At 53.4% G+C, this 57,671-nt stretch carries 54 protein-coding genes (2 of these 54 cut by a window edge); 30 read left to right on the forward strand and 24 right to left on the reverse strand.

Features of this window, described 5'->3' with window-relative positions:
• Both EDC54_RS03145 and yeiP read right to left on the reverse strand, forming a co-directional pair.
• Window positions 1-315 carry the 5' end (the start) of a CobW family GTP-binding protein gene (locus EDC54_RS03145; protein WP_132453104.1) on the reverse strand. The gene continues 672 nt to the left of window position 1, outside the view, so only the first 315 of its 987 coding nucleotides appear in the window; it begins with the start codon at window positions 313-315; the stop codon falls past the left edge of the window.
• Window positions 316-392: 77 nt separating this feature from the next.
• Window positions 393-965, reverse strand: coding sequence for an elongation factor P-like protein YeiP (gene yeiP, locus EDC54_RS03150; RefSeq protein ID WP_132453106.1), 573 nt, complete (start codon window positions 963-965; stop codon window positions 393-395).
• Window positions 966-1,219: 254 nt separating this feature from the next.
• Between yeiP and EDC54_RS03155 the strand changes: the two genes are divergently transcribed.
• Window positions 1,220-1,474, forward strand: a complete 255-nt coding sequence (locus EDC54_RS03155) for a YkgJ family cysteine cluster protein (protein WP_132453652.1) — start codon at window positions 1,220-1,222, stop codon at window positions 1,472-1,474.
• Window positions 1,475-1,482: 8 nt separating this feature from the next.
• On the opposite strand, the gene EDC54_RS03160 is transcribed toward EDC54_RS03155, so the two are convergent.
• Window positions 1,483-2,661, reverse strand: coding sequence for a sugar efflux transporter (locus EDC54_RS03160; RefSeq protein WP_132453108.1), 1,179 nt, complete (start codon window positions 2,659-2,661; stop codon window positions 1,483-1,485).
• 333 nt (window positions 2,662-2,994) lie between these two features.
• Between EDC54_RS03160 and fruB the strand changes: the two genes are divergently transcribed.
• From fruB to fruA, 3 genes are read left to right on the forward strand one after another with little or no spacing between them, the layout of a single operon-like run.
• Window positions 2,995-4,128: a fused PTS fructose transporter subunit IIA/HPr protein gene (gene fruB, locus EDC54_RS03165; protein WP_132453110.1), complete on the forward strand. Its 1,134-nt coding sequence runs from the start codon at window positions 2,995-2,997 to the stop codon at window positions 4,126-4,128.
• Window positions 4,125-5,063, forward strand: coding sequence for a 1-phosphofructokinase (fruK, locus tag EDC54_RS03170; RefSeq protein WP_132453112.1), 939 nt, complete (start codon window positions 4,125-4,127; stop codon window positions 5,061-5,063). Before fruB ends, fruK begins: the two co-directional genes overlap by 4 nt.
• Before the next feature lie 18 nt (window positions 5,064-5,081).
• The gene (fruA, locus tag EDC54_RS03175; protein WP_132453114.1) at window positions 5,082-6,785 is read left to right on the forward strand and encodes a PTS fructose transporter subunit IIBC; all 1,704 of its coding nucleotides are present in this window, start codon (window positions 5,082-5,084) and stop codon (window positions 6,783-6,785) included.
• 202 nt (window positions 6,786-6,987) lie between these two features.
• On the opposite strand, the gene nfo is transcribed toward fruA, so the two are convergent.
• Window positions 6,988-7,827: a deoxyribonuclease IV gene (gene nfo / locus EDC54_RS03180; protein ID WP_132453116.1), complete on the reverse strand. Its 840-nt coding sequence runs from the start codon at window positions 7,825-7,827 to the stop codon at window positions 6,988-6,990.
• Window positions 7,828-8,227: 400 nt separating this feature from the next.
• On the opposite strand from nfo, the gene yieE reads away from it, so the two are divergent.
• The 4 genes from yieE to EDC54_RS03200 all read left to right on the forward strand — a co-directional run bounded on the left by yieE (window position 8,228) and on the right by EDC54_RS03200 (window position 14,349).
• A complete protein-coding gene (yieE, locus tag EDC54_RS03185; RefSeq protein WP_132453118.1) occupies window positions 8,228-9,100 on the forward strand; it encodes a DNA-binding transcriptional regulator YeiE in 873 nt (290 codons plus the stop codon).
• A gap of 134 nt (window positions 9,101-9,234) precedes the next feature.
• Window positions 9,235-10,710, forward strand: a complete 1,476-nt coding sequence (locus EDC54_RS03190; RefSeq protein WP_132453120.1) for an amino acid permease — start codon at window positions 9,235-9,237, stop codon at window positions 10,708-10,710.
• 344 nt (window positions 10,711-11,054) lie between these two features.
• Window positions 11,055-12,998 carry a catecholate siderophore receptor CirA gene (cirA, locus tag EDC54_RS03195; RefSeq protein ID WP_165904256.1) on the forward strand — a complete coding sequence of 648 codons (1,944 nt, stop codon included), beginning with the start codon at window positions 11,055-11,057 and terminating at the stop codon, window positions 12,996-12,998.
• Between the two features lie 388 nt (window positions 12,999-13,386).
• Window positions 13,387-14,349 (forward strand): 2-hydroxyacid dehydrogenase, encoded by a 963-nt coding sequence (locus EDC54_RS03200; RefSeq protein ID WP_132453124.1) that lies wholly within the window; start codon window positions 13,387-13,389, stop codon window positions 14,347-14,349.
• Window positions 14,350-14,714: 365 nt separating this feature from the next.
• Here the strand turns inward: EDC54_RS03200 and EDC54_RS03205 are convergent, their stop codons facing one another.
• Both EDC54_RS03205 and EDC54_RS03210 read right to left on the reverse strand, forming a co-directional pair.
• Complete coding sequence (locus tag EDC54_RS03205) at window positions 14,715-15,635, reverse strand: ABC transporter permease (protein ID WP_230514463.1); 921 nt, start codon at window positions 15,633-15,635, stop codon at window positions 14,715-14,717.
• A 71-nt stretch (window positions 15,636-15,706) separates the two neighbouring features.
• Window positions 15,707-17,218, reverse strand: coding sequence for a sugar ABC transporter ATP-binding protein (locus tag EDC54_RS03210; protein ID WP_132453128.1), 1,512 nt, complete (start codon window positions 17,216-17,218; stop codon window positions 15,707-15,709).
• 263 nt (window positions 17,219-17,481) lie between these two features.
• Here EDC54_RS03210 and EDC54_RS03215 point away from each other — a divergent pair, with 263 nt between their 5' ends.
• Window positions 17,482-18,579 (forward strand): oxidoreductase, encoded by a 1,098-nt coding sequence (locus tag EDC54_RS03215; RefSeq protein ID WP_132453130.1) that lies wholly within the window; start codon window positions 17,482-17,484, stop codon window positions 18,577-18,579.
• A gap of 27 nt (window positions 18,580-18,606) precedes the next feature.
• Here the strand turns inward: EDC54_RS03215 and EDC54_RS03220 are convergent, their stop codons facing one another.
• The 4 genes from EDC54_RS03220 to ptrR form a co-directional block, all read right to left on the reverse strand.
• On the reverse strand, window positions 18,607-18,819 hold the full coding sequence (locus tag EDC54_RS03220; RefSeq protein ID WP_132453132.1) for a KTSC domain-containing protein: 213 nt from the start codon (window positions 18,817-18,819) through the stop codon (window positions 18,607-18,609).
• 238 nt (window positions 18,820-19,057) lie between these two features.
• Window positions 19,058-19,900, reverse strand: a complete 843-nt coding sequence (gene fghA / locus EDC54_RS03225) for an S-formylglutathione hydrolase (RefSeq protein ID WP_132453134.1) — start codon at window positions 19,898-19,900, stop codon at window positions 19,058-19,060.
• A gap of 39 nt (window positions 19,901-19,939) precedes the next feature.
• Window positions 19,940-21,061, reverse strand: coding sequence for an S-(hydroxymethyl)glutathione dehydrogenase/class III alcohol dehydrogenase (locus tag EDC54_RS03230; RefSeq protein ID WP_132453136.1), 1,122 nt, complete (start codon window positions 21,059-21,061; stop codon window positions 19,940-19,942).
• 94 nt (window positions 21,062-21,155) lie between these two features.
• Entirely contained in the window at window positions 21,156-22,028 is an 873-nt protein-coding gene (gene ptrR, locus EDC54_RS03235) for a putrescine utilization regulator PtrR (protein ID WP_132453138.1), read from the reverse strand.
• A 731-nt stretch (window positions 22,029-22,759) separates the two neighbouring features.
• Between ptrR and EDC54_RS03240 the strand changes: the two genes are divergently transcribed.
• The 3 genes from EDC54_RS03240 (at window position 22,760) to yeiB (ending at window position 26,789) form a co-directional block, all read left to right on the forward strand.
• Window positions 22,760-24,442, forward strand: coding sequence for a methyl-accepting chemotaxis protein (locus EDC54_RS03240; protein ID WP_132453140.1), 1,683 nt, complete (start codon window positions 22,760-22,762; stop codon window positions 24,440-24,442).
• 384 nt (window positions 24,443-24,826) lie between these two features.
• Window positions 24,827-25,489: a GTP cyclohydrolase I FolE gene (gene folE, locus EDC54_RS03245; protein WP_132453142.1), complete on the forward strand. Its 663-nt coding sequence runs from the start codon at window positions 24,827-24,829 to the stop codon at window positions 25,487-25,489.
• Between the two features lie 124 nt (window positions 25,490-25,613).
• Window positions 25,614-26,789: a DUF418 domain-containing protein YeiB gene (gene yeiB, locus EDC54_RS03250; RefSeq protein ID WP_132453144.1), complete on the forward strand. Its 1,176-nt coding sequence runs from the start codon at window positions 25,614-25,616 to the stop codon at window positions 26,787-26,789.
• Window positions 26,790-26,795: 6 nt separating this feature from the next.
• Here yeiB and sanA read toward each other — a convergent pair whose 3' ends face one another.
• Window positions 26,796-27,566 (reverse strand): outer membrane permeability protein SanA, encoded by a 771-nt coding sequence (gene sanA / locus EDC54_RS03255; RefSeq protein ID WP_132453146.1) that lies wholly within the window; start codon window positions 27,564-27,566, stop codon window positions 26,796-26,798.
• Window positions 27,567-27,748: 182 nt separating this feature from the next.
• Window positions 27,749-29,062, reverse strand: coding sequence for a 30S ribosomal protein S12 methylthiotransferase RimO (rimO, locus tag EDC54_RS03260; protein ID WP_132453148.1), 1,314 nt, complete (start codon window positions 29,060-29,062; stop codon window positions 27,749-27,751).
• 474 nt (window positions 29,063-29,536) lie between these two features.
• Here rimO and EDC54_RS03270 point away from each other — a divergent pair, with 474 nt between their 5' ends.
• Window positions 29,537-30,703 carry a PQQ-dependent sugar dehydrogenase gene (locus tag EDC54_RS03270; RefSeq protein WP_132453152.1) on the forward strand — a complete coding sequence of 389 codons (1,167 nt, stop codon included), beginning with the start codon at window positions 29,537-29,539 and terminating at the stop codon, window positions 30,701-30,703.
• A gap of 31 nt (window positions 30,704-30,734) precedes the next feature.
• Here the strand turns inward: EDC54_RS03270 and EDC54_RS03275 are convergent, their stop codons facing one another.
• Window positions 30,735-31,352 (reverse strand): glutathione S-transferase family protein, encoded by a 618-nt coding sequence (locus tag EDC54_RS03275; protein ID WP_132453154.1) that lies wholly within the window; start codon window positions 31,350-31,352, stop codon window positions 30,735-30,737.
• 141 nt (window positions 31,353-31,493) lie between these two features.
• Here EDC54_RS03275 and EDC54_RS03280 point away from each other — a divergent pair, with 141 nt between their 5' ends.
• The 5 genes from EDC54_RS03280 to EDC54_RS03300 all read left to right on the forward strand — a co-directional run bounded on the left by EDC54_RS03280 (window position 31,494) and on the right by EDC54_RS03300 (window position 35,576).
• Window positions 31,494-32,336: a MetQ/NlpA family ABC transporter substrate-binding protein gene (locus EDC54_RS03280; RefSeq protein ID WP_132453156.1), complete on the forward strand. Its 843-nt coding sequence runs from the start codon at window positions 31,494-31,496 to the stop codon at window positions 32,334-32,336.
• A gap of 79 nt (window positions 32,337-32,415) precedes the next feature.
• Window positions 32,416-33,432, forward strand: coding sequence for a methionine ABC transporter ATP-binding protein (locus tag EDC54_RS03285; protein ID WP_132453158.1), 1,017 nt, complete (start codon window positions 32,416-32,418; stop codon window positions 33,430-33,432).
• Complete coding sequence (locus tag EDC54_RS03290) at window positions 33,425-34,084, forward strand: methionine ABC transporter permease (protein ID WP_132453160.1); 660 nt, start codon at window positions 33,425-33,427, stop codon at window positions 34,082-34,084. Before EDC54_RS03285 ends, EDC54_RS03290 begins: the two co-directional genes overlap by 8 nt.
• 1 nt (window position 34,085) lies before the next feature.
• On the forward strand, window positions 34,086-34,334 hold the full coding sequence (locus EDC54_RS03295; RefSeq protein WP_132453162.1) for a hypothetical protein: 249 nt from the start codon (window positions 34,086-34,088) through the stop codon (window positions 34,332-34,334).
• A gap of 36 nt (window positions 34,335-34,370) precedes the next feature.
• Window positions 34,371-35,576 (forward strand): serine hydrolase, encoded by a 1,206-nt coding sequence (locus EDC54_RS03300; RefSeq protein WP_132453164.1) that lies wholly within the window; start codon window positions 34,371-34,373, stop codon window positions 35,574-35,576.
• Here the strand turns inward: EDC54_RS03300 and deoR are convergent.
• The 3 genes from deoR to EDC54_RS03315 all read right to left on the reverse strand — a co-directional run bounded on the left by deoR (window position 35,573) and on the right by EDC54_RS03315 (window position 39,150).
• The gene (gene deoR / locus EDC54_RS03305) at window positions 35,573-36,346 is read right to left on the reverse strand and encodes a DNA-binding transcriptional repressor DeoR (RefSeq protein ID WP_132453166.1); all 774 of its coding nucleotides are present in this window, start codon (window positions 36,344-36,346) and stop codon (window positions 35,573-35,575) included. The genes EDC54_RS03300 and deoR overlap by 4 nt on opposite strands.
• Window positions 36,347-36,384: 38 nt before the next feature.
• Complete coding sequence (gene deoC / locus EDC54_RS03310; protein WP_132453168.1) at window positions 36,385-37,065, reverse strand: deoxyribose-phosphate aldolase; 681 nt, start codon at window positions 37,063-37,065, stop codon at window positions 36,385-36,387.
• A 396-nt stretch (window positions 37,066-37,461) separates the two neighbouring features.
• Window positions 37,462-39,150 carry an aspartate:alanine antiporter gene (locus EDC54_RS03315; protein ID WP_132453170.1) on the reverse strand — a complete coding sequence of 563 codons (1,689 nt, stop codon included), beginning with the start codon at window positions 39,148-39,150 and terminating at the stop codon, window positions 37,462-37,464.
• A 438-nt stretch (window positions 39,151-39,588) separates the two neighbouring features.
• Between EDC54_RS03315 and EDC54_RS03320 the strand changes: the two genes are divergently transcribed.
• The gene (locus EDC54_RS03320) at window positions 39,589-39,957 is read left to right on the forward strand and encodes an inner membrane protein YbjM (RefSeq protein ID WP_132453172.1); all 369 of its coding nucleotides are present in this window, start codon (window positions 39,589-39,591) and stop codon (window positions 39,955-39,957) included.
• Between the two features lie 68 nt (window positions 39,958-40,025).
• On the opposite strand, the gene EDC54_RS03325 is transcribed toward EDC54_RS03320, so the two are convergent.
• The gene (locus EDC54_RS03325) at window positions 40,026-40,292 is read right to left on the reverse strand and encodes a GrxA family glutaredoxin (RefSeq protein ID WP_132453174.1); all 267 of its coding nucleotides are present in this window, start codon (window positions 40,290-40,292) and stop codon (window positions 40,026-40,028) included.
• A gap of 421 nt (window positions 40,293-40,713) precedes the next feature.
• Here EDC54_RS03325 and nfsA point away from each other — a divergent pair, with 421 nt between their 5' ends.
• The 9 genes from nfsA (at window position 40,714) to rlmC (ending at window position 49,607) form a co-directional block, all read left to right on the forward strand.
• Window positions 40,714-41,433, forward strand: a complete 720-nt coding sequence (nfsA, locus tag EDC54_RS03330; protein WP_132453176.1) for an oxygen-insensitive NADPH nitroreductase — start codon at window positions 40,714-40,716, stop codon at window positions 41,431-41,433.
• Between the two features lie 16 nt (window positions 41,434-41,449).
• A complete protein-coding gene (gene rimK, locus EDC54_RS03335; RefSeq protein WP_132453178.1) occupies window positions 41,450-42,361 on the forward strand; it encodes a 30S ribosomal protein S6--L-glutamate ligase in 912 nt (303 codons plus the stop codon).
• 232 nt (window positions 42,362-42,593) lie between these two features.
• Complete coding sequence (locus EDC54_RS03340) at window positions 42,594-43,073, forward strand: YbjN domain-containing protein (protein WP_132453654.1); 480 nt, start codon at window positions 42,594-42,596, stop codon at window positions 43,071-43,073.
• A gap of 379 nt (window positions 43,074-43,452) precedes the next feature.
• Window positions 43,453-44,562 (forward strand): spermidine/putrescine ABC transporter substrate-binding protein PotF, encoded by a 1,110-nt coding sequence (gene potF, locus EDC54_RS03345; RefSeq protein WP_132453180.1) that lies wholly within the window; start codon window positions 43,453-43,455, stop codon window positions 44,560-44,562.
• Window positions 44,563-44,764: 202 nt separating this feature from the next.
• On the forward strand, window positions 44,765-45,898 hold the full coding sequence (potG, locus tag EDC54_RS03350; protein WP_132453656.1) for a putrescine ABC transporter ATP-binding subunit PotG: 1,134 nt from the start codon (window positions 44,765-44,767) through the stop codon (window positions 45,896-45,898).
• 13 nt (window positions 45,899-45,911) lie between these two features.
• Complete coding sequence (gene potH, locus EDC54_RS03355) at window positions 45,912-46,877, forward strand: putrescine ABC transporter permease PotH (protein WP_132453182.1); 966 nt, start codon at window positions 45,912-45,914, stop codon at window positions 46,875-46,877.
• Complete coding sequence (gene potI / locus EDC54_RS03360) at window positions 46,874-47,719, forward strand: putrescine ABC transporter permease PotI (RefSeq protein ID WP_132453184.1); 846 nt, start codon at window positions 46,874-46,876, stop codon at window positions 47,717-47,719. The genes potH and potI overlap by 4 nt, the downstream gene beginning before the upstream one ends.
• Before the next feature lie 191 nt (window positions 47,720-47,910).
• On the forward strand, window positions 47,911-48,363 hold the full coding sequence (locus EDC54_RS03365; RefSeq protein WP_132453186.1) for a YbjO family protein: 453 nt from the start codon (window positions 47,911-47,913) through the stop codon (window positions 48,361-48,363).
• Between the two features lie 116 nt (window positions 48,364-48,479).
• Window positions 48,480-49,607 carry a 23S rRNA (uracil(747)-C(5))-methyltransferase RlmC gene (rlmC, locus tag EDC54_RS03370; protein ID WP_132453188.1) on the forward strand — a complete coding sequence of 376 codons (1,128 nt, stop codon included), beginning with the start codon at window positions 48,480-48,482 and terminating at the stop codon, window positions 49,605-49,607.
• Between the two features lie 386 nt (window positions 49,608-49,993).
• Here rlmC and EDC54_RS03375 read toward each other — a convergent pair whose 3' ends face one another.
• The 5 genes from EDC54_RS03375 to artP form a co-directional block, all read right to left on the reverse strand.
• A complete protein-coding gene (locus EDC54_RS03375; RefSeq protein WP_132453190.1) occupies window positions 49,994-50,725 on the reverse strand; it encodes an arginine ABC transporter substrate-binding protein in 732 nt (243 codons plus the stop codon).
• Between the two features lie 314 nt (window positions 50,726-51,039).
• Window positions 51,040-51,708, reverse strand: a complete 669-nt coding sequence (artM, locus tag EDC54_RS03380) for an arginine ABC transporter permease ArtM (protein ID WP_132453192.1) — start codon at window positions 51,706-51,708, stop codon at window positions 51,040-51,042.
• On the reverse strand, window positions 51,708-52,424 hold the full coding sequence (gene artQ / locus EDC54_RS03385; protein WP_132453194.1) for an arginine ABC transporter permease ArtQ: 717 nt from the start codon (window positions 52,422-52,424) through the stop codon (window positions 51,708-51,710). Before artQ ends, artM begins: the two co-directional genes overlap by 1 nt.
• 11 nt (window positions 52,425-52,435) lie before the next feature.
• Complete coding sequence (gene artJ, locus EDC54_RS03390) at window positions 52,436-53,167, reverse strand: arginine ABC transporter substrate-binding protein (protein WP_132453196.1); 732 nt, start codon at window positions 53,165-53,167, stop codon at window positions 52,436-52,438.
• 20 nt (window positions 53,168-53,187) lie between these two features.
• A complete protein-coding gene (gene artP / locus EDC54_RS03395; RefSeq protein WP_196238431.1) occupies window positions 53,188-53,916 on the reverse strand; it encodes an arginine ABC transporter ATP-binding protein ArtP in 729 nt (242 codons plus the stop codon).
• 347 nt (window positions 53,917-54,263) lie between these two features.
• Here artP and EDC54_RS03400 point away from each other — a divergent pair, with 347 nt between their 5' ends.
• Together EDC54_RS03400 and EDC54_RS03405 are read left to right on the forward strand one after the other, a co-directional pair.
• Window positions 54,264-54,587, forward strand: a complete 324-nt coding sequence (locus tag EDC54_RS03400) for a heavy metal-binding domain-containing protein (protein ID WP_132453200.1) — start codon at window positions 54,264-54,266, stop codon at window positions 54,585-54,587.
• A gap of 52 nt (window positions 54,588-54,639) precedes the next feature.
• Entirely contained in the window at window positions 54,640-55,467 is an 828-nt protein-coding gene (locus EDC54_RS03405) for an N-acetylmuramoyl-L-alanine amidase (RefSeq protein WP_132453201.1), read from the forward strand.
• Here the strand turns inward: EDC54_RS03405 and EDC54_RS03410 are convergent.
• Window positions 55,464-56,900, reverse strand: coding sequence for a DUF2867 domain-containing protein (locus tag EDC54_RS03410; RefSeq protein ID WP_132453203.1), 1,437 nt, complete (start codon window positions 56,898-56,900; stop codon window positions 55,464-55,466). The two genes, EDC54_RS03405 and EDC54_RS03410, sit on opposite strands and share 4 nt — an antisense overlap.
• Window positions 56,901-57,047: 147 nt before the next feature.
• On the reverse strand, window positions 57,048-57,671 hold the 3' portion of the coding sequence (gene hcr / locus EDC54_RS03415; protein WP_132453205.1) for an NADH oxidoreductase. The gene runs 402 nt beyond the window's last position; 624 of the gene's 1,026 nt are visible here — the last part of the coding sequence; its start codon lies off the right edge, out of view — the gene reads right to left on this strand; the stop codon is at window positions 57,048-57,050.

Raw genomic sequence — 57,671 nt, forward strand, 5'->3', positions numbered from 1 at the left:
CAATGACAGAACCTGTTTCGGATGACCAAGACCGGTTGGTTCAATAAGCAGACGGTGTGGTTTTTTTTGTTGCAACAGCATGTTCAGGCCAATCTGCATCGGCAGACCATTGACGCAGCACATGCAGCCGCCGGGAATTTCTTTCAGTACTGCGCCGCTGTCCGCGAGCAAAGCCCCGTCAATCCCCACCTCACCAAACTCGTTGACCAGAACCGCCCAGACTTCACCTTCGGGTTTTTGTGACAGAAGGTGGCGAATCGTCGTGGTTTTTCCGCTGCCGAGGAATCCGGTGATCAGGTTGACTTTCGTTAGCATAACAGGCTCCGATGCGGGTTGAAGTGTGCCGGATATCCCCGGCGACAATCCTCTGGTCAATGGCGCAGTGTGTGATATTAGTCTGCGCGCCCCATATAGCGGCGTTCGGGAATGTGAATACGGATTTTTTCACCTGAGCTGAGGTATTCCGGAACCTGAATAATCAAGCCGGTACTCAGGGTTGCCGGTTTGTTGCGGGCGCTGGCAGATGCCCCTTTAATGCCCGGCGCGGTTTCAACGATTTCCATATCCACCGTTTGCGGCAGTTCCAGCGCGATAATCTGACCGTCCCAGGTCAGGACCTGAATCCCGGGAATGCCGCCTTCAGGGATAAACAGCAGTTCTTCTTCAATTTGTTCTTTTTTAAAGTTGTAAGGCGTGTAGTCTTCATCATCCATAAAAACGTATTCGTCGCCATCAATGTACGAAAACGTGACAGCGCGGCGCGTCAGAGTGATGGTATCCAGAATGTCATCGCCTTTAAAACGCTCTTCTACTTTCAGCCCTGTTTGCACGTCGGAAAAACGCATTTTATACAGCGTGCTGGCACCGCGGGCGCTGGGGCTTTGGATGTCGACATCCTTGACCAGCAGCAGCTTGCCGTTGTAGTTAATGACCATTCCGCGTTTAATTTCGTTCGCTCTTGCCATAAAAAGACCTGTGATAAGGAGTGAGATTTTTGTGGCGACACGTTACTCGCGCCGACGCGTTCAGGCAAGCATATCCTCGTCATCCTTCAGATTTCCTGTCCGTTGGCTGCGTGACCCGCCGTCTCCCTGAGCCTCACGCCTTTGGTGCCGTGCAAGTCGCGTGGTATCGGGAACATGATCTGAGATTGGTTTTGGGGGGAAGGGGTGCTATCGTGGCGTTCTCTTTCTTTGCCAGCCCACCGGAGAGCTCGCTGATGGACTGTCGCCCCCATTGTGCCGCCTGTTGCATTGCCCCTTCGATTTCAACGCCGATGCCGGGCCTGCCGCATGGCAAACCCGCCAACACGCCCTGTATCCACCTTGATGCGGCGATGCGTTGCGGTTTATTCCATTCCCCTCATCGGCCTGCCGTCTGCGCGGGGTTACAGCCGCGAGCGGACATGTGTTTCAGCCATCGCGACGAGGCGCTGATTTATCTGTGCCGCCTGGAAGCGGAGACGGCGCCCTGAACGCCCCATCAGGCGTCTTTAATGCGCCACATACAGTATGCGGCGCCGGTGATCATCAGCAGGGCGAAGAAAAACACGGCGTAGTAACTCCAGATTTCAGCCACAATCCCGGCCAGCGAACCGGAGATGATCCATCCGACGCGCGTGGTATTGGTAAATAGCGTGGTGGCTGCGCCTGCCTGTCCGGGCATCAAATCCTGAAAATAAAGCATGCCGATCCCTGCCAGAATACCGATGAAGATAGCGTTCAGCCCCTGTAATGCCAGCAGAGCAATCTCTCCCTCAAGCACCAGCATACCGCCGAAGAAGAGCAGGCCGGAGGTCACGGCAAGACGCATCAGGAAACGTTTACCGAAGCGTTTAGCCACGTAGCCGGCGATCAGCATGACCGGAATTTCCAGTGCGGCGGCGGCGCCCATCATGATCCCCGCCAGTTTTTCCGGTAGATGCAGTTCATTGAGCAGATATAACGGCATGTTGATGAGGTAAATCCCGTTGCAGGTCCACATCAGAGTACAGGCAATGAACAGCAGGAGCGTATCCCGCCGGTTACGGCGGGGCGATTCCAGCGTGGCTGGTTTTTCCCCCACAATTTTGGGCATGGAGGGTAAAAAAAGTCTGACCAAAATACCGCATAAGATAAAAACAGCGGCGGCGGTCAGGTACATCGCCGTAAAGCCGAATCCGAGCGCCAGCGCAAAGGCGATAGGCGGGCCGATGACCCAGGCCAGTGAAATCTGGGCGCGCAGCACCGAACTGAACATGGCCGCTTCGCGACCCGTTTTATCCGCATGCTCCCGCGCGAGCGCAAAAAGCTGTGGGGTTGCCGTCGACCCAAAACTGCTGAGTAACACGCCGATAAAGAGCAAAATAAAATAGTTGCGGTTCCAGGCAAACAGCATACAGGCCAGCGCCCCTAACAGGCAGCAGAAGAAGATCAGCGACTTGCGGTCGCCCTGACGATCCGATCGCGTCGCCAGTATTTGGCTGACCATGATCCCGATAACCGCGCTGCCGGTATAAAACATGCCCACCAGAAAAGGACGAACCTGTACTTCGCTGGAAAGAAAGAGACTAAGCGTGGGAAGTTGCAGCGCGCCGGCCGTCCCGGTCAAAAAAGCGATAATCAGGAAGGCAGACGACGTCAAATCAATCGGGCGTCGTGTTGTGTTTATAGGCGTGAACATAATTGATGGCGTTTGGGAAATAGGCTGAAATGTTTCGAACGCGGCATAATACGCTGGTTTATCATGAAACAAAAATCCTGTTTCATTTTTTCTCTTCAGCACGGCTTCAGCAATTTGATGATCTTGATTCACTGGCGTGCCGGTTCGGCGTTAAAATGTGCGTAATGTCAAAATTTTGCGATATCAAAAGCGCAGAGCGCTTGCATAAATGCTGTAATAGAATAAGACTTTTGACACGTTTCAGCGGTATGTCTTTTGAAACGACCTAATAATCGCCACATTTTTTTCTCATAAAAGCTGAAACGATTCAACTTTCAGCAAGAGAGGAGAGCCATGTTCCAGTTGTCACAGCAAGATATTCATTTAGGCGCAGTGGCCAGTAATAAGCAGGAAGCCATACAGCTTGTTGCTTCAGCACTGACCGAGGCCGGGTGCGTTAACGCGGGGTATGTCGACGGCATGCTACAGCGCGAACAGCAAACATCTACTTATCTGGGGAGCGGCATTGCTATCCCTCACGGCACGACCGATACCCGCGATCTGGTATTGAAGACCGGGGTTCAGGTATTCCAGTTTCCTCAGGGTATCGCCTGGGGTGAAGATCAAACCGCTTATGTGGTGTTGGGCATTGCAGCCCGATCGGATGAACATTTGGCCCTGCTGCGTCAACTGACTCACGTCCTGAGCGACGATCGCGTGGCGGCGAGACTGGCAAGCACCACTTCCGCAGAAGAACTGCGTAGCCTGCTGATGGGTGAACAGCAACTGGCGGAATTCCGTTTTGATACCTCGCTGATTGCACTGGATGTGGCGACCGACAATCTGCTGACGCTTCAGGCGCTGAACGCCGGACGTCTTCAGCAGGTGGGCGCGGCGGATGCCAGCTTCGTCAGCACGGCCGTCAGCAACAAGCCGCTGAATCTGGGGCAGGGCGTATGGTTCAGTGACAGCGCCGTCGGCAACCTCGGCAGCGCGGCGGCAGTCGCGCGCCCGGCGACGCCTTTCAGCGTCGACGGGGAAAACGTGGCCTTACTGGTCACGGTCGCCGCCGCTGACGATCAGGCGTTCGCGCCTATCGATTATCTGAGCAACCTGTTGATTGCGCAAAAAGCGGAACGTCTGCTGACGGCGGACGCCCCAACCCTGCTGGCCTTGTTGACCAGCGATGTCCCGGAAGAGAGCGAAGTGCTGACGGCGGAATTTACCATTCGCAATGAGCACGGTCTGCATGCGCGTCCGGGCACCATGCTGGTGAACGTGATTAAACAGTTCAGCAGCGAGATTACCGTGACCAATCTGGATGGCACCGGTAAGCCGGCAAATGGTCGCAGCCTGATGAAAGTCGTCGCGCTGGGTGTAAAAAAAGGTCATAAACTGCGCTTCACCGCCAGCGGCGATGATGCGGAACAGGCATTGGCCGCCATTGGCGAGGCGATTACATCCGGGTTGGGTGAGGGGGCAGCATGAGCAGGAGAGTCGCCACAATCACCTTGAATCCAGCTTACGATCTGGTTGGCTATTGCCCGGAAATCGAAAAAGGCGAGGTCAATCTGGTCCAGACAGCGGGTCTGCACGCCGCTGGCAAAGGGATCAATGTTGCCAAAGTGCTGAAAGATCTCGGGATTGATGTCACGGTAGGTGGCTTTCTGGGTAAAGACAATCAGGATGGTTTTCAGCAATTGTTCAGCGAGCTGGGCATTGCCAACCGTTTTCAGGTTGTGCCGGGACGCACGCGTATTAATGTCAAATTGACGGAAAAAGAGGGCGAGGTCACCGACTTCAACTTTTCCGGCTTTGAAGTCACACCGCAGGACTGGCAGCGTTTCGTCAATGACTCGCTAAGCTGGCTGGGGCAGTTTGATATGGTCGCGGTGAGCGGCAGCCTCCCCGCCGGCGTGGACCCCGATGCGTTTACCGACTGGATGTCGCGTCTGCGCAGCCAGTGTCCTTGCATCATTTTCGACAGCAGCCGTGAAGCGCTGGTGGCGGGACTGAAAGCGTCTCCCTGGTTGGTCAAACCTAACCGCCGGGAACTGGAGATTTGGGCAGGGCGTAAATTACCGACGCTGGCCGATGTGGTGGATGCCGCTCACGCGCTGCGTGAACAGGGGATTGCGCACGTGGTGATCTCGCTGGGCGCGGAAGGCGCGCTGTGGGTGAATGCGTCCGGCGCATGGCGGGCGCTGCCGCCGGCCTGTGAAGTGGTCAGTACGGTAGGTGCTGGCGACTCCATGGTAGGGGGGCTGATTTATGGCTTATTAATGCGTGAATCCAGTGAGCATACTTTACGTTTGGCGACGGCGGTTTCAGCGCTGGCCGTTAGCCAAAGTAATGTTGGTATTACCGATCGTCCTCAGTTGGCCGCGATGATGGCGCGTGTCGATCTGAAGCCTTTTAACTGACACAGCAGGAGATAAACAATGAAAACGCTGCTGATTTTGGATAAATCACTCGGACTGGCGAGAAGCCAACTGGTGAAGAACCTACTCAGTGCTGCCGCTGCGAAAGCAGGGGTGACGTTTACAGAACAACCTGACGACGCTGAACTGGCAATTGTGCTGGGCGCATCCGCTGCGGCGGACAGTGCGCTGAATGGCAAGCAGGTTTATGTCGGTGACATTGAACAGGCTGTCACGCAGCCGGCTGAGTTTTTGGCGAAGGCGCAAGCGGAGGCAACGGCGTACCACGCAGCAGCGTCGCCTTCTGTTGAACCGGCTGCCGCTCAGCAAGCGGCGGGTCTTAAGCGCATCGTTGCCGTCACCGCATGTCCGACAGGGGTGGCGCACACGTTCATGGCCGCTGAAGCCATTGAAAGTGAAGCAAAAAAACGTGGCTGGTGGGCAAAAGTCGAAACGCGTGGTTCAGTTGGCGCCGGCAATGCGATCACCCCGGAAGAAGTTGAGCAGGCCGATCTGGTAATCGTCGCCGCGGATATTGAAGTCGATCTGGCAAAATTCGCCGGTAAGAAAATGTATCGCACCTCGACGGGGCTGGCGCTGAAAAAAACGGCGCAGGAGCTTGATAAAGCGTTTGCTGAAGCGAAGGTTTATCAACCTAGCGGCAACGTCAGCGAATCCAGCGGCACAGAGTCGGGTCAGAAAGGGGGCACAGGTCCGTATCGTCATCTGTTGACCGGCGTTTCCTATATGCTGCCGGCTGTGGTGGCTGGGGGCTTGTGCATCGCGCTGTCATTTATGTTCGGCATTGAAGCGTTTAAAGAGCCGGGAACATTGCCGGCGGCGCTTAAAATGGTCGGTGATGCGGCATTTACCTTGATCGTCCCACTTTTGGCGGGGTACATTGCCTTCTCGATTGCTGACCGTCCCGGTCTTGCTCCTGGGTTAGCTGGCGGCGTTCTAGCCGTTGGGATGGGCGCAGGTTTCCTGGGGGGGATCATCGCGGGATTCCTCGCCGGTTACATCGCAAGAGCGATCAATAAACACATCAATTTACCGCAGAGTATGTCTGCCCTTAAACCCATCTTAATTATTCCGCTGCTGGCTACGCTGATCATGGGGCTGATTATGGTCTATGCAGTTGGGACGCCGGTGGCAAAAATTCTGACAGGGTTAACCGACTGGCTGCAATCAATGGGAACGGCGAATGCGGTCATTTTGGGGGCGATTCTTGGCGGCATGATGTGTACGGACATGGGCGGACCGCTTAACAAAGTGGCTTACGTCTTTGGTACGACCCTGCTCAGCAGTCAGATTTACGCGCCGATGGCGGCTGTCATGGCGGCCGGTATGGTGCCGCCGCTGGCGATGGGGTTGGCGACATTACTGGCGGGCAAGAAATTCAACCCGACCGAACGTGAAGGGGGTAAGGCGGCGCTGATTCTGGGGCTGTGCTTTATTTCCGAAGGGGCGATTCCTTACGCCGCTCGTGATCCCATGCGTGTTCTTCCTTGCTGTATTATCGGCGGAGCCTTGACGGGAGCGCTGTCCATGGCGGTCGGTGCTAAGTTAATGGCGCCTCATGGCGGTCTGTTCGTGCTGCTAATCCCGGGAGCGATTACGCCGGTTATCGGTTACCTGCTTGCAATCATCGCTGGGACTGTTGCCGCTGGCGTGCTGTATGCGTTCTTGAAGCGCCCTGATGAGCAACAGGCGAAAGTCGCTTAAGTCTGCTTATCACCAATTTCAAACGGCAGGATGCGTATGAAAATAGCGCCAGTGAGGAGAATCCTCACTGGCGCTAGTTTTTTGCACGCTGCCCGTCATGCCTTCGGAGTTCGGTGGGTTAACGACACGATTTGTCGCTCTGAGATGTCTGCATTTCCTTTTTAGAGGCGACACTACGCACTGTTCAATCGTGTCATCAGCATTACGCTTCGGATTTGAGCCAGGCGATTTCGTCAGCCCAGATATCGGGGTTGACCGTTTCCAGAATCATCGGAATACCGTCGAAACGCGCATCTTTCATGATATAGCTGAACGCGGTTTTACCGATGTTGCCTTCTCCCAGACTATGGTGACGGTCAACACGACTGTTGAACGCGCTCTTCGCATCATTCAAATGCATTCCACGCAGATACTGAAACCCAACCACCCGGTCGAATTCGGCAAAGGTGGCGTCGCAATCGGCTTCTGTTCGTAGATCGTAACCGCCAGCAAAAGCATGACAGGTATCGATACAGACGCCGACGCGGCTTTTGTCTTCGACGCCATCAATGATGGCCGCCAGATGTTCAAAGCGAAATCCCAGGTTACTGCCTTGTCCGGCGGTATTTTCAATCACGGCGGTGACGCCCTCCGTTGCCGCCAGCGCGATGTTGATCGATTCGGCAATGCGTGCCAGACAGTCCGCTTCTTCTATCTGTTTGAGGTGGCTGCCGGGATGGAAATTCAGCAGGCTTAATCCCAACTGCTGGCAGCGCGCCATCTCATCAATAAAGGCGACGCGGGATTTATTCAGCGCCTCATCGTCCGGATGACCAAGATTAATCAGGTAACTGTCGTGAGGCAGGATCTGTGCTGAGGTATATCCGTATTGCTCACAGGCGGCTTTAAAACGCGCGATAAGATCGGCACTGAGCGGCGCGGCCTGCCATTGGCGCTGGTTCTTGGTAAATAACGCGAAGGCGGTGGCTTTTATTTCATGGGCGCGAATGACGGCCTGATCGACGCCCCCTGCCGCGCTGACGTGTGCCCCGATATATTTCATGTTGCTCTCCTCTGGTTGCGGCAGCATTATGGCATCGTCCGACAGGTTAATGAGACGTTAACAGAGAAAAAATTTGTCGTGAGTGTAACAAATATGCGCTTCGCGCTCGTTGAGGCTCGCCAGATACACGCTGGCCGGAAGCGACTTTCGGAACATTTGCCCGGGCGAGGGAAGAAAAAGTGATTAAACTTACGGGACAGGGTTGGGAAACGGCGTTTAGCGCCGTCCGGTCAGACGAACTGCGCTGGCCAGAGGTGAAACCGGCTGTGAAACGCGTTATCGCGTTGTGTCTGTAATACTGGAAGTACCGAATGGACAATTCAGCTTATAATCCAAGAGATTAAAAGCTAAACTGATTATATAGTTACAACCTATAGGTATTTCAGATAAAGAGCGCACTATGCATATCACGTTACGTCAACTGGAAGTTTTTGCCGAAGTATTGAAAAGCGGCTCAACGACGCAGGCCTCTGTCGTGCTGGCGTTGTCCCAATCTGCCGTCAGCGCGGCGCTGGCGGATTTAGAGGGGCAGTTGGGCGTTCAGCTTTTCGATCGCGTGGGTAAGCGTCTGGTTGTTAATGAACATGGCCGCTTGCTCTATCCCAAGGCGCTGGCGCTGCTTGAACAATCAATGGAAATTGAACAGCTCTTCCGCCATGACAATGGTGCGTTGCGTATTTATGCCAGCAGCACGATTGGCAATTATTTGTTGCCTGCGATGATAGCCCGTTATCGCCATGACTACCCTGACATTCCCCTGGAGTTGCATGTCGGCAACACGAAAAATGTCATCACTCGGGTATCTGAATTCAGCGTCGATCTGGGTCTGATCGAAGGGCCTTGTCATCACCCCGATTTGATTACGCAGCCCTGGCTGGAAGACGAGCTGGTGGTGTTCTGCGCCCCTGAACATCCGCTTAGCCGGCAGCCGGTATCCTTAGCGGCGCTGGCGGAGGCGAATTGGATCCTGCGCGAACGTGGTTCGGGCACGCGTGAAGTGTTGGATCATCTGCTGTTGACGCACCTGTCGCATTTCCATCTGGTGATGGAACTCGGCAATTCTGAGGCGATTAAGCATGCGGTGCGCCACGGGATTGGCATTAGCTGCCTGTCGCGACATGTGATCGCCGAACAGTTGGCGGCAGGAACGCTGGTGGAGTTAACCGTGCCGTTGCCAACGCTCACGCGTACCCTGTATCTGGTTCACCACCGACAAAAGCATCTTTCAAATGTGTTAAAGCGTTTCCTGAGTTATTGCTGTGAAGCGGCTTAACGGAAAGATTTCGTACTGCTAATGATTGGGAGGGAGTTATTAACCTCTCTTATAATTCGACGATCTTACCTATCCCTTGCAGGGCGATTTGCTACAATCCCGCCTCGATTTAAGCACGGGCATGTAGGATAACGATGGCTCCGCAAGATACTCAACAAACTACACAGGGCGCACCCACCCTGCGCCGTGAGCTGAAAGCACGGCATTTAACGATGATCGCCATTGGCGGTTCGATTGGCACGGGATTATTTGTCGCCTCTGGCGCGACGGTCTCTCAGGCTGGCCCCGGTGGCGCGCTCCTGTCTTATGCCCTGATTGGGCTGATGGTCTATTTTTTAATGACGAGCCTCGGTGAACTGGCGGCGTTTATGCCGGTTTCAGGTTCGTTTTCCAGCTATGGTTCCCGCTATGTGGAGGAAGGATTCGGCTTCGCGCTGGGATGGAACTACTGGTATAACTGGGCTGTGACCATCGCGGTCGATTTGGTGGCCGCACAGCTGGTGATGGGGTATTGGTTCCCAGACGTCTCGGGCTGGATCTGGAGTGCGCTGTTCCTGATGGTGATGTTCTTGCTGAACTACATTTCCGTGAAGGGATTTGGCGAAGCGGAATACTGGTTCTCGCTGATTAAGGTGGCGACGGTCATTATCTTCATCGCGGTTGGCGTGATGATGATTGTGGGGATCATGGGCGGAGCGGAAGATGCCGGGTTCCACAACTGGACAATCGGCGATGCGCCGTTTGCCGGCGGCTTCTCCGCCATGATTGGCGTGGCGATGATCGTCGGCTTCTCTTTTCAGGGAACGGAGCTGATCGGCGTAGCGGCGGGCGAATCTCAGGATCCGGGGAAAAACATTCCGCGCGCTATCCGCCAGGTGTTCTGGCGCATTCTGCTGTTCTATATCTTCGCGATTTTGATTATCAGCTTAATTATTCCGTACACCGATCCGAATCTGCTGCGTAACGATGTGAAAGACATTACGGTCAGCCCATTTACGCTGGTGTTTGAGAATGCCGGCCTGCTGTCCGCGGCGGCCGTGATGAATGCCGTTATCCTGACGGCGGTGCTCTCGGCGGGCAACTCCGGGATGTATGCCTCGACGCGAATGCTATTTACGCTGGCATCCGAAGGCAAGGCGCCGCGCATTTTCGCTAAGCTGTCAAAAGGCGGCGTGCCGCGGAACGCGCTGTATGCGACAACCGTGGTGGCGGCGCTGTGTTTTCTGTCTTCCCTGTATGGCAACCAGACGGTATACCTGTGGTTGCTGAACACCTCCGGCATGACGGGATTTATTGCCTGGCTGGGGATTGCGATCAGTCATTATCGTTTTCGCCGTGGCTACGTGATGCAAGGTCACGATCTAAACCGTCTGCCCTATCAGTCGGGTTTCTTCCCGTTGGGGCCGATCTTTGCGTTTGCGCTTTGCCTGATCATCACGCTGGGGCAAAACTATCAGGCCTTTCTGGAGGATAAAATTGACTGGTATGGCGTCACGGCGACGTACATTGGCATCCCGCTGTTCCTGCTGATTTGGCTTGGTTATAAGTTGTATCGTGGGTCACGCTTCATCAAATATCAGGACATGACGTTCCCCGATTATAAAGACTGATTGTGTTAATGCGGTCTCACCGGTGGCTCTCTGGCAGAGCCACTTTTTTTTACTGATATTGCGCTATCGCCAGACGTTTCTCACGCCTTTTTCGTTGTTCCCCGCTGAAGTTCATCAAATTCATTCACTCTGATTCTTTATGGTTGTTTATCCACAACGCCGCTCGTCCTGAAAAAGTGTTTTTAACGGGCTGTTTTTACTCGTCTGCTTATCCCGTAGCACAGTCGTTAATTGCGTATGAAAATGATATTAATTTTTATTTACACTTACGTATTAATAATTACAATGTCTTCGACAAAAAAACTCAATGTAATTATCTATCTTGAGGACATTCAGTAATGGTAATGGCTATCAGAAAATCCGTGGCATTGGCGTTGGTCTCAATGGTTTCGTCACCCATCATGGCCGCCGGTCAGGAGGATGTCGTTGTAGTCACGGCGTCTTCGACCGAGCAGAACCTGAAAGATGCGCCAGCAAGCATCAGTATCATCACACAAGACGATTTGAAAAAAAAACCGGTCCAAAATCTGAAGGATGTGCTCAAAGATGTGCCCGGCGTACAGCTCACTAACGAAGCGGACAATCGCAAAGGCATCAGTATCCGCGGGCTGGGTAGCGGATATACGCTGATTTTGATTGATGGTAAGCGCGTTAATTCACGAACGGCGGTATTCCGTCATAATGACTTCGACCTTAACTGGATACCCGTTGATGCGATTGAACGCATCGAAGTCGTGCGCGGCCCCATGTCGTCACTTTACGGTTCGGACGCACTCGGCGGCGTCGTCAATATTATTACGCGGAAAGTCGGTAAAAGTTGGCGAGGAACCGTGAGTGTCGATGCGACGGTTCAGGAACACCGCGATCGTGGCGATAGCTACAACAGCAGTTTTTTCACCAGCGGCCCGTTAATTGACGATGTGCTCGGCGTGAAAGTCTATGGCAACGTCGGCAAGCGAGAAAAAGATGATGCGCAGCCGTCCAGCACCGCACAGAGTGGAACGGCAGGCCGTATCGAAGGGCATACGAACCGTAACGCCAATATCGAGTTTGCGTTAGTACCGGCTGAAAATCAGGATATGACGTTCGGCTATGGCTACGATCGTCAGGATCGTGATTCTGACTCATTGAATAAAAACCGGTTGGATCGCAAAAACTATGCGATTGGCCATAACGGAAAGTGGGCTTTCGGTAATACCGAAATGCGCGTTTATGGCGACAAAATCGATAATCACAATGGACAGATGATTACGGCAAAGAATCATGCCGTCGATGGTAAGATCGTGCTGCCGTTGAGCGACATTAACCAAATGTTGACGTTTGGCGGTGAGTGGCGACAGGAAAAGCTTGAGGATAGCGTCAATCTGACGGGATCGGGGCGAACGGCGGCGACGCAGCGTGCGCTATTTATCGAAGATGAGTGGCGGATTTTCGAACCGCTGGCATTGACGACCGGCGTCCGCATGGACGACCATCAAAAATACGGCGATCACTGGAGCCCACGCGCTTATCTGGTCTATAACGCGACGGAGACCGTAACATTAAAAGGCGGATGGGCTAACGCTTTTAAAGCGCCTTCCCTGTTGCAGCTGAGCCCAGAGTGGGAAACCGGCTCCTGCCGCGGTGACTGCCAGATTATCGGCAATCCAAATCTCAAACCGGAAACCAGCGAAAGTGTGGAATTAGGCGTTTACTATGCGGGAGAAGAGGGCTGGCTCGATGGTGTGAATGCCAGCCTGACCGTGTTCCAAAATGATGTGAAGGACATGATTTCGGTCAACCGCACGCGCAATGTCAACGAGGCTCCCTCTTATCCTAACTATGTGGGCTTAGACAAGGACGGTAAACCTGTATTCCGCTACTACAACGTGAATAAAGCCCGCGTGAGAGGAGTGGAAACCGAACTGAAGGTTCCGCTCAATGAGCAGCTTAAGCTGACGATGAACTATACTTACAACGATGGTCGGGATTTGAGCAATGGTGATAGCAAACCGTTAAGTTCACTCCCGTTCCATACGGCTAACGGTTCGCTTGACTGGCAACCCGTGGAGGATTGGTCCTTTTATCTGTCGGCGAACTACTCCGGTCAACGCAGAGCGACAACCAGCACCAGCAGAACCCCAGGCGGCTACACGATGTGGGATATTGGCGCGGGTTATCAAATGACAAAAGCAGTTAAATGGCGGGCGGGGATACAGAACTTGCTGGATAAAGATCTGCACTATGACGACTACACGTATAACGAAGATGGTCGGCGGTACTTTATCGCGATGGATTATACTTTCTAAATTCTGCAACTAATGATACGGGCGCAATGCCCGTATCATCTCTTCCCTCCTGCCATGTTCCATTCTTATAAATTTTATGTAAAAAGATAGGCATCCAAGGATACCTATTTTGTGATATTTCTGAATATTGACGAGAACAATGTCGATAAGTGAAATTCATTCTATTAGGTATTGTGAATTGCTTTAATGCTGACTACGCTTCACATGACGGAGAGATGAAGGCTGAGGAGGCAGTAAGCGTGACACAATTAATTCATTTACTGTTTTGCCCGGTACAAAAATTTAATTAGTTATTTTTGTATAAGAATACCTTTCGTGATTTCCGAATGTGAAGCCGTTGATATCCGTAACCAGAACTCAGTGTGCAAATAGTAACCAGGGTGCGATAATGCTAAAAATTACCTTTTTGGATAAAGGCGCACTGCCTGAAACCATTTTCCTGAAAAAGAATAGTTTTAGGCGTCCACAATGCCGCCATGAATGGATTGAATACAGCCATACTTCGCCCGATCAAGTTATCGAACGGGCAAAAGACAGCCATGTTATTATCACTAATAAAACCCTCTTAACGCGCGACATGCTGTCGGCGTTGCCTGCGCTCAAACTGATTGCCGTGACGGCGACGGGGATGGACAACGTCGATCTGGAGGCTGCCAGAGAACTGGGGATCGCGGTCAGGAATGTGCCGGGTTACTCTACGCAAGCGGTGTCTGAGCATGTCATTGCCATGATTTTTGCGCTGAAGCACAGCCTGATGGCGTGGTATCACGATCAGCTCAGCGATCGCTGGGCCAGCCAGCCGCAGTTTACTTACTTTGATCACCCGGTAAAAGATATCGCGGGTTCTACGTTGGGCATCATTGGCGCGGGGGCGATCGGGCGGGAAGTGGCGCGTCTGGCTCAGGCGTTGGGAATGAAGGTGATCTTTGCCGAGCGTCGTGGCATTGCTTTGTGCCGCTCTGGTTATTTGCCGTTCGAGGAGGTTCTGCGACTGGCTGACGTCATCTCACTCAATTGCCCGTTAAATACGCACACGCAGCATCTGATTAATGCGGATACGCTGACGCTGTGTAAGCCGACGGCGTTTATCATTAATACGGCCAGAGGCGGGCTGATTGACGAGCGCGCGCTGGCAGAGGCATTACGTCAGCGCCGTATTGCGGGGGCCGCGTTGGACTGCCTGACGCAAGAGCCGCCGGAAAAAGATAACCCATTAATGGCGGTCGCAAAAACACAGCCTAATTTATTGATTACCCCACATATTGCCTGGACGTCCGCTTCATCGTTGCAATTGTTGATGGAAAAAACGATTGAAAATATTGATGAGTATGTTCAGCAAAACGGATACTGATAATGAAATAAGGCGGATTTGTCTCTGCCGGATAGAAAACTATTCTCCGGCAGCATAAATAGGCTATTCATTACCATAATTGAACGATGGAGACCGTTAAGTTTTTCCTCGTTAATTGTCTTTTTAATCTTTTATCTCTGTCAGGGACGATCGCAGGAGATATCAACATTAAGACAGGTCTCTATTATTTGTGATTATTCTTATTTTCCGTCGTTGTTATGGCAGAGAATATTGATTCATAAATAATCATCATTGTAAATAATAAGGCGATGCATCGCCGGATAATGCACATCGTGCAGGAATAATGGGGGAAGGGTGACGTTATCATGCCGCCCTCATCAGAAAGCGGGGCGGCAGAGGATGGCTCAGCGTTTCTGGATATAGGTCATCGCCAGGGCGAGCGCCAGAACCAGCCCTTTGATGATATCCATGGCGTAATAGGGCACGGAAAGCATCACCAGCCCATTCTGCAAGACGCCGAGAATCACGGCGCCGAGCAAGGTCCCCAACGCATTCGGTTTGCCGGATCCCGCCAGCGAGAAACCGATATAGGCAGCGGCCACGGCGTCCATCAGATAACCGCCGCCGGCGTTGACCTGCGAAGAGCCGATGCGCGACGCCAGCAGAATGCCGCCCAGCGCAGCGAGCAGCGAAGAAAACACATACGCCTGTATCCGATAACGTGCCGTGCGGATCCCGGCCAATCGCGCCGCTTCCGGATTACCGCCGATGGCATACATCCTGCGCCCGTGTTTGGTGAGGGACAGATACAGCTGCACCAGCAGAGTTACCACCAGCATAATGACCACAATGACCGGCACCTGCCCCAGCGTGGCAAAGAATTCGGGGATGATGCCTTCCGCCATTTCGCCGCTGGGCAAGATCATATTCTGTGTGATTGAGCCGCCATAGCTGTATGTCATCGCGACGCCTTGCACAACGAACAGGCTGGCGAGTGTTGCCAGCATGTCGGGGATCTTCAGCACAACGATGAGAAACGCATTGAATAGCCCGACCAGCGTACACAGCAGGAGCGTCAGAACGATGGCGCCGGTCGTGCCGAACCCGTGCCAGACAAAGAGAGAGATCACCAGCGCGTTTGCCAACGATGCCGTTGACCCCACGGACAGATCGAATCCGCCGACGGACAGCGAGAGGGAAACGCCAATCGCAAGGACCGTGACGATCGCAATCGAGCGCAGGATATTGATGATGTTATACGGCTCAAGGAAGTTGTCCGAAGCCAGCCCGAAGAGCGCAATCAGCGCGACCACCGTGATTAGCATGCCCCACTTATAGAGAAATTCGAAAACATGGTGGCGTAAGGGGAGCGCCCCGTTGGATGAAAGTGGGTGACTCACGCGGGAGTTCCTCCAGTTGAATAGAAAAGTAAGGTTTCTTCATCAATGTCAGCGGCGTCAAGCTCCGCGACTATGCGGCCATCCCACAGGACGCAGATGCGATCGCAGAGTCCGACCAGCTCGGAAAATTCACCTGAAGCATAAATAATGCCTTTTCCCTGACGGGCGAGACCGTCAATCAGCGTGAACAGGTCCTGTTTGGCCTTGATATCGACGCCTTTCGTCGGTTCGTCAAAAATCAGCACCTGCGCCTCATTGCGCAGCCATTTGCCGATAGCGATTTTTTGCTGGTTGCCGCCCGACAGGCGCAGCAGTTTTTGTGCCGGGCCGGTGGTGCGAACCGCAAGCTGGCTGATGACCTGTTTGGCCCAGTGCTGCGCCTGACGACGACGGAATAGTCCCCAGCGGGAAAAGCGGTCGGTGGCGGCAATACTGAGGTTCATCGCGATGGATTCATGAACAAAAATGCCTTCTTTGCGCCGCTCTTCCGGCACCAGCACAATGCCTTGTTCGACGGACCGGTGGGGGGAATGAGGCCGCCAGGGTTTGCCGCAGTAGGTTCCCTGAGTCACCTTGCTGGGGACTGCGCCAAACAGCGCCTTGCACAGTTCGGTTTTACCCGCACCGGCCAACCCGGCAATGCCCAGAATTTCCCCTTTGCGCAGCGTCAGCGAGAGATCGCGCAGCACGCTTTCGTCATGCAATCCACTGACCTGAAGCAGCGCCTCTTGCGGCGGCGTGGTTCGGCGTGGTGGAAAGATATCATCAAGCTGATGGCCCAGCATTCGCTCCACAATCTGTTCGCCGCTGAGTCCTTGCATCGCGCCGCTGCTGACGAACTCGCCGTCGCGCAGAACGGTTAGCGTATCGCAGATTTCGCTCAGTTCGTGGATGCGGTGGGAAATAAAGACAATACCAATGCCGTCGGCCTGTAAGCGACGCACCACCTGAAAGAGACGCGCGCTTTCAGCCTGATCCAATGGGGCGGTGGGTTCATCCAGAATCAGAAATCGACACTCATGGGATAAGGCGCGAGCCAGTAAAATTTGCTGTTTCTCCGCCAGCGTACAGGTATCCAGCCGTTGACGAACGTCAAGGTGAACGCCAAGTTGATCGAGCAACGCCTGCGCCTGACGATACAGCCGCGGCCAGCTAAGCAGGTGCCCGCTCTGCGCCAGCGTATCCAGCATAATGTTTTCTGCCACCGACAATGTTGAAACCAGTGCGACGTCAACCTCTTGTTGCACCAGATGAATACCGTATCGTTTAGCATCACGCGGTGAATGAATATCGACTTTTTCACCATTGATCAGAATATCGCCCTGATAGCGATCGTGAGCACCTGACAAGATCGTCATCAGCGTGGATTTACCCGCGCCATTCGCGCCTGTCAGCGCATGAATCGAACCGCCTTCCAGCGTGAAATTAACCTGCTTAAGGGCGTGGAAACCAGAAAAAGAGATGGAAATATTACGCATTTCCAGTCGGCTTCGGGAGGTTTGGGTCATGGTCGGTAACGCTCTTGGCAGTTCGTAGCATGAAATAACGGAAAAGCAAGGTAGCACATATCTCAAAGAATTTAATACAGCTTCAAATGTTTGAGGTGTCTCGGCTATGAACGAAAAAGCATAAATTAAGTAAAAAAGTTCTTAATGTGGCACGTTCAAGTGAATAAGATGGCGTTATCAACAGGGTAGCGCAGCAGATTCAGCTATTGAGTCACGCATAACGATCCGTGTCCATACGATGGCGCGGCAAGGAACAGGCAAACATGAACACATCGGCAATCCGCGTACAGGTCGGCCCCGCCAACTATTTTTCTTTCCCCGGCGCCATCGATAAGCTACTGGCGTTTTATCCGCCGGCGGTGCTGAAAAACGCGCTATGGATTTATGGCGAACGCGCGATAGCGGCGGCTCGCCCCTATTTACCCGCCGAGTTCGAGGCGCCTTTAGCCCGTCGCATTCAGTTTGGGGCGCATTGCAGCGAAAGCGAAGTGGCAGCGCTGGTGGCGCAAGCTGGCGATGCGTGCCAGGTTGTCATCGGCGTGGGAGGCGGGGCGGTGCTGGATACCGCGAAGGTGACGGCGCGTCAGATTGGCGTGCCGCTGGTCGCCATTCCAACGATTGCGGCCACTTGTGCGGCCTGGACGCCGCTGTCGGTATGGTATAACGATGCCGGGCAGGCGCTGCGATTTGAAATTTTCACGGATGCCAATCATCTGGTGCTGGTGGAACCGCGCATCTTGCTGGCCGCACCGGTGGAGTATTTGCTGGCCGGGGTGGGGGATACGCTGGCGAAATGGTACGAAGCCGTCGTGCTCAGCCCCCAGCCGGAAACGCTGCCCCTTTCTGTACGTCTGGGGCTACAGGCCGCGCTGGATATCCGCAATGTATTGCTGCAACAAAGCGCAGCCGCATTGGCGGCGGTCAGCCGGGGAGAACTGACACAGGATTTTCTGGATGTCGTTGATGCGATTATCGCCGGGGGCGGCATGGTCGGCGGACTGGGCGAACGCTATACCCGCGTGGCGGCAGCCCACGCAGTGCATAATGGCTTAACGGTGTTGCCGCAGACGGAACGCTTCCTGCACGGCACCAAGGTCGCCTATGGCATTCTGGTGCAATGCGCGCTACTGGGGGATCATGAAACGTTGCAACAGCTGAAAACGGCCTTCAGGGCGTTTGGCTTGCCGACCTCGCTGGCTGCGCTGGATGTGGATATCCGCGATCGCGCCGCGCTTCAGGCCGTCGTTGCGCGTATTCTACAGCCGGGTGAGTCTATCCATTATTTGCCACTGACGCTCAATGAGGATGTGCTGCTGGCGGCGTTTGCCACCGTAGAGGCAGACGGGGAGTCATTGTCATAGGCGGAGAGGCGTCTCCGCCGGTGAAAACTACTGAGTTTTTTCGTAGGGAAATGAATTTTTAATGTAGCTGGTGTAATAGCGGTATTTGGTTTTGCTTGCCATCAGCTCTTCATAAATCATGCGTGCGACACCGCGATAGAGATAGATGCTGCCATTCAGCAGTTCGACTTCCAACTGACTCGTTTCTGCATCGTACCCGACCGAAAATAGCTCTGTTGATGAAACCCGTTTTCTTTGCAAAATCAATCACTCCCAACGTATCAAGACAGCATCCTCACGATATATCCTCTCAGACGAACGATCGCTATCATTTTGTTATAGAGAGGGATCTATCAGGGTTAAACAGCAGAATATAGTTATCCGTTCATGAATAATCAGTAAATGCTCACAGATTTCTGCAAGTAAACAGAAATCGCGCTCAGGATGCACAGCCAGCAGGTTCCTGAGCGCGGTTCTCCGCTAAATCAGCGGCACCTCATTACACATGGAGGTGTTGGGCGTGGAAGCGCAAATGGTCTTCAATAAACGTGGCGATGAAGAAATAGCTGTGGTCATAACCGGATTGTGTGCGTAACGTCAGCGGCCACGCGTGCTGATTCGCCAGCTCTTCCAGCTTCGCTGGTTGCAGTTGATCGGGAAGAAACTGATCGCAATCGCCCTGATCGACCAGTATCGGCAGCTTTTCCCGGCTGTTAGCCAGCAGATGACAGCTGTCGTACTGTAACCACTGGCTTTCATCCTCCCCCAGATAAGCGGTAAACGCCTTACGTCCCCACGGAACCTGACAGGGGTTCACGATCGGCGCAAAGGCGGAGGCGGACTGGTATTTTCCCGGATTACGTAATGCCAGCATCAGCGCGCCGTGGCCGCCCATTGAGTGCCCGCTGATGGACTGGCGGGCACTCACCTTAAAATGACGTTGAACCAGCGCCGGCAGTTCGGTGCTGATGTAGTCATACATCCGGTAGTGCGCCGCCCAGGGTTCCTGCGTGGCATTCACATAGAACCCGGCGCCCTGACCCAGATCGTAGCCGGCATCGTCTGCGACCCCTTCGCCGCGCGGGCTGGTATCCGGCATAACCAATACGATCCCCAGTTCGGAAGCTGTGCGCTGTGCCCCAGCTTTGGTCGTGAAATTTTCGTCATTGCAGGTTAATCCGGATAGCCAGTAAAGCACGGGCGGCGGCGTATCATCCTGTGTTGGCGGCAAATAAATGCTGAACGTCATCGCCGCGTTCAGCGTGTCCGACAGATGGCGGTAGCGCTGCTGCCAGCCGCCAAATATCCGGTGTTCTTCCAGCAGTTCCAGTGATGGGATCATCGCTGTACAGCCTCCTTTTTATTTATGCAGGTAACGCCATTAGCTGAAATGAATGACGGTGCGAATCGATTTACCTTCATGCATTAAATCGAATGCGGTGTTGATGTCCTCCAGCCCCATCGTGTGGGTGATGAAATCATTCAGCGGGAATTCACCTTTCAGGTAACGATCGACAAGGCTCGGCAGTTGGCTACGGCCTTTTACCCCACCGAAAGCCGAGCCGCGCCAGACGCGTCCGGTCACCAGTTGGAACGGACGGGTCGAAATCTCTTCCCCCGCGCCTGCCACGCCGATAATGATGGATTCTCCCCAGCCCTTGTGGCAGCACTCTAACGCAGAACGCATGACGTTAACGTTACCGATACACTCGAAGGAGAAGTCTACGCCGCCGTCGGTCAGTTCAACGATGACGTCCTGAATCGGCTTATCATAATCTTTCGGGTTGATCAGATCGGTCGCCCCCAGCTTGCGTGCCAGTTCGAATTTACTGGTGTTGATATCAATACCGATGATACGGCCCGCACCGGCCATCTGCGCGCCGATAATGGCAGACAAACCAATGCCGCCGAGCCCGAAAATGGCAACCGTATCGCCCGCTTTGACCTTGGCGGTATTCAGCACTGCGCCCATACCGGTAGTGACGCCGCATCCCAGCAGGCAAACTTCTTCCAGCGGCGCTTCTTTATTCACTTTCGCCAGCGAAATTTCAGGGACGACGGTGTGCTCCGCGAAGGTAGAGGTTCCCATGTAGTGAAAAATCGGCTGTCCGTTTTTGGAGAAGCGGGTCGTCCCGTCCGGCATCAGGCCCTTGCCCTGCGTCGTACGGATCGCCTGACACAGGTTTGTTTTGCCGGAACGACAGAATTTGCACTCGCCGCATTCCGGGGTGTAAAGCGGAATGACGTGATCGCCCACGGCGACGCTGGTCACGCCTTCGCCAACGGCTTCAACAATCCCGCCGCCTTCATGCCCTAATATGGCGGGGAATACGCCTTCAGGATCTTTCCCCGACAGCGTGTAGGCGTCCGTGTGGCATACGCCGGTTGCAACGATACGGACCAGAACTTCGCCTTTTTGCGGCGGCATCAGATCCACTTCTTCAATGGATAGCGGCTGGTTGGGGCCCCAGGCGATGGCTGCACGGGTTTTAATCATTTGCATGGTGTGGCTCCTAATGGCATGACGTTATGGTTGTTAGTGTAAGGATAGGTCACAGGCATCGACGTAGCTGTCACCGTATCCTGACGATCGGCGTTTACTCCGACCGATCGGATTGTTCAATAATGAGCTTCTTAAGCGCTTCGACATTCGGGCCGAAGGCGTCTCGCCGCCAGATAAGCCAGGTCGTCGTCGTCGCTATATCGGGCGGTAATTCATGTACCTGAACGCGTGCGCTGGCTGGCAGCGATTCAAGGATGGCATAAGGAAGCATGGCCAGCCCTGCGCCGCTGGCGACACAGGCAAGCATGGCATGGTATGAGTGGATCTCCATGATCGTACCGGGCACGACCCCATCCTGTCGGAACCAGTTTTCAAGGCGCTTTCTGTAGGAACAGCTCGGACGGAAGGCGAACAGCGTATCGTGACTGGCATCCCGCGCATCTATGATTGGCGCGTGGGCCGTGTCTGATATCAGCACTAACCGTTCTGTAAAACACGAGCAACCATTCAGCTCATCGTAGACGACAGGGCCATCGACTAACGCGGCGGCCAGCGTTCCCGCTCGCACGCGCTCGATGATTTCCCCTGATGTGCCGGTATTCAGAGACAGCGAAACATTGGGGTAGCGCTGATGGTAAGCCGCTAACAGCGTAGGTAAACGGGTTGCGGCGGTGCTTTCCATTGAACCCAGCGCGAAATTACCTGCGGGTTCTCCGGTGCGCGTCATACTGATGGCTTCCTCGCTGAGCGCCAGAATGCGCTGTGCATAACATAAGAAATTGTGCCCAATCGGAGAGAGGCGCAGGCGCTGTTTTTCACGGATAAACAAATCGGTACCCAACTCCTGCTCCAACTGGCGTAACCGTGTGGTCAGATTTGAGGGCACCCGATGAAGCTGTTCTGCGGCGCGCGCGACTGAACCCATTTCGGCGACGAGACAGAACATGCGGAGCTGAGTTAAATCCATGTCATTCTCTTTTCGTAATTAAGTTGTGTTATTTCATTCATTTTTTGTGAAGTTTAGCGGCAAGCTTTCCGTCTTGCAACCGGCTTGTTTTACCCGGAAGGGCAATTCGCGCTCAATGAGCGAATAAAGCCAGGTGCGAAAAGGAGAAAATAACGCAGGAAATGATGATCAGGATGAATAAATGGGGGGAGTACGAAAAGCAATTAACATGATGGGGGACGAATAAAAAGTGATTACGATCAAATATTACACCGACTTCAGACCTATTTTATGCGGACTGCGTGGTCATGGGAAATTTAACTCGCCCGGTATCCAGCGATTATTAGGCTGAGGTATCGTCATAAGAATATTCACAGAAAAAAGCAGGATTGCCGGTGTTAGCGCCGGGAATTAAATCGCTAATCAGAATAACCGGTTGGTTATAAAGATAAATAAATGTAGTCAATGGATAGTTAAATAGAATCAAAAGCTATAACTTTAATCGTCTTTATTTATGAAATGACGTAAAGCGCTTGCCAGACATGCCGATAAAGATAATGGGTGTAAGGAATACCTTATCGTTAATGTAAGGAATTGTATTTTTTTGTCATTAAAAGAAAGTGATTTATCGCTCATGAGCGCATCAACGCTTAATCATGTGACAGAGCACCAGGCGAATTTTAATTAATAATGCGCGGCGATGTAGTCGAAGGCGCAGAGAAAAATCGCTGTATCATTAATAGGAGTTTATTGTGAATTTTTTAAAAAATATCACCATCAGGGCAATGCTTTTAACAATATTGGGTATGTTCCTGATTTTGTGGGGCGGGGCATCTTTCTTTACGGCGAATTCATTAAGTAGCATGACGACGTTATTGGAATCGGCCGAGACGCAGCGTAAAAACGTTGAGATGCTGGTAAAAGGAAACGATCAGTATTTTCGCACGGTGACTCGCTTATTGCGTTCGATGGATTTTCAGGAAACCGGTGAAGTCGCCGAAGCCGAAAAGGTATTTACGGCCGCGACAGAGGCCTTTGAAAATACATCTCAGCAGTTGGCTGCGTTCAAAGCCGCCAGCCATGCCGGCGTTAATCAAGATACCGCGGACAATATGATTGCCGCGTGGACTCAACTGCTGGATAACGGCCTGACGCCGATGTTGAACGCCGCGCGTGACAATCGTCAGGATGAATTTCGCCAGCTTTTTCGCAAAACCTACCCGCCGTTGAGCGTGGCGTTTGGCAGCAATATGGAGAAATACCAAACGGCGATACTGTCGACGTCGGATTCCTCAATGAGCGAGGTCTATCATTTGGTCGAGTGGAGCAATTATATTCTGCTCGGGGCGGCGATTCTGGGGTTGATCATCCTCGTATTGACGGATCGCTATCTGGTTTTCTATCTGGTTAAGCCATTGAATATGCTCAAAGGATACTTTCATGTTCTGGCGGCCGGACAGCTTAATCATCCTCTGGAAGAGTTTGGTCGTAACTGTGTCGGGCAACTGATTCCTTACCTGAAAGAAATGCAGAGAAGTCTGGTGAATACGGTCTCCGTTATTCGCGACAGCTCTGCCTCGATTTATCAGGGTGCGAGTGAAATTAAAAGTGGCAACAACGACTTATCCGCGCGCACCGAGCAACAGGCCGCCGCACTGGAGCAGACTGCCGCCAGTATGGAGGAACTGAGTGCGACGGTAAAACAGAACGCCGATAATGTTCATCAGGCGACGAAGCTGGCGCAAGACGCTTCCGTCGCCGCGAAGAAAGGGGGAGATGTAACCTCCGATGTGATGTCGACGATGGCGAGTATCACGACCAGCTCGAAAAAAATCGCAGACATCACCAGCGTTATCAACGGTATTGCTTTCCAGACCAATATCCTGGCGCTGAATGCGGCGGTGGAAGCGGCCAGAGCCGGTGAACAAGGCCGCGGGTTTGCCGTTGTTGCTGGTGAAGTCCGGAATCTGGCGCAGCGCAGCGCCAGTGCGGCGAAAGAGATTGAGGGGCTGATCGCCGAATCGGTCGAACGCGTGAATATGGGATCGAATCAGGTTACCCAAACCGGAGAGGCGATGGATTCCATCATTTCTGCCATTACCCGCGTGAACGACCTGATGGGGGAAATTGCCTCGGCGTCGGATGAACAGAGCCGCGGCATTACCCAGATTGGTCAGGCGGTGACCGAGATGGATGGCGTCACGCAACAGAACGCTGCGCTGGTGCAGGAATCCGCGGCGGCTGCCGCATCATTGGAAGATCAGGCGCGCCAGTTAACCGAAGCGGTGGCCGTGTTCCAATTGTCGGCAGCGGAAGCGCAGCATCGCCACCCGTCGCCGCTGGCGGCAAAAGCGCCTGCGGCGGAAAAACCGATGCTATTAGGCGCGGCGGGCAGTAAAAAAGGAAGTACGAACGATAATTGGGAAAAGTTCTGATGACGATGCGGTAGGCGGTTCCCGTCTGCCGTTGATGGCGTGTTCGTACGTGATTTATCCTTCAAAGCACCGGGCTACCCCGGTGCTTTCTTTTTACGCCATCGTCAAAAGGCGCGGATATTGCTTTGGCATAATGTCACGGTGCGGTTGATAAGGGCGGGGTATGGCAAGCGCATGTTTTCCCTGTTTTGTTTCAGGAGGGTTGATATCCGTCAACGCACTGGGGGAATCTCTTCTTGCTGATAACCTGAATCTATTTCAACAATCATGACGTACAATCACTGGATAATCGCTACTCAGTCAACTAGAGTGTTGACGGCGCAATGGTCTGACGAACGCCGTGATAGCGCGATAGGTATGGTTACACCTGCAGGAGAATAATAAATGTCATCACTAAGTAAAGAAGCCGTTATGGTGCATGAAGCGTTGCTGGCGCGAGGTTTGGAAACGCCGCTGCGCGGGGCGCTGTTGGAACGGGATATGCGTAAGCAACGTATCAGCGAACATATGACGGAAATCATGAAGTTGCTGAGCCTCGACTTGAGCGATGACAGCCTGGCTGAAACGCCGACCCGCATTGCAAAAATGTATGTCGATGAAATCTTCTCCGGTCTGGACTATGCCAATTTTCCCAAAATCACCATCATTGAAAATAAAATGAAGGTTGATGAAATGGTTACCGTAAGGGATATCACGTTGACCAGCACCTGCGAACACCATTTCGTGACGATCGATGGGAAAGCCACGGTGGCGTATATTCCGAAAGATGGCGTTATTGGGCTGTCGAAACTCAATCGTATCGTGCAGTTTTTCTCCCAGCGCCCTCAGGTGCAGGAGCGTTTAACGCAGCAGATTCTGGTCGCGCTGCAAACGCTGTTGGGCACGAATAACGTGGCGGTTTCGATTGATGCGGTGCACTACTGCGTCAAAGCGCGCGGCATTCGTGATGCGACCAGCGCCACGACGACGACATCGCTTGGGGGATTGTTTAAGTCCAGCCAGAATACGCGTCAGGAATTTCTGCGCGCGGTACGCCACCACAACTGAGTTTTCGCCTATTGACGATGATAAATCCCGCGTGTTTTGTCATCGTCAATCGGGTAAGTTTCTTCGCTTTTTCCTCGCCAGTGCATACAATCGCAACTTCGACGATATTGAAAATATAATTTGTATGCCTCCTCACATTACTCCGTCATCTTATGCGCCGTCTGCGCGGATCGTTACGCTGGATTTTGCACGTGGTATCGCCATCTTGGGGATCTTACTGCTGAATATCACGGCATTCGGCTTACCGCACGCGGCATATCTGAATCCTGCATGGTGGGGGAAACCCACGTTAGCGGATGCGTTGACATGGGCGGTGATAGATTTATTCGCGCAGGCGAAATTTCTCACGCTATTCTCGGTTCTTTTTGGCGCAGGGCTACAGCTGTTACTGCCTCGCGGGACGCGTTGGGTACATGCGCGTCTGTTCTGGTTAATGATTATCGGGCTCATTCACGCTATTTTTCTCTGGGATGGCGACATCCTGCTGGATTATGCGCTGATTGGACTGGTGTGCTACGGCATGATTCGCCACGCGCAGGATAGCCGGATGCTCATGCGGATGGGCGTGGTGTTATATCTGGTGGGCATCGGCGTGCTGTTTATATTGAGCCAGATTTTGGATTTGCAGCCGGGGCGCTTCTGGCAGCCGGGTAGCGCTGATGTCACCGCGGAAATATTCTGGCGGACGTCTGGCGGCGTTGAAGCGTGGGGAACCCGTGTCATGCTGTTAACGGAAAGCCTGTTGTCACTGGGTGTGCAGTATGGCTGGCTGCTGGCGGGATCGATGTTGCTGGGTGCCGGTTTGATGCGCAACGGCTGGCTGAAAGGTGAATTCAGCGTCAAACACTATCGCAGGGTGGCGCTGTGGCTGATCCCTTTGGGGATGCTGATTAACAGTATAGGCATTGTCGGGCAGTGGCTGGTGGACTGGGAATATCGTTGGAGCGGATTATTATTGCAGATTCCGCGAGAGCTGAGTTCGCCCTTGCAGGCGATGGGCTATCTGGCGCTGTGCTATGGTTTCTGGTCAACGCTGTGCCAATGGCGCATCACGTACTGGATCACGGATATCGGGCGTATGGCGTTAACCAACTATTTGCTGCAAACGCTGATTGGCGTGCTGTTGTTTAACCAGCTTGGCCTGTTCATGGCTTTCAGCCGCCTGCAACTGCTGGCGTGGGTGCCTGTTATCTGGATCGTGAATCTGGTCTTTTCCCACTACTGGTTACGTCGTTTCCGTCAGGGGCCGCTCGAATGGGTGTGGCGCCAGCTTACCCACGCGGTCGGGAAATCGGCATAGACTGGTCTATGGCGCGTTTTTCCTCTCCTGTGGCGCGGGTTCGGCTTCTGCTTTCGTCTGACTCTGATGCCGGAGAGGCGACGGGATAACCTGTTCCGGCGGGACGGCAGGGTAGTCCGGCGCGTTTTCCGGAATTTTGTGCTCTGCCGGAATGGGCACCTGAGGTCCTAAAAAGCGCGGTTCGCGCTTCAGAATATACAGATCGAACAGCGCGCTGAGACGAGCGCCGAATTCACGTACCCGCACGGTCAACATATCTTTAGGTGACGGCACCGCATAACACTGCGCCTGAATGCCGAGGTGCAACGCGATAAACAAGGCTCGCTCACAGTGAAAACGCTGGGTGATAATGGTGAAATCGTTGGTATCAAAAACTTTACGCGTTCTGACGATGGAGTCGAGGGTACGGAAGCCCGCATAGTCCAATACGATATCCGACGGAGACACGCCCGCCGCAATCAGGTCGCGGCGCATAGTCATGGGTTCGTTATAGCTCTGCAACGCATTATCGCCGCTTAAGAGCAGATAGCTGACCTTGTTGCTGTTATAAGCATTGAGCGTTCCCTGCATTCGAAACAGATAATACTGGTTGAGTACGCCGGTACGGTAATACTTCGCCGTGCCCAGCACGACGCCGACCTGACGTTTCGGTAAGGTTTGAAGCTCGTCGTAGATAAACGGGGCTGTTTTCCAACTGATCCAGCGATCGAGGGCAAAAGCAGAGAGCAGCAGCAGACCAATGAGGGCTAACAAACCGAATGTCAGGCGTTTCCACATGCTGATGCCCCGGATAAGGCTGTAGGATTAATCATGCCTCAAGGCTACTTTACCTGACAGGGGGACGCAAGACACGGGCGAAGAACGAAGGGCTTATTGGTTGAATTTACAGCATTCAGGGCGAAACGAGGCGAAAATAAAACGCCAGCCTTTCGGGAAGAAAAGCTGGCGTAGCGGAAGGATTAAACCCGGTGTCCCCACAAATCGTATTCGTCCGCGTGCTCGATTTTGACTTTGACGATATCACCGACTTTCACGCCAGTTTCACCATTCAGATAAACCGCGCCGTCGATTTCAGGCGCATCGGCCATGCTGCGGCCAATCGCGCCTTCTTCGTCGATTTCATCGATCAGCACCAGCACTTCACGGCCAATTTTATCCTGTAAACGCTGGGTGGAAATCGCCTGCTGAAGCTGCATAAAGCGGTGGAAACGTTCTTCTTTAACCTCTTCCGGCACCTGATCCGGTAATGCATTTGCCGCAGCACCGTCGACCGGGCTGAATTTAAAACAGCCCACGCGGTCGAGTTTGGCTTCCTTCAGGAAGTCGAGCAGCATTTGGAAATCTTCTTCCGTTTCGCCGGGGAAACCGACAATAAAGGTCGAACGCAGCGTTAAGTCCGGGCAAATTTCGCGCCAGCGCTTAATACGCTCCAGCGTTCTTTCGACCGCGCCTGGGCGCTTCATCAGCTTGAGGATCTTCGGGCTGGCGTGCTGGAGCGGGATGTCCAGATAAGGCAGAATTTTGCCTTCCGCCATTAATGGAATCACATCGTCTACGTGCGGATAAGGGTAGACATAGTGCAGGCGCACCCACACGCCCAGTGACGCCAGTTGCTCGCACAGGCTGACCATGCTGGTTTTGACCGGCTGACCGTTCCAGAACCCGGTACGATGCTTCACATCCACGCCGTAGGCTGAGGTATCCTGAGAAATCACCAGCAGCTCTTTTACGCCGGCATCCACCAGACGTTTTGCTTCATCCAGCACCGAACCGATCGGGCGGCTATCCAGATCGCCGCGCATGGACGGGATGATGCAGAAGGTACAGCGGTGATTACAGCCTTCTGAGATTTTCAGGTAAGCATAATGGCGCGGCGTGAGCTTCACACCTTGCTCGGGCACCAGACTGGTAAACGGGTTGTGCGTCGGTTTAGGAACGTACTGATGTACGTGCGACAGCACCTGTTCGTAACTGTGCGGACCGGTAATTTCCAGCACTTTAGGGTGCACTTCGCGTATTTGGTTTTCTTTGGCGCCCAGACAGCCCGTCACGATGACTTTTCCGTTCTCGTTCAGCGCTTCGCCAATGGCTTCCAGCGACTCTTGTACGGCGCTGTCAATAAAACCACAGGTATTGACGATCACCAGTTCAGCATCGTCATAGCGTGGGACGACCTGGTAACCTTCAGTACGCAATTCGGTCAGAATCCTCTCGGAGTCGACGAGGTTTTTCGGGCAGCCGAGGGAAACAAAGCCGATACGTGGTTGTTGCATATTATTCGCTCACAAAATCAACAGAAAATAAAAACCGGAGGATTCTACACCATAGTTGATTATCCTTATAGTCGGTGGTGTAAAACTCCGCACTTTATCGCGGTGGCGAGGGGGTTTTCAGAAATTAAACCTGTAGACGGTCAGCCGTCTCTCAAACTCAGGGAGTTACTTTGCCGAGCTTGAGGTTAGTTGCAGGCCCGAATGGATCGGGCAAGACGACGTTGACTAAAGAATTGAGCGAAGAGTCGTTTGATAACGTGCAGCCTATGTGGTTATACAAAAATGTGATGACATCGTGGGATAAAAACAAAATCAGGCTGATTCATCCGAGATAATCTGACTTATTCATTTTCGCCGCTTTAACCTCTGGTTTCTCTGAATTTCTTCAATAAATGTAAACCTTGCCCCGTTTTTTTGCACAAGCATCGCCTGCCGCCTAAATTTACAGGACTTTTGTCGGATGGAGACAACGTTATGTTCTGTTGCCTGATGCCCCGTAATTCTGCTTCATACACCGTGCTACGACGATTTTCCGCTGCGTCACGTTGGCTGCTGCTTAGCGCCACGTTACTGTTTTCCGGCCAGTTATGGGCGGCGGAACCGAGGGTGACGGAACTGCAAGATAAGCTGGATCACCCGTGGTCATTAGCGTTTTTGCCGCAGGATCAGGGGATTCTGATTACGGAGCGTGCCGGGAACTTACGCGTATGGAAAGCGGGACGCGGTCTGTCCGCGCCGATAACTGGCGTGCCGGAGGTGTTTGCGAAGTCACAGGGCGGGCTGCTGGAGGTCGCGCTATCGCCGGATTTCGCCCAGAATCGACGCGTCTACCTGAGCTTTGCGGAAGAAGGGAGCGAAGGGAAAGCGGGAACCGCTGTTGGCTATGGCAAACTCTCCGCAGATAACCAACGGCTAGAGGATTTCACCGTTTTCTTCCGTCAGGAGCCGAAACTGTCTACGGGCAACCATTTCGGCGGCAAGCTGGCCTTTGATCGACAATGGCATCTGTTTATCGCATTGGGCGAAAATAACGAACGTCCGACCGCTCAGGATCTGGATAAGTTACAGGGTAAAATTGTTCGCCTGACGGCGGACGGCAAGGTGCCGCCCGATAATCCGTTTGTGAATACGCCTAACGCGCGGCCGGAAATCTGGTCTTATGGGCACCGCAACCCACAGGGGCTGGCGATTAATCCGTGGTCCGGCGTATTGTGGGAAAACGAACATGGCCCGAAAGGCGGTGATGAAATCAACATCCCTAAAGCGGGGGAAAATTACGGCTGGCCGATTGCTACGCATGGGATTAACTATTCCGGGCTGAAGATCCCAGAAGCGAAAGGAAAGACGGTCGCCGGTATGGCGGATCCTGATTTTTACTGGGAAAAATCGCCGGGAATCAGCGGTATGGCTTTCTATGACAGCGATCGTTTTCCACAGTGGAAAAATTCGGTCTTTATCGGCGCGCTGGCGGAAAAGAACCTGATTCGCCTGACGCTCGATGGCGATAAGGTGGTGTCACAGCAGCGCTTGCTGGGCGATCGTGGTGAACGCATCCGCGACGTTAGGCTGGGGCCGGACGGCTACCTCTATTTGCTGACCGATCACGACAATGGCAAATTGCTGAAAGTCGGACTGGAGTGAAAACTCAGGCACCTTATGGTGCCTGTTTCACTTAAGACAGCGGGATCATGACATGCTTCTGGTAAGCCGGTCGGTCGGTAAGTTGCTGATACCAGCGTTCCAGATGTGGGTGTGGTTGTCGCTCAATCGGCATATTCAGCCAGCCGTAAATAATACACCCTAACGGAATATCGCCGACGCCGAACTGTTCGCCGGATAGCCACGGCTGCGTAGCCAAGACCGCATCGACAATATCGAACAGACGTTCGCATTCAGCGATGCCTCTTTGTACCAACGCCATATCACGTTTTTCCGGCGCGACGCGCACCATATTAATGAACACCGGTCCGAAAGAAACCGCAAGGGAGGCTGCCCAGTCCATCCACTTTTCGGCACTCGCGCGTTTACCTGCGTCGGCGAAATAGAGCGTATCCTGACCATACTGCGCGGCCAGATAGCGCACGATGGTATTGGATTCCCACAGCACCAGTTCGTCGTCCTGCAAACAGGGAATGAGGCCGTTAGGATTCATCGCCAGATAATCGGCGTCATGGTTACGGCCGAATTGCCCGCCTGCCGCAATATGCTGATAAGGCAGTGCCAGCTCTTCGGCGCACCACAGGACTTTCTTTACGTTGGTCGAGTTATCACGACCCCAAATCGTTATCATAGTAACCTCTTTCTGCATGAGTAATATTCAGATGTTTGCGACAGTCGATGTGAAATAATGATATGCCTTTTTAGTCTTTATGATTTAACTTGTCATTCTTAATAATGACAGCAAGTTACATTCAGACAGGAAAGTTACGCAATGAAATTGACGCATTCTGTTCGCGCCGCGCTGGGCATCACGCTGCTCGCCGCCGGTATGCAACTGGCTATGGCCGGCGATCCGCAAACTATCACGTTTGGCGTGGCGCCGGGGCCGTATGGCGATATGGTGAATTTGGCGATCAAACCTGAGCTGGCGAAGAAAGGCTATAAGGTCGTTGTACGTGAATTCAGCGACTACGTTCAGCCCAATCTGGCGCTGGCTAACGGCAGCATTGATGCCAACCTTTTTCAACATTCGCTGTATCTGGAAAAGTTTGCCGCCGATAAAGGATTAAAAATATCCCCTCTGATTATCGTTCCAACGGCCAGCATGGGACTCTACTCGAAGAAGATAAAATCCCTGGATGAGTTGAAAAAAGGGGACGTGGTAACGCTGTCTAACGATGCGACCAATCTGGCGCGCGGCCTGCGTTTCCTGCAAGCAATGGGGCTGATTACGATCAAGGCTGATATCGATCCGACCAAGGCTTCAGAAAAGGATATCCTGGAAAACCCGCGCGGGCTGGTCTTCAAACCCATGGAAGCGGCGCAACTGCCGCGCACGCTGGATAGCGTGACGGCATCGCTGGTAAACGGTAATTTCGCGCTGGCCTCCGGCCTGAAACTGTCATCGGCCATCAAGCTGGAAACGCTGGATGAAAATCTGAAGAATGTGATTGCCGTGCGTACCGCCGATCTGGACAAGCCATTTGTTAAAGATACGAAGGCGGTTGTGGAATCGCCCGCGTATGCCGCGGTGATAAACGATCCGGCATTGATGTACAGCCAGTTCCAGAAACCCGAGTGGATGCAAGCGAAAATGCCGGCGCCCGCACAGTAAAGTTCAGATTACACCAATAGCATCTGGCCGGTCTATGACCGGCTTTCTTCTTTCCGCCAAGGCCAGGAGTTTGCGGATAATGATCCAGTTAGAAGAGGTGAGCGTTGATTTTCCGCAGGGGAAACAACCGGGAAACCGCGCGGTAGACAACGTGTCGTTGCACATCAGGCGCGGGGAGGTTTATGGGATTGTCGGGACCAGCGGCGCGGGGAAAAGTACGCTGCTGCGGACCATTAATCTCTTGCAGAGGCCGACGGCGGGCCGTGTGCGCGTTAATGGCGTGCTTATCAGCGAACTGAGGGGGCTGCCGCTACGGGAACAGCGGCAAAAGATCGGTATGATCTTCCAGCATTTCAATCTGATGCAAACGCGGACCGTGGCGGAAAACGTGGCCTTCAGTCTGAAAGCCGCCGGGAAATCCAGTGCCGAGATCGCCGCGCGCGTGCCGGAGATCCTGAATCTGGTGGGGCTGACGGATAAAGCGTCATCCTACCCGGCGCAGCTTAGCGGCGGACAGAAGCAGCGCGTGGGCATTGCGCGGGCCATTGCCAACGATCCGGAAGTCTTGTTGTGCGACGAGCCGACCTCGGCGCTCGATCTGGAAACGTCAGCGGCCATTCTGGCGCTTCTCAAAGAGATTAACGATAAGCTGGGCATCACCATCGTGCTGATTTCTCATGAGATGAGCGTGATCAAGACGGTGTGCGACCGGGTTGCGGTGATGACGGGCGGCAAGGTGGTAGAAGAGGGGGATGTCTTCGATATTTTCGCGACGCCGCAGCACGCATTTACCCGGCAACTGGTCGCCCATACGCTCGATCTCGCCTTGCCGCCTCGTTTGCAGGAGGATTTACAAGGCACCTTGTTGAAAATTTTGTTTGTCGGCGAATCGGCGGAACAGCCGGTGCTCTCGGATGTGGCGACGCGTTTCGGCGTCTCCGTCAACATTCTGCATGGCAAAATCGAATACATCGGTAGCCGTGCGCTAGGGATCCTCGTGGCGCTGTTGACTCATCCCTCCGATCCCGGAAAGGTGACGGAAGCGGTGGCGCACATTCAGGTAAGAACCGCAAACGTGGAGGTGCTGCATGGCTGATTTATGGATCGATCTGGTTGCCGCATTCGGGGAAACCTTCCAGATGGTAGGCATCTCTACGCTGTTTGCGATCATCGGTGGTTTACCGCTGGGGCTGTTGATTTATGTTACGGACAGGAACCTGTTCTGGCAAAACCGTACCGTATATCTGTGCAGCACGGTGTTGGTGAATATCATCCGCTCTATTCCCTTCGTGATTTTGCTGGTGCTGCTTCTGCCGCTGACGCAGCTTCTACTGGGTAACACCATTGGCCCTGTGGCCGCGGCGGTGCCGATGTCGGTTGCGGCGATCGCATTTTACGCCCGTCTGGTGGATAGCGCGCTGCGTGAAATCGACCCCGGTATCGTGGAGGCTGCCGAAGCGTTCGGCGCCAGTCCGATGCGCATCATTGGTACGGTTCTGCTGCCGGAGGCGAAAGCAGGATTACTGCGCGGCCTGACGATTACGCTGGTGAGCCTCATTGGCTATTCGGCGATGGCTGGGATTGTCGGCGGCGGCGGCGTGGGGGATTTAGCGATCCGCTTCGGCTATTACCGTTACGAAACCAACGTGATGATCATCACCGTGATTGCGCTGGTGATTCTGGTGCAGGTCGTACAAACGCTGGGCGACTGGCTGTCAAAACGTGCGGACAAACGCGAACGACGCTAGCGTGACAGGTGATGCTCAGGCACAAGGAGGCGAATGCGACTTGCTTGTGCCTGCCCGCACTTTCCTTATCGTTGCTGTGTACGGCTGGCCTTTTCAGAAACGCACCGTTTCAGCTAAGCCTTTTTTCTATCTGGTTTTTTTAGACGTTTTCATATCTTTGACTATCTTTACAGACAGGCCGGTTTTCTTACCGGAGATGAAGCGTTACCTTTGGGTATTGCCAATGTTTGCAAAAAATATTGAAAATTAAGTATTTTTAACAACGTATGGATATTGCGGCGATCTCATGAAAACAACTCCTTTCCAGACCAGACTCACGTCTTTTTCCATCGGTGCGTTACTGCTTATTGGCCTGGCCCCTGTCGCCAATGCAGAACAGGCGCCATCTGTGCCGCAGATTAGCGCTAAGGCCTTTATTCTGATGGATTACCACAGCGGTAAGGTGCTGGCGGAGAGCAATGCCGATGAACGTCTTGACCCTGCCAGCCTGACCAAAATCATGGCGAGCTACGTAATTGGGCAAGCCATTAAATCCGGTAAAATTCACCCGACCGACGAAGTCACGGTCGGGAAAGATGCCTGGGCAACGGGTAACCCGGTGCTACGCGGCTCGTCTTTGATGTTTCTTAAACCCGGTGACCGCATTCCGGTTTCCGAGTTAAATAAAGGCATTGTTATTCAGTCAGGCAATGATGCCAGCATTGCGCTGGCGGATTACGTCGCGGGCAGTCAGGACGCCTTTGTCAGCCTGATGAATAAATATGTGAAGGCGCTTGGCCTGACGAACACGCATTTCCTGACCGTGCACGGCCTTGATGCGCCAGGGCAGTACAGCACCGCGCGCGACATGGCGCGATTAGGACAAGCGCTGATCCGGGATGTCCCGGAAGAATACGCCCTGCACAAAGAAAAAGAGTTCACCTTCAATAATATTCGCCAGCGTAACCGTAACCGGCTGTTATGGAGCACCAACCTGAATGTCGACGGCGTGAAAACCGGGCACACCAGTGGCGCAGGGCACAATCTGGTGGCTTCGGCGACGGAAGGTAACATGCGTCTGATTTCCGTGGTGCTGGGGGCGGAGACGGATGCGATTCGTTTTCGCGAAAGTGAAAAGCTGCTCACCTGGGGTTTTCGCTTTTTTGAAACGGTGACGCCAATCAAAGCAGATGCTCCCTTTACGACGCAGCGTGTCTGGTTTGGGACGGCGAAAGAAGCACGTCTTGGCGTGGCGCAGGACGCGGCGTTGACCATTCCGAAAGGGCAGATGAAGAACCTGAAAGCCAGCTTTACGCTGACTCAGCCGCAGCTTTCAGCGCCGCTCACGAAGAATCAGGTGGTGGGTACGATTGATTTTCAACTGGACGGTAAAAGCATCGGACAGCGCCAGTTGGTCGCGATGGATGATATCCCAGAATCCGGTTTCTTTAGCCGTCTTTGGGACACCATCGTGATGAAAGTTCAGCAGTGGTTTGGCGGGCTATTCGGTTAATTCTTCGCGAGGATTAACCGAATATGGTGGTCTGAGAAATAACGCAGGTAGCGTTCAGCGGGTGCGCTATCGGTAATGACCGTATCAAACAGCGTCACCGGGCCGATACAGGCGCGTTTGATCTGTCCGAATTTGCTGCTGTCCGCGACAGCGATAATGTGCTGCGCTGAGGCGATCGCGCGTTGTTTCATGCCCAGCTCGGCAAAATTGAAACAGGTAGCGCCGGCGCTAAGTTCGATGCCTGCCGCGGAAATAAAGGCTTTATTCGGGCAAATATTATCCAGTTCACAGCGCTGGCTGAGCGGGGTAAAGATGGCGTTATCGGGATGGTATTCCCCACCGCACAGAACCACAGGGCCTGCTTTTTTTTCCTGTAACGCCAGGAAAGTATTGAGGGAATAGCAAATACCGGTAAAGGCAAGATCGTCAGGGATGGCATCAATGATAAAAGGTGTGGTGGTGCCGCAGTCGAAGAACACGGTATCGTTTGCTTCCACCAGACAGGCCGCGGCGGCACCAATAACCTGTTTCTCCCTGACCTGTTTTGTCTGCTGGTCGGAGACGAAATAGTGGGTGGAACCGTTATTTTTCAGGTCACTGACAACATAGCCGCCCAGCAGCGTGACGGCGGTGGGATCGGCGTTGAGGTCGCGACGGACGGTCATCTCGGATACGCCCAGTAGCTGTGCGGCGTCTTTAAGATGGAGTTTATCGGTTTTTTTTAATGCCTGAACCAGCCTGCCGATTCGTTCGTCGCGCCGTGTTTCCATAGAATTCCCCGCGCCCTGTGGATTGCGCTCTTTGGTTGTTAATAGTTTCCTGCGGCGGCGGTTTCGCCAGAAACGATGGCAACGCCTGAACTGGTGCCGATGCGCGTCGCGCCGGCTTCAATCATACGCTGCGCCGTTTGGCGATCGCGAACCGCGCCGGATGCTTTCACACCCATCTCATTGCCGACAGTACGGCGCATCAGGCGAATGTGCTCTTCGCGGGCGCCGCCCGTGCTGAATCCCGTTGACGTTTTGACGAAAGCGACATCTAACTGACGACACATTTCACACACCAGCACAATTTCTTCGTCATTAAGCAGGCAGGTTTCCAATATTACCTTTAACGGTATAGCGGCGCAAACCTCGCGCACCGCCTGAATATCCGCTTTTACGGCAGCGATATTGCCGCTTTTCAGCCAACCGACATTAATCACCATGTCGATTTCCTGCGCGCCGGCTTCAATAGCGGCTTTCGCTTCAAAAGCCTTGGTGGATGTCAGGCCTGCGCCGAGAGGGAAACCGATAACGGAGCACACTTGTACGTCAGTGCCTTTCAGCTTTTCGGCTGCGAACGGAACATAGCCTGAGTTAACGCACACGGCATAAAAGCGGTGCGCTATCGCTTCATCACACAGTTTGGCGATCTGCTGTTCGGTGGCATTGGCTGCCAGCAATGTGTGGTCGATATAACGAGCGTAATCATACTGTTCGGTTGTCATGACAACTCCTTGATGTGTGGGCGATCCGCCATTCCTCGTGCTGCCGGTGTATTGCACTGAGCGCAGCTTGCGGGATTCAGGGGATAAAGTGAGATACCTTCATTATGACATTCAACGATTTCATTGTCATAAAAATAACAATAAAATTAATTAATGTTATTTTAGTAACAATTTGCGGCGTGACGTATGTGCCGGAACAACGCGTTGAGGACAAAAAGGAAAGGATCGTGCGGCGTAAGTCCGAAAAGAAAACGCCCATCGTTCTTGAACCTGAACGGCGTGAACGACGGGCTCCTCAATAAGGGGAATCAAAGAAAAGCAGTGGCACTTATTCAGACTTTCGCGCCAGCAAAAAGTTCTGGCTTTTCCGGAAAATAATGTCGGTTTTTTACCTGTTCAGCCAGGTAATTCCGGCCAGATGATGACGATCAGCGAACCGGCCAACGTCAACAGCACATTGGCAATGGCATACGTACCGGCATAGCCGAGCGCCGGAATATTACTGCGAGCCGTATCGCTGATGATCTCCATGGCCGGCGCACAGGTGCGCGCGCCCATCATGGCGCCAAACAGAAGCGCACGGTTCATTTTCAGGACATACGCGCCGAACAGAAAGCAAATCACCACGGGAACCAGGCTGACAATTAACCCCGAGGCCAACATCAGGATACCGATTTCCCCCAGACTGCTGTTGATGGTGCTCCCCGCACTCAAGCCAACGCCAGCCATAAAGACCATCAGGCCGAACTCCTTCACCATATTAAGGGCACCTTGTGGAATATAGCCGAAGGTCGGGTGGTTGGCGCGCAGGAACCCCAGCATGATGCCGGCAAACAGCAATCCCGCGGCGTTGCCGATGCCAAAGGTGAAGTTGCTGAACTGGATTGTGATCAGGCCCACCAGTATGCCGATCACGAAAAAGGCGCAGAAGGCCAGCAGGTCGGTGACCTGACTGTGGATGGAAATAAACCCGATTCTGTCGGCAATGCTTTTAACGCGTCGGGCATCGCCGCTGACCTGCAAGACATCGCCTTTATTCAGTACGACGCTATCGTCAATCGGCATTTCTATCTGGCTGCGGACAATCCGGTTAAGGAAACAGCCGTGGTCGGTGAGTTTCAACTGGCTGAGGCGCTTACCGACGGCATTGTGATTTTTCACCACGATCTCTTCCGTCACAATGCGCATATCGAGCAAATCGCGGTCGAATACCTCTTTACCATCACGGAAATTGGAGTTCAGGCGGGAGTGAGAATCGGGATAGCCAACCAATGCGATTTCATCGCCGATTTGTAATACGGCATCGCCATCGGGATTGGCCAGAATACCGTTGCGTCGGATCCGCTCAATGTAGCAACCGGTTTGACGGTAGATCCCCAGCTCGCGCAGATTCTTACCGTCCGCCCAATCCACCAGTTCAGGGCCGACGCGATAGGCGCGGATAACCGGCAGATAGACTTTGCGTTGGCTATCGGCGTCCAGCCCGCGCTCGCGTGCAATTTGCTGTGCGCTGGTGGGGAGATCCTGATGCTGGAGTTTGGGCAGGTAGCGGGCGCCAAAAATAAGGCTGACCAGGCCGATGAGATAGGTCAGCGCATAGCCGAGGCTCAGGTGGTCCTGCTCAATGCTGAGCTGGCTCCCCATACTGACAGTATTACGCAGTGTGTCGCCGGCGCCAACCAACACCGGCGTTGAGGTCATGGCGCCGGCCAGCATCCCCGCCGTCAAGCCGATTCCCCAGCCAAAAAGTTTGCCTAAACCCAGCGCCAGCAGCATCGCGCTGCCGACCATCACCAGCGCCAGCATGAAATAATTCTTTCCGTCGCGAAAGAAGATAGAAAAGAAATTAGGCCCGGCCTCCACGCCCACGCAAAAAATAAATAACATAAAGCCAAGGCTCAGCGCTTCCGTATTAATCGAAAAATGCTGTTGGCCAAGTAATAAAGAAACAACCAAAACGCCAATAGAATTACCCAGTTGTACTGCGCCGAGGCGTAATTTACCCAGACAAAGTCCTAATGAAAGGACCACGAATAACAGCAGAATGTAATTCCCATTTAACAAATCAGCGACGTTTATATTCATGAAGTGCAACTTATTGTTTACTAGTAACTGCTTGATGTTATTGATTATAACGGCTAGATTTAGCCATGAAATGCCGGAACTCCCGAAACAGGATTAATACACATCGAGTCAAAGGGATCGGCCTCGTTTAGTATAAATTATCCAATAAAAATTGTTCAGTGTAATGATTGTTTTAATTTAATCATTGTGGTGTTGCTATTGCTGGAATGCGAAGGATTCGCCGCTCTTTTCTCTGCGGATAATCCATTTTTTCGCATAAATCGTAGCGGAGCCTCATGTGTTGTCATAGCAGGGATTGATAGCCTAAAGACGTCGGGTTGCAGTCAGATAACAGTACCGGGCAGCTAGACGGATGACGAGCACAGCCCATCATCTTTGCCGTACCGCCGTTTGGGTATCGGCTGTTGCAGGTGAGCGGCATATTGAGAGAGGCGATTTATGGCAAGGAATAAAGGTTGGGTAGGCGCGACCTGTTGTTTTTTGTTGTTTGGCGTAGTGTTCCTGAGTCAAAAGATTGATGTCGCGGATTACACTGCGGAAGGCGGTCTACGGGGCGATCCCGGCATGTTGCTCTTTCTGTTGCCCGGTATCATTGCCAGCTTTTTTTCCGCACGCGGTCGCCTGCTTTATCCGCTGTTTGGCGCGTTGGCGGCCATGCCGGTATGTCTGATGCTGCAACTGTGGAACACGCCGGAGCATTCTTTCTGGCAAGAACTGGCCTATGTGATGAGCGCAGTATTCTGGTGTCTGTTGGGTGCCCTGATCGTACAGTGCTTGCTCGGTCTTTATCGACGCTATTTACGCTGAGCGGTTTGCTCTCAACACCCATAAAACAGCGCGACGTTTGCCGCGCCATTGTCTTGCCTGTCGGGTGATTATGACGGGTACAGGTCGAGATGCGCCTTGGCATAGGCTTCAAAATCAGTGCAGCCGCCAATGTGTTTTTCGTCCAGGAAAATTTGCGGTACGGTGTGAACCGGTTTTCCTACCGTCTTGGACAAATCTTCTTTTGTGATGCCTTCCGCGTGAATATCCACGTAGCGGAAACTGAAGTCGTCGCGTTGCGAAGCCAGTTTCTCAGCCAGCTCTTTTGCACGGACACAGTAAGGACAGGCAGGACGCCCGAAAATGACAGCGAACATGTAAAACTCCTTTGTAAAATTAGACCGTGTTCTTAATTCTGGCAATGCCCAGCGTCATCGCTGCGGAAGAGGGGACTCGCGAATAATCTCACGATTAATGACATTGTTGCTATTTAGCTACTATGCCTGTGTTGACTGATGAAAAAAAGGTGTAATTACCTGTTACATTAATTTGCGGCGGCTATCGTTCGCGAAGTCATAGGCAGCTCATGGCAACTGGCCTATAATTCCGCGGTGTTTCAGGCGGTATTATGTTGCTGTGCGCAGGGATGTTTTGGTCTGTGACCCGGAAGGGCAGATCGCCCCGTCGCGGCGCGGAAATAGACTGCCAGCGCGTTTGCCTTCTCTGTCCGCGTCGAGCGGCGATGGGCGCGCGTCGGCAAGCCTGATGACGTGTTTTTTTGACAGAAGGATGCCTAGTGTGACACCAACCATTGATTTACTGCAACGCCACCGTTCTATTCGTGCCTTTACCTCTCAGGCCGTGACCGATGAACAACGCCATGCCATCATTGCCTCTGCACAAAGCGCATCCAGCTCAAGTTTTTTACAATGCAGCACCATTATCCGCATTACCGATCCTACGGTGCGGGAGACGCTGGTTCACTATACCGGTGAACAACGTTATGTGGCGCAGGCTGCGGAGTTTTGGGTTTTCTGTGCTGATTTCCATCGCCATGTGGAGATTTTCCCGCAGGCGGAAACCGGGCTGGCGGAGCAACTGCTGATTGGCTGTGTCGATACCGCCATTATGGCGCAGAATGCGCTGATCGCCGCTGAATCACTTGGATTGGGCGGCGTATTTATCGGCGGGATCCGTAACCGTATTGCGGACGTGACGCAATTGCTGCAATTGCCAAAACGGGTTCTGCCGCTGTTCGGTCTGTGTCTGGGGCACCCGGATGACGAACCGATGTTGAAGCCGCGTATGCCAACGGCCATGATGCTGCATGAAAATGTCTACCACCCGCTTGATCGTGATGTCCTGGCGCAATATGACCAGCAAATGGTGGAGTATTATTTGCAGCGTACCGGCAGCCGTCGCGACAGCTGGAGCGAGCATGTCGAACGGACGCTAAAAAAAGAGCTACGTCCATTCATGCTGGACTATTTGCATCAACAAGGATGGGCGCTACGATAACATCGATAGGCGGTTTATGAAGATAGCCATTCTGTCTCATGATGGATCGTTGTATTCCTGTAAGCGCCTGCGCGAAGCTGCTCAGGCGCGTAAACATAGCGTTGAAATTATCGATCCGCTTTCCTGCTATATGAACATCAATTCGGCGTCGCCGTCGGTGCATTATCGGGGACGGCGTCTGGATAAATTCGATGCGGTAATCCCACGGATCGGTTCAAAGATCACCTTTTACGGCACTGCGGTATTACGTCAGTTTGAAATGTTGGGGAGTTACCCGCTGAATAATTCTGTCGCGGTAATCCGCGCCCGTGACAAACTCCATTCCCTGCAACTGCTTGCCCGTGACGGTATCGATCTGCCGATCACGGGTTTCGCGCATTCGCCGGATGATACCAGCGACCTGATGGCGATGGTCGGCGGGGCGCCACTGGTGGTGAAATTGGTGGAAGGAACGCAAGGGATTGGTGTTGTGCTGGCAGAGACACGTCAGGCAGCGGAAAGCGTCATTGATGCATTTCGCGGATTGAATGCGCATATTCTGGTACAGGAATATGTGCATGAAGCGCAGGGTAGAGATATCCGCTGTCTCGTGATCGGGAATCGGGTTGTCGCGGCCATCGAGCGTCAGGCGAAAGCCGGGGAGTTTCGTTCAAACCTGCATCGTGGCGGTACGGCAAACAAGGTGAACGTGACGCCACAGGAGCGTGCGATTGCCATCAGGGCGGCGAAGACGCTGGGGCTGAATGTCGCGGGCGTGGATATTTTACGGGCCGAACGGGGGCCGTTGGTGATGGAGGTGAATGCTTCACCGGGGCTGGAAGGGATCGAAACCGTCACCGGAATCGACATCGCCGGCATCATGATCGAATTTATTGAACAAAACGCCCGAACGCGCGCCGCAACATCGACAACAATCCGTAAAGGTTAGCTTTCTCAAACGCCTCTTGCGTCGTAATATACGGCGTGGCTTGGTTTTCCCGCGCGGTGGGTTTCAGACCGCCGAGCGGTGAAGCAATGAAAGCGGGCAATGGAACGCTTTTCTCATGGCATCGCAACGCGATATTCCGTAAGCTATGGGACGTTTTGACATCGCTTCTGCGTGAAGGGTGTTCTCTTTTCAACAACACTGTCGTGACGGCGATAGGTATGAGGCTAACATGATGGATTCACTCATCGTCCTGGATTTGACTATGCTACGGCGGTGGCTGGATCAACTGAACATCATCTACTTTGAATGCGATTCCTGTCAGGCGCTCCATCTTCCTCATATGCAAAATTTTGATGGCGTGTTTGATGCGAAAGTGGATTTGGTGGATAACGTGCTCCTGTTTTCCGCGCTGGCCGAAGTAAAGCCCAGTGCGCTGATCCCTCTGGTTGGTGAACTGAGTCAGATCAACGCCAGTTCGTTGACGGTGAAGGCATTTATTGACGTTCAGGATGATAATTTGCCGAAACTGATTGTCTGTCAATCGGTTAGCGTAGCCGCTGGTATGACGTTGGAGCAGCTCAGACATTTTATGCTGCAATCAGAAGAACAAATCTCAATGGTGATCCTTGAGGCAAGCGCTAACAATATGCTGTTTATCGGGGAGGAAGAAGAGGCCTCTGCTGTAAGAACCACGGTCTCTCATCTGCATTGAGGCTATTGCTGCCAACGGCAGCGATAAGTTTTACTCATTTTCTTTTTTTCGCCGTTTATGCTGCTTATTATGCGGTATTGCCAGATATTTCTCTTCGTTTGTTGCTAAATGCCTTCATCACATCGATAAAATGTGCATAAATAATCGTTAAAACCCATTTTTACGTTGAAGTATGGTGCGCACGAAGTTGTGCGGTTATGCTTTATTCCTGTAACAGGCGGACGACTAAACTCAAGCGATGTCCGTGTCTGCCCGACTAAAATACGGTGCATACTCATTCACTGATTTTGCTCGCGGCCGACATGAGCAGGACAAGTTTTGTTGCGGCATGATACACATTGACTCCCACGAATCACCCCTGGTATGGAGGAAGGAACGGATGTTCACCCAACGTAAAAAATGGCTATCGGGTGTTGTTGCCGGCTTGATGATGGCCGCGTCCGTCACCGCATCTGCGGAAGAAAAAACGCTGCACGTTTATAACTGGTCCGACTATATCGCGCCAAACACATTAGTCAATTTCCAGAAAGAAACCGGTATTAAGGTCGTCTATGACGTATTTGATTCCAATGAAGTGTTGGAAGGCAAACTCATGGCGGGCAGTACGGGGTTTGATCTGGTTGTGCCTTCCGCCAGTTTTCTGGAGCGCCAACTCTCCGCTGGCGTCTTTCAACCCATCGACAAAAGCAGGTTACCGAATTACAACAAGCTGGATCCTGAGTTGCTGAAGTTGATTGCACATCACGACCCGGACAACAAATATGCGTTGCCATACCTGTGGGCGACGACCGGTATCGGTTATAACGTCGAGAAAGTCAAAGCTGCGCTGGGGGCCGATGCTCCGGTGGACAGTTGGGATCTGGTGTTGAAGCCGGAGAACCTGGAAAAACTGAAGAGTTGCGGCGTGTCCTTCCTAGATGCTCCGGAAGAGATCTTCGCAACCGTGCTGAATTATCAGGGCAAAGATCCGAACAGTACCAAACCGGGGGATTATACTACCTCCGCGACCGCTCTCCTGCTGAAGCTGCGTCCGAGCATTCGTTATTTTCATTCGTCGCAGTACATCAACGATCTGGCCAATGGCGATATCTGCGTCGCGGTCGGTTGGGCGGGCGATATCATGCAGGCGGGGAACCGGGCAAAAGAAGCGAATAATGGGGTGAATATCCAATACAGCATCCCCAAAGAGGGTGCGCTGGCATTCTTTGATGTCTTTGCGATTCCGAAAGACGCTAAAAATCTTGATGAAGCCTATGCGTTTCTGAATTACCTGATGAAGCCGGAAGTGATGGCGGATATCAGTAACCACGTGTATTACGCCAACGGAAATCTGGCCTCCTTGCCTTTGGTGAATGAAGCGATTCGAAATAACCCTGGCATTTATCCGCCGCCGGATGTCCGTGCCAAGCTCTTTACACTCAAGGTGCAATCGCCTCAGATTGATCGCACACGTACACGGGCATGGACTAAAGTTAAAAGCGGTAAATAGCCTTTCGGATCTGACTCGTTGCCCAGCGTTTGATGGTTGCCGGTGTCGGCAACCTGAAATGGAGGGGTATAAAACGTGGCGCAAACAGGCGGATGAACCGCCTGTTTGCGCGCGATATTGTGTCACAGCGTTGAATGGCGAAACGCCTCATGGCGTCATCAGCGGTGTGGCGTGTTCTGCTTTTGCCGGAGAGCAATGCGAAGTGAATGACGCGATTCCCCGTCCTCAACCCAAACTGCAAAAAGCGGCGACGCCGCTGCTGGAAGTGCGCAACCTGACGAAATCATTCGATGGTCAGGCCGCTGTCGATGATGTCAGCCTGACGATTTATCAAGGCGAAATTTTTGCTCTGCTCGGCGCGTCCGGCTGTGGAAAATCCACTTTGCTGCGTATGCTGGCGGGTTTTGAACACCCCACGCAGGGGCAAATTATGCTGGATGGTCAGGATTTATCTTTGGTGCCGCCTTACCAGCGCCCCATTAATATGATGTTTCAAAGTTATGCGCTCTTTCCACATATGAGCGTGGAAAAGAATATCGCGTTTGGTCTGAAGCAGGACAAGCTGCCGCGGGCGGAAATCAACGATCGCGTGGAAGAGATGCTGTCATTGGTGCATATGCAGGAGTTTGCCAATCGCAAACCGCATCAGCTTTCCGGCGGTCAGCGTCAGCGTGTTGCGCTGGCGCGTAGTCTGGCGAAGCGTCCCAAACTGCTGCTGCTGGACGAACCGATGGGGGCGCTGGATAAGAAGCTGCGCGATCGTATGCAGCTCGAAGTCGTGGATATTCTGGAACGGGTCGGCGTGACCTGCGTGATGGTGACGCACGATCAGGAAGAAGCGATGACGATGGCGGGACGTATAGCCATTATGAATCGCGGTAAATTTGTACAGATTGGCGAGCCGGAAGAGATTTATGAACATCCGAACACGCGTTTTAGCGCGGAGTTTATCGGTTCGGTCAATATGTTCGAAGGGATCTTGCAGGAACGTCAGGACGATGCGTTGATCATGAAAAGCCCCGGGCTGGTACATCCGCTGAAGGTCGATTCGGATGTGTCGGTGGTGGATGGCGTTCCGGTCTACATCGCATTACGTCCCGAGAAAATTATGCTGTGCGAAGACGTTCCGGCTGACGGCTGCAACTTTGCCGTCGGCGAAGTCGTGCATATCGCCTATCTGGGCGACTTGTCGATTTACCACGTCAGGCTCAACAGCGGGCAAATCATCAGCGCCCAGTTACAAAATGCTTATCGCTATCGCAAAGGCACACCGACCTGGGGAGATGAGGTTCGGCTGTGCTGGGATGCCGATAGCTGTGTGGTTCTGACGGTGTAGCGAGGAAGGAGTCATGACTTTATTTTCTGAACATAGCACGGCGGAACCACCGGGCAAGGCCAGACTCTGGATCCGTGTGTTGATGGCGCGCTGGCGTCAACAGCACGGACGTAAACTGATTATCGCGTTGCCCTATCTGTGGCTGCTGCTGCTGTTTATGCTGCCGTTCCTGATCGTGTTCAAAATCAGTCTGGCAGAGATGGCGCGCGCGATCCCGCCCTATACCGATCTGGTGTCGTGGATGGATGACAAGCTGGATATTTCCCTGAATCTGGGGAATTACCTGCACTTGCTGGACGATCCGCTGTATTTCGACGCCTATCTGCAATCCCTTCAGGTTGCTGCGGTGTCGACGCTGTGCTGTCTGCTCATTGGCTACCCGCTGGCCTGGGCGGTGGCGCACAGTAAACCTTCAACGCGTAATATCCTGTTGTTACTGGTGATCCTGCCGTCATGGACCTCATTCCTGATCCGTGTGTATGCCTGGATGGGGATCCTGAAAAATAACGGCATCCTGAATAACTTTCTGCTGTGGCTGGGTGTGATTGATGAGCCGTTGATTATTCTGCATACCAATCTGGCGGTTTATATCGGTGTCGTATATTCCTACCTGCCTTTTATGGTGCTACCGATCTATACCGCACTGATGCGGCTGGATTATTCGTTAGTGGAAGCCTCGCTGGATCTGGGCGCGCGGCCGCTGAAAACGTTCTTCAGCGTGATCGTTCCGCTGACCAAAGGCGGGATTATCGCGGGTTCAATGCTGGTGTTTATCCCCGCGGTGGGGGAGTACGTGATCCCAGAGCTGCTCGGCGGGCCGGACAGTATCATGATTGGCCGAATTTTGTGGCAGGAATTCTTCAATAACCGGGACTGGCCGGTGGCCTCTGCCGTCGCGGTAGTCATGCTGCTGCTGCTGATTATGCCGATTATCTGGTTTCACAAACATCAGAATAAAACTGCGGAGGGTGAAGCGTGAATCATTTACCTGTCGTTCGCTCACCGTGGCGTATTGTCATTTTAGTGCTGTGCTTTACGTTCCTTTATGCGCCGATGCTGATGCTGGTGATCTATTCGTTCAATAGCTCTAAGCTGGTGACCGTCTGGGCCGGATGGTCGGCGCGTTGGTACGTCGAACTGTTCCATAATTCGGCGATGATCAGCGCGGTGCTTCTGAGCCTGACGATTGCTGCCGCTTCGGCAACCATGGCCGTGATCCTTGGGACGATCGCGTCCGTCGTGATGGTGCGCTTTGGTCGTTTTCGCGGCGCCAATGGGTTCGCCTTTATGCTGACCGCGCCGCTGGTGATGCCGGATGTCATTACCGGGTTGTCACTGCTGTTGCTCTTCGTTGCATTGGGGCATGCCATCGGCTGGCCTGCGGAGCGAGGCATGCTCACGATCTGGTTGGCGCATGTCACCTTTTGTACGGCGTATGTCACCGTGGTGATCAGCGCTCGCCTGCGTGAACTTGACCGTTCGATTGAGGAAGCGGCTATGGATCTGGGGGCGAACCCGTTCAAGGTCTTCTTCATTATCACCGTGCCGATGATTGCTCCGGCGCTGCTTTCCGGCTGGTTGCTGGCGTTTACGCTGTCGCTCGACGATCTGGTTATCGCCAGTTTCGTGGCGGGGCCGGGCGCGACAACGTTGCCGATGCTGGTGTTCTCCAGCGTCAGAATGGGTGTTAATCCACAAATTAACGCATTGGCTTCTCTGATATTATTGGTCGTCGGTATTATTGGTTTTATCGCCTGGTGGTTTATGGCGAGAGCCGAAAAGCAACGCTATCGCGATATGCAAAAAGCGAGACGCGGCTGATTCGATCTCTCATCGTCATTTGTTCGCCGAGCGAAGATTTCCAGCAACGCCGCCAGTATGGGGGCGTTGCTGTTTTATATATCTGTATTCAGTTTTATATTGTCAGCCAATGTGTAAGCGGATGTCGTATTTCTGGCCGATAACTGGCTGCATAAAGGGAGAGCGTTGAAATTCTGTACATGAAGAAGGATATGACACAACGCAAAGTCTATGCTCCGGTGCCCGTCATGGTTGCAGGGATTGCAATTATTGCTACCCGCCTTTTAGGAATGGTGCTGTTGGTATGGGAGTTGGGACTGAGTGATTTGAGCGGCTGGATTGGCAGCAGTGCGAGGGCCTGGGATTCAACGCTGGTGTTGTTGTTATCTCTGGTTATCGTTGGCGTGGAAATCCGCTGCGGGTTTGCCGTACTGGCGGGGAGTAACCGGGGGCGATGGGGGTATGTGGCCTGTCAGGCCGTCGTGGCGAGTTATCTGCTGCTGGCGTCGCTCAGTGAGTTCATGCCGGCGATATTCCATATTTCAGGAGAGAACAATGCTGCCGTACTGCATCAGCTCCTGCTGCAAAAAATTCCGGATCTGCTGGTGATGGTTTTACTGTTTCTGCCGCGACGCAGTAAACGTTTTTTTCTGCGTCAGAAATAGCGCGTTCGATAGCCCTCCGTCAATCGCGCCGACGCGTCATACGCGGAAAAATCGCAGTGCGGCGCGCGCGGGTGATATAATGCCTCATTCTGTATTTCTTAATAGTCAGACCGTTTATGCATTGTGCCCGCTACAGCACAGGAGCTTGCCGTTCCTGCCAATGGTTGGAAAAAGCCTACCCCCAGCAATTATCTGATAAACAACAACATCTTGAAAATTTACTGCAACCGCACGCCGTCCAACGCTGGTTGCCGGTGCAGGTATCGATGCAGTCGGCGTTTCGTAATAAAGCCAAAATGGTGGTGAGCGGCAGCGTGGAGCGCCCACTGCTGGGGATGTTACAGCGTGATGGTACGGCGGTCGATCTCTGTGACTGTCCACTTTATCCGGCCAGCTTTGCCCCTGTCTTCGCGGTGCTGAAAACGTTTATCGCTCGCGCGGGATTGACGCCTTATCACGTGGCTCGCCGGCGCGGCGAGCTGAAATATCTGCTGTTGACGGAGAGTACGCAGCACGGCACGTTCATGCTGCGTTTTGTCCTGCGTTCGGAAACCAAACTGACGCAGCTACGTGCCGCGTTGCCCTGGTTACAGCAGCGATTGCCGCAGCTTGAGGTGATATCCGCCAACATCCAGCCGGTGCATCAGGCGATTATGGAAGGCAAAACGGAAATTATCCTGAGTGACGCTACCGCGTTAGCCGAGCGGCTTAATCAGGTGCCGCTGTATATCCGCCCGCAAAGTTTTTTCCAGACGAACCCACAGGTGGCCGCCGCGCTGTATGCGACGGCGCGCGACTGGGTCGCAGAGTTGAACATTCGCAGTATGTGGGATCTGTTTTGCGGGGTTGGCGGGTTTGGGCTGCACTGCGCCTCACCCGAAATGCGTTTGACGGGGATCGAAATCAGCGCCGAGGCGATAGCCTGTGCGCGCCGCTCGGCGGATCAACTGGGGTTGACGCAGGTGGCGTTTCAGGCGCTGGATTCAACGCAGTTCGCCACAGGTAATGCGGAAATCCCCGATTTGGTGCTCGTTAACCCGCCGCGTCGCGGTATCGGCAGTGAACTGTGCGCCTACCTGAGCCATATGGCGCCGGACTATATTCTCTACTCCAGTTGTAACGCCGAAAGCATGGCGAAAGATATGACGGAACTGGCGAATTACCGCGCGCTGCGCGTGCAGCTGTTCGACATGTTCCCGCATACCGCGCACTATGAAGTGCTGACGTTATTGAAACGCGCTTGATAAGCGATAACTATATGTAATAAAAAATATCTTGGTGGCAATTTACTACGTTGTTGTATCCATGTTCGAAAGTGTGAACGTTTCGGGCGTGTCAATTCTGGTGCTTTTCTATGATTTCATCACACGTCCGACAAGAAGCGCTCAATTGCCGCAGCTCCTTGACCACTGGCTTTTAGCGTGAATTGCGCTGCTGCGCGGTGCCTTCGGTGATCGTTCCCGCTTTTCGAACCGCCAGTGACGCGTTCCCGAAGCGGCACTGTCTTTCGCGGCGTCCTGCCGCTCACTCGACGGTAACGATCACCTCAGCGCAATTTTTTACGCCTGGACGACAAAAAGCGGCGTTATATGCATGATTTCATACGATATTACACCGCGCAGATGGAACCTTATTGCGGGAACCACTTGTCGTTGATGGTTTTATAAGTGCCGTCAGCTTTGATCGCCTCCAGCGCGTTATTCAATTTTTCCAGCAGTGCTTTATTATCAGGGCGAACGGCGATGCCCAATCCGGTGCCGAAGTATTCCGCGTCAGTCACGTGTTCACCAACCGTCGCCAGTTCAGGGTTCGTCTTAATCCATTCGTTGACGACAGCGGTATCACCGAATACGCCGTCGATACGGCCATTCTTCAGATCCAGTACGGCATTCTGGTAGCTGTCATAAGAAACGGTTTTTATCTCAGGATGCTTGTCGTGCATGTATTTTTGGTGCGTGGTGCCGTTTTCCATCCCGATACGTTTCCCTTTCATCGCGGCAAAGTCGCTGAATTTCCCTTTTTGTGCGATAACCACGGCGGAGTTGGCGTAGTAGGGCTGGGTGAACGCCACCTGCTTGCTGCGCTCGGGCGTAATATCCATGCCGGAAATCACCGCGTCATAGCGGCGGAATTTCAGCGCCGGAATCAGGCTGTCAAACGCCTGATTGGTAAAGGTGCAGGTCGCCTGCATTTGCTGACACAAGGCTTTCGCCAGATCCATATCGAAACCCACGATTTCGTTGTTGGCATCCAGTGATTCAAAAGGCGGGTAGGTAGCTGATGACGCAAAACGGATGGTGTCTGCGGCGGCGGCGCTAAAGGCGAATCCTGCCAGTAATGTGGCGAGCACTAACTTTTTCATGGACCTGCTCCTGTCTGTTTTTTTATTGGGATATGCCGTCATATTTCAGGTTGTATGCGCGTTAGCTGGCGACGCAACACAGCGATATATGTCCCGACTTGCCGTCCGACACTTCACGCTTTGTCATGAAACCCGAATGATTGGGATATTACTGCGCGGAAGGATTCCGGCGGAATGTGATTACTATGTCAGTTATTGAATTTATATGCAATAAAAATGATTTGTTATTCGATTTGCTGTTTTTTTATTACCCTGGCGGGTAATAAAAAAGCAGGCTGGAAAACCTGCTTTTACATGGATAAGCGCCTGAAGGATCAGTGACGACGTTCGAATATCAACGATCGGCTTTCAACCCAGCGCATTAACAGCGTCAGTAACCCATTGACACACAAGTAGATAATTCCTGCCGCGCCAAACACCATCACATCGTAGGTTCTGCCGTACATCAGTTGGCTGTAGCCCATGACTTCCATCAGCGTGATGGTGTAAGCCAGTGAGGTACTCTTAAACACCAGCACCACTTCGTTTGAATAAGAAGAGAGCGCACGTTTAAACGCGAACGGCAGTAAAATACGCAATGTTTGCCGCTGGTTCATGCCCAGTGCGGCACAGGATTGCCACTGGCCGGCGGGAATCGCTTTTACCGCGCCGTAAAACAGTTGTGTCGTATAGGCCGCGCTGTTGAGCGCCAGCGCGACCATGGCGCATAGCCATGGCTGCGAGAGCAGATCCCACAGCCAGGGGATCTGCTGGATCGAGGTAAACTGACCGGGGCCATAGTAAATCAGGAAGATTTGTACCAGCAGCGGCGTGCCGGTAAACAGCGTGATATAGCCCTTCGCCAGCATCGATACGACAGGCGTTTTGAGCGTCAGTACGACGGTCAGCAGCAGCGACAGCGCCAGCGCGACGACGATGGAGACCGCGGTCAGTGTCAGGCTGGTATGCAGGCCTTTTAATAGCTCAGGTAAATAAGCGAGCATCAGGAAGGCCTCCGCTCAAAACGCGTGGTGCGCAGTTCAATGCGTTTCAGCACATATTGACTTAACAGCGTGATCACCAGATAAATGGCCGCGGCAATGACGTACCAGGTAAAGGGTTCCTGTGTCCGCGTGGCGATGCTTTTGGTTTGTAGCATGAGGTCGTTAACGCTAATCAGCGATACCAGCGCGGTGTCCTTCAGCAGCACCAGCCACTGATTGCCCAGCCCCGGCAAGGCGTGACGCCACATCTGCGGTATGATCAGGCGGAAGAAGATTGCGGATTGACGGAGTCCCAGCGCCTGCCCTGATTCCCATTGTCCTTGAGGCACAGCCTTCAGCGCGCCGCGTAACGTTTGGGACGCGTAGGCTGCGTAGAGCAGCGCCAGCGCGATGACGCCACACAGGAACGGGCTGACTTCAAACATGCCGATATCCAGTTTGACCGGGATCTGCACAATGAAGAGATCCAGCGTAAAACCATCTGCCAGCATCATCAGCAGTTGAGAAGAACCAAAATAGATAAACAGCACGACCAGAATTTCCGGCAGGCCGCGCAATATTGTCACCAGTGCGGTGCCCGTCCAGCTAACGGCTTTCCAGCGGACAGTTTCCCAAACGGCGAATAACATCGCCAGCGCCAGCCCAAGCAGCAGCGCACAAACAGCAAGGCCGACGGTCATCCCGGCGGCGCTTGCAAGAGGTTGAAGTTCAATCATTTAGCGTCAGATTATTGCTGGAACCATTTTTTGTAGATGGTCTCATAAGTCCCATCCTGTTTGATTTTATTGAGCGCGTCGTTGAATTTTTTCAACAGCTCGTCATTGTTCTGCCGAACGGCAATCCCTAAACCGATGCCGAAGTAACCTTTATCCGTCACGTTCTGACCAACGGTTGTCAGCGTATCGTTTTGTTTCAGCCATTCGTTGACCACGGCGGTATCACCGAAAACGGCATCCAGACGGCCATTTTTCAGATCCAGCACCGCATTCGGGTAGCTGTCATAAGGCACGGTTTTGATATCGCTATGTTTTTCCATCAGGTACTTCTGATGGGTGGTACCGTTCTGTACGCCGACACGTTTTCCTGTCAGCGCGGCGATATCGGCTACTTTCCCTTTCTGGGCAATAAACTGAGCGGAGTTGTCATAGTAAGGCTGAGTGAATGACACCTGTTGCTGACGTTCAGGCGTAATATCCATTCCCGCGATGATCGCTTCGAAACGACGGAATTTCAGACCGGGGATCAGACTGTCGAAAGCCTGATTGCTGAACGTGCAGTTTGCCTGCATTTCTTTGCATAAAGCATTGGCCAGATCGATATCAAATCCCTGAATCTGGTTATTGGCATCGACAAATTCGAACGGCGGGTAGGAAGCTTCGGTCGCGAAACGGATAGTCTCTGCGGCGTTGGCAGAGGCGGCGCTGGCGGCGAATAAGGCAGCAACGATCAATTTTTTCATTGTCATTTTCCTGATAGTAATCAATGTGATAAATAACCAGTGAATTCAGGGGTCTGCGGATGAGTAAAGTGCGTCGCGTCCCCTTGTTCAACGATGCGGCCGTTTTCCATATAAACCACCCGGCTGGCCGTTTTGCGGGCAAATTCGACTTCATGGGTGACGATCACCTGAGTAATGCCAGTTTGCGACAATTCCCGGATGATATTGACGACCTGCGCGGTGATTTCTGGATCCAGCGCGGCGGTCGGTTCATCAAACAGTAAAACCTGCGGCTCCATCATCAGCGCGCGGGCAATGGCGACGCGCTGTTGCTGCCCGCCAGATAAATGCAGAGGGAAGCGATGGGCAAAATCATTCAGGCGCAGACGCGACAGCAGCTTGTCCGCCCTTGCTCTGGCGACCTCTTTACTCAGTCCCAGCACACGGCAGGGGGCTTCGATGAGATTTTGCACCACGGTCAGATGCGGCCACAAATTGTATTGCTGAAACACCATGCCGACATTCTGACGCAACTCACGGATCGCGCTGTCAGAGGGCACATGTTGAAAATCAAACTGATTGCCGGCGATGGAAAGCTGACCGGAACGCGGCATTTCCAGCAGGTTAAGCACGCGAATCAGCGAGCTTTTTCCCGCGCCGCTGGGACCGAGCAGAACCAGCGTTTCGCCCGCAGGGCAATCGAGGGTGACATCAAAGAGTGCCTGATAGGTGCCGTAGAAACAGTTAATGCCGTTAAGTTGAATACTCATGCGTAAGAATTGAATAGACATTGATGCGGCAAATGTTAACGTCGGCAGAATAGTTATGCAATCACCGTGGGTTAAAATTTGCCAATAAGCGATTTATTGCTTAAATAATAGCACGAAATAACGAATTACGGCCTGACGCACGGTTCTCTCGCTCCCGCATGAGGGGCATTCAGCGTCTGACGGTGAGCGGTCTGGACTGCGGTACGGCTGTATGCGCCTTACGCCATAAACGGCTCCGCGGAGGCGAATATTCGCCGGGAATTGATTTGTTATCACACTATCGCTTACTTTTAACAGGCGACGACGCAATGTCCATTTTGCGTCAATAAACAGCACAGGAGAGAGGGATGCAATTATCCACTACACCAAATCTGGAAGGGTACGCCATTACGGAATATTGCGGCGTTGTGACCGGTGAGGCCATTCTGGGGGCCAACATCTTCCGTGATTTTTTTGCCGGTATCCGTGATGTCGTCGGTGGTCGCTCCGGCGCCTATGAGAAAGAGCTGCGCAAAGCGCGACAAATCGCGTTCAAAGAGTTACAGGAACAGGCTGAAGAGCTCGGCGCAAACGCGGTCGTGGGGATTGATATCGATTACGAAACCGTTGGGAAAGATAGCAGCATGCTGATGGTGACGGTCAGTGGAACCGCGGTGAAAACACGCCGTTGATAGATACGATGACACACCGAAATAACGGATCTGAATGCGCATTGGAGGCGTGATGCTGAAATGGGCAGTCTGCATGGTTTTGGCGCTGTTGTCAGGCTGCCAGTCGTCGCCGTCATTGCAGGCGCAGCATGACTATGTGTTGGAGACCGCGTTGGCGTCACGGGCGCAGGCGCCTCGGATCCGTTTTCTGATCGTTCACTATACCGCGGCAGATTTTACCTCTTCGTTAAATATCTTAACCGATGAGCACGTCAGCGCCCATTACCTTATTCCGGCTCATCCGCCATTAAATAAAGGGAAGCCGCTCGCCTGGCAACTGGTGCCGGAGTCGCAAACCGCCTGGCACGCTGGCGACAGTCGCTGGCGCGGCTTTAGCCAGTTAAACGGCACTTCGATTGGCATTGAACTTGAAAACGCGGGGTATCGGCGCACGCTAACGGGCTATCGTTGGGCGCCGTTCCCTGCGGCGCAAATAGAATTACTGACGATGATCGCCCGTAATGTGGTTGGGCGCTATCAGATTGCTCCGCAGAATGTTCTGGCACACAGCGATGTTGCGCCACTGCGTAAGCAGGATCCTGGCCCGCTGTTCCCGTGGCAGACGCTGGCACAGGCTGGGATTGGCGCCTGGCCGGATGCGCATCGCGTTACGTTTTATCTCAACGGACGACAACCGACGCAACCGGTGGATGAAACCATGCTGCTGGAAAAGCTGGCGCGGTACGGCTATCCGGTACAGGACGCGATGACGACGCGGGAGAAGCGGCAGGTCATTGCCGCCTTCCAGATGCATTTCCGCCCGGCGAATTATCAGGGCTTTCCCGATGCGCAGAGCGAGGCGATTGCTGATGCGCTACTGGAGAAGTACGGCAGCCGCTAAGCTGTTTCCTGCTCCGCCAGTGTTGCAATACGCGCCGCCATGCCGCGGAAGATAAAAAGATGAGCGGGCATCATTAAAAACCAGTAAACCAGCCCGTTGAACCCGGCGGGGTGCCAGCGTGCGCGGACATCCAGGGTTCGGTGATCGCCCTGGTCGGTAATGGTGAAATTGAGCTTTCCCAATCCCGGCGCTTTCATGCCGAACAGTAGCACCAATTGGCGCTGTGGTTTAATTGAAATCACCTTCCAGCCGTCAATCCGGTCGCCAATTTCCAGCGTCGGCCGATCGGGCCGACCATAAGTGACGCCGTTGCCGCAGAGGTCGTCCAGCCGGGCGCGAATATTCCATAGCGTATTGGCGTAAAAATAGCCTTCTTTACCGCCAACCTGTTGAATCACTTGCCAGAGCGCCTGACTTGACGCAGTGGTCTTCAGCGTATGCCCCGCTTGCTTCGGGTAAAAACCGTATTCCGGCTTCCAGCGCGCGCGGACTTCCGTGTCATCGCCCCAGTCCGCCTGCTGGACGCTCTCCATTTCACTTTGCAGCGTGAGGCGAACGGCTTCATCAAAGCTAATCAGTCGTTGAGGGATCAGCGCCTGTAGTGCGCGGCCATCGGCCTGTAAGTCGTGTTTTAGCCCCTGAATCAAGGCGCGGGCGATGGAAGGGGAGACCGACGTTACAAGATGCAAAAACCAGACAGACGCAAGATGCGTCGGCATGGGGACAGGGATGAGCAGCCGGCGTTTCCCGCTGATATGGATGAACCGCTCGAACATGGTCTGGTAGCTGATGTACTCCGGCCCGGCGGCATCCATAATGCGGTTTTCCGTTGCGGGATGCTGTGCGATGTCGATGAGGTAGACCAGTAGGTTCTCCAGCGCAATCGGCGATGATCGGGATCGCACCCAGCGCGGGGGCGTTAGCACGGGCAAGTTATAGACCATATCGCGCATGATCTCGAATGCGGCCGAACCGGCACCGATAATAATCCCCGCGCGCAGTTCCGTCACGGGAATGCCACTGCTGCGTAATACCTCGCCGGTGATCTGACGCGCCAGCATATGTGGCGAGGTGTCCTCTTTCGCCTGAAGCGCTCCCAGATAGATAATCTGTTTTACGCGGCTTGTTGCCAGCGCCAGCAGCAGATTCATGGCGGCCATACGTTCTCTGGCCACAAAATCGGCTCCATCCCCCATACTGTGTACCAAATAGTAGAGCGTTTCTGCTCCCCACAGGCCATCAGGCAGGCTTTCCGGCTGCGTGAGGTCAACCTGCTGGCATTCGACGCCGGGCCAATGCCGGGAGGCGAGAGACTCGATGTGCCGACCCGCGGCGATGATCCGGTTGCCTTGTTGACTTAATCTCTCGGTCAAATGACGGCCAATATAGCCAGTTGCGCCCAGAATCAGGATGGGGGCGGAAGGGGATGTCATGCGCCAGCGGCTCCACAGCAAAAAATAACCATGGCTTACTATAGCGGGGAAATGGCTAAAAGCGATGAAAAGCGCGTGTCAATTCATACCAACCTAACTGCCCGATAGCCGCGCTACCGGGCAGAAGGGGGGTAAAACGCAGGCGTATCAGGCCAGAACGGTATCGCCTTGTAACTGGCAACTACAGGCCAAAACATAGCCTTCTTCAATTTCCGCTGGTGTTAGCGTCATGGTACTACTGGTGGTGTAATGGCCGGAGAGCACGCGGGTTTTACAGCTCCCGCAAACGCCAGAGCGGCAGGCGGCGAGAACCGGCACCTTATTGGCTTCCAGTGCCGCCAGCAGGCTGCTCCCCACCGGCACGCGCAGATTTTTCAGCGGACGGCTGATGGTCAGCGTGAGCTGGTCGACATCCTCATCCGGCGCGTCGTCCATCGGGCGGAACTGCTCTTTAAAGATACGGTCAGAGGCAACGCCAAGCTGTTGGCTCAGCGTTGCAATCTGGTTCATGTACGGCGCGGGGCCGCAGGTCATTACCGTGCGGCTGGCGATATCGGGCACGCGTTCGATGAGCAGATCGCGGCTGATACGTCCGGCAAAGAATGCGGGCGTGGCGTCAAACTCCGCTATGAATGTCAGATGCAGTTGCTGTGGGTAGCGCTGCGCCAGTTCCTGCCATTCGCCGGCGAAGATCACCTGTTGCGGGTTGCGCACGTTGAAAATAACGTGGATATCGTTTTGGGCGTTGTTTGCCAGCAGCCAGCGGCACAT

The sequence above is a fragment of the Samsonia erythrinae genome (genome assembly GCF_004342665.1).
In the GTDB taxonomy this organism is placed as follows: domain Bacteria; phylum Pseudomonadota; class Gammaproteobacteria; order Enterobacterales; family Enterobacteriaceae; genus Samsonia; species Samsonia erythrinae.

Coding starts and splice junctions, on each gene's coding strand:
- yeiP (WP_132453106.1), bottom strand. CDS start 965: ATGGCAAGAGCGAACGAAATTAAACGCGGAATGGTCATTAACTACAAC.
- EDC54_RS03155 (WP_132453652.1), top strand. CDS start 1,220: ATGGACTGTCGCCCCCATTGTGCCGCCTGTTGCATTGCCCCTTCGATT.
- EDC54_RS03160 (WP_132453108.1), bottom strand. CDS start 2,661: ATGTTCACGCCTATAAACACAACACGACGCCCGATTGATTTGACGTCG.
- fruB (WP_132453110.1), top strand. CDS start 2,995: ATGTTCCAGTTGTCACAGCAAGATATTCATTTAGGCGCAGTGGCCAGT.
- fruK (WP_132453112.1), top strand. CDS start 4,125: ATGAGCAGGAGAGTCGCCACAATCACCTTGAATCCAGCTTACGATCTG.
- fruA (WP_132453114.1), top strand. CDS start 5,082: ATGAAAACGCTGCTGATTTTGGATAAATCACTCGGACTGGCGAGAAGC.
- nfo (WP_132453116.1), bottom strand. CDS start 7,827: ATGAAATATATCGGGGCACACGTCAGCGCGGCAGGGGGCGTCGATCAG.
- yieE (WP_132453118.1), top strand. CDS start 8,228: ATGCATATCACGTTACGTCAACTGGAAGTTTTTGCCGAAGTATTGAAA.
- EDC54_RS03190 (WP_132453120.1), top strand. CDS start 9,235: ATGGCTCCGCAAGATACTCAACAAACTACACAGGGCGCACCCACCCTG.
- cirA (WP_165904256.1), top strand. CDS start 11,055: ATGGCTATCAGAAAATCCGTGGCATTGGCGTTGGTCTCAATGGTTTCG.
- EDC54_RS03200 (WP_132453124.1), top strand. CDS start 13,387: ATGCTAAAAATTACCTTTTTGGATAAAGGCGCACTGCCTGAAACCATT.
- EDC54_RS03205 (WP_230514463.1), bottom strand. CDS start 15,635: ATGCTAATCACGGTGGTCGCGCTGATTGCGCTCTTCGGGCTGGCTTCG.
- EDC54_RS03210 (WP_132453128.1), bottom strand. CDS start 17,218: ATGACCCAAACCTCCCGAAGCCGACTGGAAATGCGTAATATTTCCATC.
- EDC54_RS03215 (WP_132453130.1), top strand. CDS start 17,482: ATGAACACATCGGCAATCCGCGTACAGGTCGGCCCCGCCAACTATTTT.
- fghA (WP_132453134.1), bottom strand. CDS start 19,900: ATGATCCCATCACTGGAACTGCTGGAAGAACACCGGATATTTGGCGGC.
- EDC54_RS03230 (WP_132453136.1), bottom strand. CDS start 21,061: ATGCAAATGATTAAAACCCGTGCAGCCATCGCCTGGGGCCCCAACCAG.
- ptrR (WP_132453138.1), bottom strand. CDS start 22,028: ATGGATTTAACTCAGCTCCGCATGTTCTGTCTCGTCGCCGAAATGGGT.
- folE (WP_132453142.1), top strand. CDS start 24,827: ATGTCATCACTAAGTAAAGAAGCCGTTATGGTGCATGAAGCGTTGCTG.
- yeiB (WP_132453144.1), top strand. CDS start 25,614: ATGCCTCCTCACATTACTCCGTCATCTTATGCGCCGTCTGCGCGGATC.
- sanA (WP_132453146.1), bottom strand. CDS start 27,566: ATGTGGAAACGCCTGACATTCGGTTTGTTAGCCCTCATTGGTCTGCTG.
- rimO (WP_132453148.1), bottom strand. CDS start 29,062: ATGCAACAACCACGTATCGGCTTTGTTTCCCTCGGCTGCCCGAAAAAC.
- EDC54_RS03270 (WP_132453152.1), top strand. CDS start 29,537: ATGTTCTGTTGCCTGATGCCCCGTAATTCTGCTTCATACACCGTGCTA.
- EDC54_RS03275 (WP_132453154.1), bottom strand. CDS start 31,352: ATGATAACGATTTGGGGTCGTGATAACTCGACCAACGTAAAGAAAGTC.
- EDC54_RS03280 (WP_132453156.1), top strand. CDS start 31,494: ATGAAATTGACGCATTCTGTTCGCGCCGCGCTGGGCATCACGCTGCTC.
- EDC54_RS03285 (WP_132453158.1), top strand. CDS start 32,416: ATGATCCAGTTAGAAGAGGTGAGCGTTGATTTTCCGCAGGGGAAACAA.
- EDC54_RS03290 (WP_132453160.1), top strand. CDS start 33,425: ATGGCTGATTTATGGATCGATCTGGTTGCCGCATTCGGGGAAACCTTC.
- EDC54_RS03300 (WP_132453164.1), top strand. CDS start 34,371: ATGAAAACAACTCCTTTCCAGACCAGACTCACGTCTTTTTCCATCGGT.
- deoR (WP_132453166.1), bottom strand. CDS start 36,346: ATGGAAACACGGCGCGACGAACGAATCGGCAGGCTGGTTCAGGCATTA.
- deoC (WP_132453168.1), bottom strand. CDS start 37,065: ATGACAACCGAACAGTATGATTACGCTCGTTATATCGACCACACATTG.
- EDC54_RS03315 (WP_132453170.1), bottom strand. CDS start 39,150: ATGAATATAAACGTCGCTGATTTGTTAAATGGGAATTACATTCTGCTG.
- EDC54_RS03320 (WP_132453172.1), top strand. CDS start 39,589: ATGGCAAGGAATAAAGGTTGGGTAGGCGCGACCTGTTGTTTTTTGTTG.
- EDC54_RS03325 (WP_132453174.1), bottom strand. CDS start 40,292: ATGTTCGCTGTCATTTTCGGGCGTCCTGCCTGTCCTTACTGTGTCCGT.
- rimK (WP_132453178.1), top strand. CDS start 41,450: ATGAAGATAGCCATTCTGTCTCATGATGGATCGTTGTATTCCTGTAAG.
- EDC54_RS03340 (WP_132453654.1), top strand. CDS start 42,594: ATGGATTCACTCATCGTCCTGGATTTGACTATGCTACGGCGGTGGCTG.
- potF (WP_132453180.1), top strand. CDS start 43,453: ATGTTCACCCAACGTAAAAAATGGCTATCGGGTGTTGTTGCCGGCTTG.
- potH (WP_132453182.1), top strand. CDS start 45,912: ATGACTTTATTTTCTGAACATAGCACGGCGGAACCACCGGGCAAGGCC.
- EDC54_RS03365 (WP_132453186.1), top strand. CDS start 47,911: ATGACACAACGCAAAGTCTATGCTCCGGTGCCCGTCATGGTTGCAGGG.
- rlmC (WP_132453188.1), top strand. CDS start 48,480: ATGCATTGTGCCCGCTACAGCACAGGAGCTTGCCGTTCCTGCCAATGG.
- EDC54_RS03375 (WP_132453190.1), bottom strand. CDS start 50,725: ATGAAAAAGTTAGTGCTCGCCACATTACTGGCAGGATTCGCCTTTAGC.
- artM (WP_132453192.1), bottom strand. CDS start 51,708: ATGCTCGCTTATTTACCTGAGCTATTAAAAGGCCTGCATACCAGCCTG.
- artQ (WP_132453194.1), bottom strand. CDS start 52,424: ATGATTGAACTTCAACCTCTTGCAAGCGCCGCCGGGATGACCGTCGGC.
- artJ (WP_132453196.1), bottom strand. CDS start 53,167: ATGAAAAAATTGATCGTTGCTGCCTTATTCGCCGCCAGCGCCGCCTCT.
- artP (WP_196238431.1), bottom strand. CDS start 53,916: ATGAGTATTCAACTTAACGGCATTAACTGTTTCTACGGCACCTATCAG.
- EDC54_RS03400 (WP_132453200.1), top strand. CDS start 54,264: ATGCAATTATCCACTACACCAAATCTGGAAGGGTACGCCATTACGGAA.
- EDC54_RS03405 (WP_132453201.1), top strand. CDS start 54,640: ATGCTGAAATGGGCAGTCTGCATGGTTTTGGCGCTGTTGTCAGGCTGC.
- EDC54_RS03410 (WP_132453203.1), bottom strand. CDS start 56,900: ATGACATCCCCTTCCGCCCCCATCCTGATTCTGGGCGCAACTGGCTAT.